The organism is Paenarthrobacter sp. YJN-5 (genome assembly GCF_015040095.1).
Taxonomy (GTDB): domain Bacteria; phylum Actinomycetota; class Actinomycetes; order Actinomycetales; family Micrococcaceae; genus Arthrobacter; species Arthrobacter ureafaciens.
In genome coordinates this window covers 114,266-171,936 of record NZ_CP053546.1, presented here as the reverse complement: position 1 = coordinate 171,936, position 57,671 = coordinate 114,266, and the positions used below count along the sequence as shown (strand labels likewise).

42 protein-coding genes, 2 pseudogenes and 1 riboswitch (2 of these 45 running past the window's edge) are annotated in these 57,671 nt (G+C 59.9%); of the genes and pseudogenes, 22 read left to right on the top strand and 22 right to left on the bottom strand.

The window, feature by feature from the left end; all coding sequences use genetic code 11:
• Together gcvT and gcvP are read right to left on the bottom strand one after the other, a co-directional pair.
• Window positions 1–1,070: the 5' portion of a glycine cleavage system aminomethyltransferase GcvT gene (gcvT, locus tag HMI59_RS24740; protein ID WP_193594523.1), read on the bottom strand. Its footprint begins 64 nt before the window's first position; only the first 1,070 of its 1,134 coding nucleotides appear in the window; it begins with the start codon at window positions 1,068–1,070; its stop codon lies off the left edge, out of view.
• Between the two features lie 11 nt (window positions 1,071–1,081).
• Window positions 1,082–3,946: an aminomethyl-transferring glycine dehydrogenase gene (gene gcvP, locus HMI59_RS24735; RefSeq protein WP_193594522.1), complete on the bottom strand. Its 2,865-nt coding sequence runs from the start codon at window positions 3,944–3,946 to the stop codon at window positions 1,082–1,084.
• 147 nt (window positions 3,947–4,093) lie between these two features.
• A riboswitch (glycine riboswitch) is annotated at window positions 4,094–4,192 on the bottom strand.
• A gap of 692 nt (window positions 4,193–4,884) precedes the next feature.
• Between gcvP and HMI59_RS24730 the strand changes: the two genes are divergently transcribed.
• Entirely contained in the window at window positions 4,885–6,135 is a 1,251-nt protein-coding gene (locus tag HMI59_RS24730) for an IS256 family transposase (protein WP_193591830.1), read from the top strand.
• A 459-nt stretch (window positions 6,136–6,594) separates the two neighbouring features.
• Window positions 6,595–7,977, top strand: a complete 1,383-nt coding sequence (locus HMI59_RS24725; protein ID WP_227471741.1) for a cytosine permease — start codon at window positions 6,595–6,597, stop codon at window positions 7,975–7,977.
• 61 nt (window positions 7,978–8,038) lie between these two features.
• Here HMI59_RS24725 and ltrA read toward each other — a convergent pair.
• Window positions 8,039–9,413: pseudogene (gene ltrA / locus HMI59_RS24720) on the bottom strand (group II intron reverse transcriptase/maturase).
• 1,286 nt (window positions 9,414–10,699) lie between these two features.
• Between ltrA and istA (HMI59_RS24715) the strand changes: the two are divergent.
• The 4 genes from istA (HMI59_RS24715) to istB (HMI59_RS24700) all read left to right on the top strand — a co-directional run bounded on the left by istA (HMI59_RS24715) (window position 10,700) and on the right by istB (HMI59_RS24700) (window position 14,790).
• Window positions 10,700–11,935 carry an IS21 family transposase gene (istA, locus tag HMI59_RS24715; RefSeq protein ID WP_193594465.1) on the top strand — a complete coding sequence of 412 codons (1,236 nt, stop codon included), beginning with the start codon at window positions 10,700–10,702 and terminating at the stop codon, window positions 11,933–11,935.
• Entirely contained in the window at window positions 11,932–12,690 is a 759-nt protein-coding gene (gene istB / locus HMI59_RS24710; RefSeq protein WP_193594466.1) for an IS21-like element helper ATPase IstB, read from the top strand. The genes istA (HMI59_RS24715) and istB (HMI59_RS24710) overlap by 4 nt, the downstream gene beginning before the upstream one ends.
• 109 nt (window positions 12,691–12,799) lie before the next feature.
• On the top strand, window positions 12,800–14,035 hold the full coding sequence (gene istA, locus HMI59_RS24705; RefSeq protein ID WP_193594465.1) for an IS21 family transposase: 1,236 nt from the start codon (window positions 12,800–12,802) through the stop codon (window positions 14,033–14,035).
• Complete coding sequence (gene istB, locus HMI59_RS24700; protein WP_193594466.1) at window positions 14,032–14,790, top strand: IS21-like element helper ATPase IstB; 759 nt, start codon at window positions 14,032–14,034, stop codon at window positions 14,788–14,790. The genes istA (HMI59_RS24705) and istB (HMI59_RS24700) overlap by 4 nt, the downstream gene beginning before the upstream one ends.
• Window positions 14,791–14,873: 83 nt before the next feature.
• On the opposite strand, the gene HMI59_RS24695 is transcribed toward istB (HMI59_RS24700), so the two are convergent.
• The 4 genes from HMI59_RS24695 to HMI59_RS24680 form a co-directional block, all read right to left on the bottom strand.
• A complete protein-coding gene (locus HMI59_RS24695; RefSeq protein ID WP_193594521.1) occupies window positions 14,874–15,848 on the bottom strand; it encodes a biotin-dependent carboxyltransferase family protein in 975 nt (324 codons plus the stop codon).
• Window positions 15,832–16,740 carry an allophanate hydrolase subunit 1 gene (locus HMI59_RS24690; protein WP_193594520.1) on the bottom strand — a complete coding sequence of 303 codons (909 nt, stop codon included), beginning with the start codon at window positions 16,738–16,740 and terminating at the stop codon, window positions 15,832–15,834. The genes HMI59_RS24695 and HMI59_RS24690 overlap by 17 nt, the downstream gene beginning before the upstream one ends.
• Before the next feature lie 4 nt (window positions 16,741–16,744).
• Window positions 16,745–17,635 (bottom strand): pyridoxal 5'-phosphate synthase lyase subunit PdxS, encoded by an 891-nt coding sequence (gene pdxS, locus HMI59_RS24685; protein ID WP_193594519.1) that lies wholly within the window; start codon window positions 17,633–17,635, stop codon window positions 16,745–16,747.
• 145 nt (window positions 17,636–17,780) lie between these two features.
• Window positions 17,781–18,560: a LamB/YcsF family protein gene (locus HMI59_RS24680; protein ID WP_193594515.1), complete on the bottom strand. Its 780-nt coding sequence runs from the start codon at window positions 18,558–18,560 to the stop codon at window positions 17,781–17,783.
• Between the two features lie 485 nt (window positions 18,561–19,045).
• Between HMI59_RS24680 and HMI59_RS24675 the strand changes: the two genes are divergently transcribed.
• The 4 genes from HMI59_RS24675 to HMI59_RS24660 all read left to right on the top strand — a co-directional run bounded on the left by HMI59_RS24675 (window position 19,046) and on the right by HMI59_RS24660 (window position 24,071).
• The gene (locus HMI59_RS24675; RefSeq protein ID WP_255527694.1) at window positions 19,046–20,422 is read left to right on the top strand and encodes an aldehyde dehydrogenase; all 1,377 of its coding nucleotides are present in this window, start codon (window positions 19,046–19,048) and stop codon (window positions 20,420–20,422) included.
• Window positions 20,423–20,452: 30 nt separating this feature from the next.
• The gene (locus tag HMI59_RS24670; RefSeq protein ID WP_193594516.1) at window positions 20,453–21,820 is read left to right on the top strand and encodes an aspartate aminotransferase family protein; all 1,368 of its coding nucleotides are present in this window, start codon (window positions 20,453–20,455) and stop codon (window positions 21,818–21,820) included.
• The gene (locus HMI59_RS24665; protein ID WP_193594517.1) at window positions 21,807–23,213 is read left to right on the top strand and encodes a glutamine synthetase family protein; all 1,407 of its coding nucleotides are present in this window, start codon (window positions 21,807–21,809) and stop codon (window positions 23,211–23,213) included. The genes HMI59_RS24670 and HMI59_RS24665 overlap by 14 nt, the downstream gene beginning before the upstream one ends.
• Before the next feature lie 63 nt (window positions 23,214–23,276).
• Window positions 23,277–24,071: a FadR/GntR family transcriptional regulator gene (locus HMI59_RS24660; RefSeq protein WP_193594518.1), complete on the top strand. Its 795-nt coding sequence runs from the start codon at window positions 23,277–23,279 to the stop codon at window positions 24,069–24,071.
• Window positions 24,072–24,154: 83 nt separating this feature from the next.
• On the opposite strand, the gene HMI59_RS24655 is transcribed toward HMI59_RS24660, so the two are convergent.
• The 4 genes from HMI59_RS24655 to HMI59_RS24640 form a co-directional block, all read right to left on the bottom strand.
• Entirely contained in the window at window positions 24,155–24,934 is a 780-nt protein-coding gene (locus HMI59_RS24655) for a LamB/YcsF family protein (protein ID WP_193594515.1), read from the bottom strand.
• Window positions 24,935–25,094: 160 nt separating this feature from the next.
• Window positions 25,095–26,501, bottom strand: a complete 1,407-nt coding sequence (locus tag HMI59_RS24650) for a glutamine synthetase family protein (RefSeq protein WP_193594517.1) — start codon at window positions 26,499–26,501, stop codon at window positions 25,095–25,097.
• Window positions 26,488–27,855, bottom strand: a complete 1,368-nt coding sequence (locus HMI59_RS24645) for an aspartate aminotransferase family protein (RefSeq protein ID WP_193594516.1) — start codon at window positions 27,853–27,855, stop codon at window positions 26,488–26,490. Before HMI59_RS24645 ends, HMI59_RS24650 begins: the two co-directional genes overlap by 14 nt.
• 30 nt (window positions 27,856–27,885) lie before the next feature.
• Window positions 27,886–29,262 carry an aldehyde dehydrogenase gene (locus tag HMI59_RS24640; protein WP_255527694.1) on the bottom strand — a complete coding sequence of 459 codons (1,377 nt, stop codon included), beginning with the start codon at window positions 29,260–29,262 and terminating at the stop codon, window positions 27,886–27,888.
• A 485-nt stretch (window positions 29,263–29,747) separates the two neighbouring features.
• Here HMI59_RS24640 and HMI59_RS24635 point away from each other — a divergent pair, with 485 nt between their 5' ends.
• The 4 genes from HMI59_RS24635 to HMI59_RS24620 all read left to right on the top strand — a co-directional run bounded on the left by HMI59_RS24635 (window position 29,748) and on the right by HMI59_RS24620 (window position 33,275).
• Window positions 29,748–30,527, top strand: coding sequence for a LamB/YcsF family protein (locus HMI59_RS24635; protein ID WP_193594515.1), 780 nt, complete (start codon window positions 29,748–29,750; stop codon window positions 30,525–30,527).
• A 21-nt stretch (window positions 30,528–30,548) separates the two neighbouring features.
• Entirely contained in the window at window positions 30,549–31,433 is an 885-nt protein-coding gene (locus HMI59_RS24630) for a FadR/GntR family transcriptional regulator (RefSeq protein ID WP_193594514.1), read from the top strand.
• A gap of 61 nt (window positions 31,434–31,494) precedes the next feature.
• Entirely contained in the window at window positions 31,495–32,244 is a 750-nt protein-coding gene (locus HMI59_RS24625) for a gamma-glutamyl-gamma-aminobutyrate hydrolase family protein (protein WP_227471740.1), read from the top strand.
• A gap of 809 nt (window positions 32,245–33,053) precedes the next feature.
• The gene (locus HMI59_RS24620; protein ID WP_193594513.1) at window positions 33,054–33,275 is read left to right on the top strand and encodes a hypothetical protein; all 222 of its coding nucleotides are present in this window, start codon (window positions 33,054–33,056) and stop codon (window positions 33,273–33,275) included.
• 251 nt (window positions 33,276–33,526) lie between these two features.
• Here the strand turns inward: HMI59_RS24620 and HMI59_RS24615 are convergent, their stop codons facing one another.
• Together HMI59_RS24615 and HMI59_RS24610 are read right to left on the bottom strand one after the other, a co-directional pair.
• Window positions 33,527–34,891, bottom strand: a complete 1,365-nt coding sequence (locus HMI59_RS24615; protein WP_193594512.1) for an acetyl/propionyl/methylcrotonyl-CoA carboxylase subunit alpha — start codon at window positions 34,889–34,891, stop codon at window positions 33,527–33,529.
• 2 nt (window positions 34,892–34,893) lie between these two features.
• Window positions 34,894–35,160, bottom strand: coding sequence for a biotin/lipoyl-containing protein (locus tag HMI59_RS24610; RefSeq protein WP_370583604.1), 267 nt, complete (start codon window positions 35,158–35,160; stop codon window positions 34,894–34,896).
• Window positions 35,161–35,344: 184 nt separating this feature from the next.
• Between HMI59_RS24610 and HMI59_RS24605 the strand changes: the two genes are divergently transcribed.
• On the top strand, window positions 35,345–36,823 hold the full coding sequence (locus tag HMI59_RS24605) for a PucR family transcriptional regulator (protein WP_193594511.1): 1,479 nt from the start codon (window positions 35,345–35,347) through the stop codon (window positions 36,821–36,823).
• A 43-nt stretch (window positions 36,824–36,866) separates the two neighbouring features.
• On the opposite strand, the pseudogene HMI59_RS24600 reads toward HMI59_RS24605, so the two are convergent.
• Window positions 36,867–37,525, bottom strand: a pseudogene (locus HMI59_RS24600) (carbonic anhydrase).
• Window positions 37,526–37,682: 157 nt separating this feature from the next.
• Window positions 37,683–38,141 (bottom strand): Lrp/AsnC family transcriptional regulator, encoded by a 459-nt coding sequence (locus HMI59_RS24595; protein ID WP_193594553.1) that lies wholly within the window; start codon window positions 38,139–38,141, stop codon window positions 37,683–37,685.
• 154 nt (window positions 38,142–38,295) lie between these two features.
• Between HMI59_RS24595 and ald the strand changes: the two genes are divergently transcribed.
• Window positions 38,296–39,411 (top strand): alanine dehydrogenase, encoded by a 1,116-nt coding sequence (gene ald / locus HMI59_RS24590; protein WP_193594510.1) that lies wholly within the window; start codon window positions 38,296–38,298, stop codon window positions 39,409–39,411.
• 103 nt (window positions 39,412–39,514) lie between these two features.
• Here the strand turns inward: ald and HMI59_RS24585 are convergent, their stop codons facing one another.
• The 5 genes from HMI59_RS24585 to HMI59_RS24565 all read right to left on the bottom strand — a co-directional run bounded on the left by HMI59_RS24585 (window position 39,515) and on the right by HMI59_RS24565 (window position 47,060).
• Window positions 39,515–41,365: a GAF domain-containing protein gene (locus tag HMI59_RS24585; protein ID WP_193594509.1), complete on the bottom strand. Its 1,851-nt coding sequence runs from the start codon at window positions 41,363–41,365 to the stop codon at window positions 39,515–39,517.
• Window positions 41,366–41,434: 69 nt separating this feature from the next.
• Window positions 41,435–42,577 (bottom strand): cytochrome P450, encoded by a 1,143-nt coding sequence (locus HMI59_RS24580; protein WP_193594508.1) that lies wholly within the window; start codon window positions 42,575–42,577, stop codon window positions 41,435–41,437.
• A gap of 315 nt (window positions 42,578–42,892) precedes the next feature.
• A complete protein-coding gene (locus tag HMI59_RS24575; RefSeq protein ID WP_193594507.1) occupies window positions 42,893–44,161 on the bottom strand; it encodes a M20 family metallo-hydrolase in 1,269 nt (422 codons plus the stop codon).
• Between the two features lie 9 nt (window positions 44,162–44,170).
• Entirely contained in the window at window positions 44,171–45,553 is a 1,383-nt protein-coding gene (hydA, locus tag HMI59_RS24570; protein WP_193594506.1) for a dihydropyrimidinase, read from the bottom strand.
• A 13-nt stretch (window positions 45,554–45,566) separates the two neighbouring features.
• Window positions 45,567–47,060, bottom strand: coding sequence for an NCS1 family nucleobase:cation symporter-1 (locus HMI59_RS24565; protein WP_193594505.1), 1,494 nt, complete (start codon window positions 47,058–47,060; stop codon window positions 45,567–45,569).
• A gap of 268 nt (window positions 47,061–47,328) precedes the next feature.
• Here HMI59_RS24565 and HMI59_RS24560 point away from each other — a divergent pair, with 268 nt between their 5' ends.
• Window positions 47,329–48,384, top strand: a complete 1,056-nt coding sequence (locus HMI59_RS24560; protein ID WP_193594504.1) for a LacI family DNA-binding transcriptional regulator — start codon at window positions 47,329–47,331, stop codon at window positions 48,382–48,384.
• 45 nt (window positions 48,385–48,429) lie between these two features.
• Here the strand turns inward: HMI59_RS24560 and HMI59_RS24555 are convergent, their stop codons facing one another.
• A complete protein-coding gene (locus HMI59_RS24555) occupies window positions 48,430–49,572 on the bottom strand; it encodes an aminotransferase class V-fold PLP-dependent enzyme (RefSeq protein WP_193594503.1) in 1,143 nt (380 codons plus the stop codon).
• Window positions 49,573–50,046: 474 nt separating this feature from the next.
• Here HMI59_RS24555 and HMI59_RS24550 point away from each other — a divergent pair, with 474 nt between their 5' ends.
• The 4 genes from HMI59_RS24550 to HMI59_RS24535 all read left to right on the top strand — a co-directional run bounded on the left by HMI59_RS24550 (window position 50,047) and on the right by HMI59_RS24535 (window position 54,901).
• Window positions 50,047–51,279: an MFS transporter gene (locus HMI59_RS24550; RefSeq protein ID WP_255527697.1), complete on the top strand. Its 1,233-nt coding sequence runs from the start codon at window positions 50,047–50,049 to the stop codon at window positions 51,277–51,279.
• Between the two features lie 18 nt (window positions 51,280–51,297).
• A complete protein-coding gene (locus HMI59_RS24545; RefSeq protein ID WP_193594501.1) occupies window positions 51,298–52,302 on the top strand; it encodes an Lrp/AsnC family transcriptional regulator in 1,005 nt (334 codons plus the stop codon).
• A gap of 14 nt (window positions 52,303–52,316) precedes the next feature.
• On the top strand, window positions 52,317–53,507 hold the full coding sequence (locus tag HMI59_RS24540) for a dipeptidase (protein ID WP_193594500.1): 1,191 nt from the start codon (window positions 52,317–52,319) through the stop codon (window positions 53,505–53,507).
• Window positions 53,508–53,668: 161 nt separating this feature from the next.
• Window positions 53,669–54,901: an amidohydrolase gene (locus tag HMI59_RS24535; RefSeq protein WP_193594499.1), complete on the top strand. Its 1,233-nt coding sequence runs from the start codon at window positions 53,669–53,671 to the stop codon at window positions 54,899–54,901.
• Window positions 54,902–55,438: 537 nt separating this feature from the next.
• Here HMI59_RS24535 and HMI59_RS24530 read toward each other — a convergent pair.
• Complete coding sequence (locus tag HMI59_RS24530; RefSeq protein ID WP_193594498.1) at window positions 55,439–56,200, bottom strand: GntR family transcriptional regulator; 762 nt, start codon at window positions 56,198–56,200, stop codon at window positions 55,439–55,441.
• Window positions 56,201–56,673: 473 nt separating this feature from the next.
• Here HMI59_RS24530 and HMI59_RS24525 point away from each other — a divergent pair, with 473 nt between their 5' ends.
• Window positions 56,674–57,671, top strand: partial view of an MFS transporter gene (locus HMI59_RS24525; RefSeq protein WP_193594497.1) — the 5' portion only. Its footprint extends 319 nt past the window's final position; only the first 998 of its 1,317 coding nucleotides appear in the window; it begins with the start codon at window positions 56,674–56,676; its stop codon lies off the right edge, out of view.

Genomic DNA, 57,671 nt, shown 5'->3' with positions numbered 1-57,671 from the left:
TCCACCTCAACGGTTGTGCCCGGCTCGGAATGTTCGACGTCGACATACGCCAACGCCACCGGGTAACCGAGCGTGGGGCTTGGCTGGCCGGAGGTGACCTCGCCGATCAGGGAACCGTCTTTGAGGACCGGGTAGTGGCCGCGGGCTGCGCGACGGCCGGTTCCTTTGAGGCCCACGAGCTTCTGCCCGATCGTGGACCCGACACCCGCAGCCTTGATCGCAGCCAGGGCTTCCTTGCCTACGAAGTCGCCGTCCTTGGCCAGGGACACCACAGCTCCAAGGCCGGCCGCGTAGGGGTTGACGTGGATGGAGAGTTCATTGCCGTAGAGGGGCATGCCGGCTTCGAGGCGCAGCGAGTCGCGGGCTGCGAGGCCGGCCGGGATGAGTCCGTGGCCTTCGCCGGCTTCGAGCAGCGCCTCCCAGAGTGAAGGGGCGTCCTGATTGGGAACGTAGATCTCAAAGCCGTCCTCGCCTGTGTACCCGGTGCGGGCCACCAGCAAGTCATCACCGGCGATCGTGACCTTAGCCGCTGCGTAATACTTGAGCTCCGTCACAAGGGAGTGCTGCCCGGCAGGGACAACGTTCAGCAGGACTGCTTCAGCGTTCGGGCCCTGGACCGCGACCAGGGAAATCTCGGCAGAAGCATTGCTGACCGAGACATCGAAACCTGAAGCTCGTCCCAGCAAGGCTGCCGCTACAACCGAAGCGTTGCCCGCATTGGGGACCACAAGGTACGTGTCGCTCCCCACCGGAGCCGGGCGGCGGTAGGAAATGAGGTCGTCGATGATGCCGCCGTCGGTGTTGCAGATCAGCGAGTACTTGGCTTTGCCAACCGTGATCGCTGACAGCTTGCCCACCAGCGCGTAGTCCAGGAAGGCAGCCGCATCAGGTCCCTCAACCCACACCTCACCCATGTGGGAGAGATCGAACAACCCGGCGGACCGGCGGACTGCGTGGTGCTCGGCGAGTTCGGATTCGTACTTGAGGGGCATTTGCCAGCCGCCGAAGTCCGTGAAGGAAGCTCCGGCCTTTTTGTGCTGCTCGTACAGAGCGGTGTAGTTCTCAGACATGTGGGGATCCTTTAGTTCTCAAACGCTTCAAGTGGCGGGCAGGAGCACACGAGGTTGCGGTCACCTGCGGCACCATCAATGCGGCCCACCGGCGGGAAGTACTTGTCCTGCTTCAGGCTCGGCACCGGGAAGGCGGCCTGCTCGCGCGGGTAGTCGCGGTCCCAGTCGGAACTCACGACGGCGGCTGCCGTGTGCGGTGCGTTGCGAAGCGGGGAATCCTCCACGGAGAAGTCGCCCGCGGCAACCTGCTCGATCTCGGCACGGATGGTGATCATGGCTTCGATGAAACGGTCGATCTCGGCCAGGTCCTCGGACTCCGTCGGTTCCACCATCAATGTGCCCGCAACCGGGAACGCCAGCGTCGGGGCATGGAAGCCGAAGTCGATGAGGCGCTTGGCCACATCCTCAGCCGTCACACCCGTACGGGCCGTCAGTTCGCGGAGGTCCAGGATGCACTCGTGCGCAACGAGTCCGCCTTCACCCGTGTACAGAATCGGGAAGTGCTCATCCAGACGTGAAGCAACGTAGTTCGCTGCCAGCAGCGCCGACTTGGTGGCTTCGGTCAGGCCTTCGCCGCCCATGAGCTTCACGTAGGCCCAGGAAATGGGCAGCACGCCAGCGGAACCGAAGCGGGAGGCCGAGATGGCCACGCCACCCTCGGAGGAAGTGCTGTTCGCATCGCCCGGCATGAACGGGGCCAGGTGTGCCTTCGCAGCAACGGGACCAACACCCGGTCCGCCGCCGCCGTGCGGGATGCAGAACGTCTTGTGCAGGTTCAGGTGGGACACGTCGCCACCGAACTTGCCCGGCTGGGCCAAACCGACCAGTGCGTTGAGGTTGGCACCGTCGACGTACACCTGGCCGCCGGCCTCATGCACGGCTTCGCAGACCTCGCGGACGTCGGCGTCGTACACACCGTGCGTGGACGGGTAGGTGATCATGATGGCCGAGAGCACGTCCCGGTTGGCTTCGATCTTTGCCTTCAGGTCCGCGTGGTCGATGGTGCCATCGGGAGCCGTGGCAACAACCACGACCTTCATGCCGGCCAGGACAGCAGACGCGGCGTTGGTGCCGTGCGCCGAGGCCGGGATCAGGCACACGTTGCGCTGATCATCGCCGCGGGACAAGTGGTAGCCGCGGATCGCGAGCAGGCCTGCTAGCTCGCCCTGGGAACCGGCGTTCGGCTGGATGGAGACTTGGTCGTAGCCGGTGATCTCGGTCAGGTCGGCTTCCAAACCGGCGATCAGCTCACGCCACCCTGCGGTCTGGGAATCCGGAGCGAACGGGTGGATCGAAGCGAACTCCGGCCAGGAAATGGCTTCCATCTCCGCCGTCGCGTTCAGCTTCATGGTGCACGAACCCAGCGGGATCATGGTGCGGTCCAGTGCAAGGTCCCGGTCCGACAACTTGCGGATGTAGCGCAGCAACTGGGTCTCGGAACGATGCGTGTTGAACACCGGATGCTGCAGGAAATCAGAAGTCCGGACTAAGCCTTCGTCCAATGAGAATCCGTCAGTTGTGTCGATGAAGGGTGCCCCGTGGGCCATGACTATGGCAAACGCGGCCATGACCGCTGCCAGTGTGTCCCGGGTGGTCTTTTCATCGACGGCAACCCCGACGTGATCAGGTCCGATTAAGCGCAGGTTGATGTCCTTTGCTGCCGCAGCAGCAACAACTTGGGTGGCTCGGCCGGGGACGCGGACGGTGAGGGTGTCGAAGAAGCTTCGGTGGACTACTTCGATTCCAGCAAGCGTGAGAGTAGCGGCCAAAGTGCGTGCGTGGCCGTGGACTGTTTCGGCGATTGCTTTGAGGCCCTCGGGGCCGTGGTAGACGGCGTACATCGATGCAACGATCGCGAGCAATGCCTGCGCCGTGCAGATGTTGGACGTCGCCTTTTCCCGGCGGATGTGCTGCTCGCGGGTCTGCAGGGCGAGCCGGTAAGCGGGCACGCCGGCGTTGTCCTTGGACACTCCCACGATGCGCCCCGGAAGCGTGCGTTCCATGCCGGTCCGAACAGCCATGTAGGCGGCGTGCGGCCCGCCGAAGAACAGCGGGACACCGAAACGCTGGGCGGTTCCGACGGCGATATCCGCACCTTGTTCACCGGGAGGGGTGATGAGTGTCAGCGCCAGCAGATCGGCAGCAACGGTGACCAGGGCACCGCGTTCCTTCGCCTCTGCGATCACGGCGGAGTGATCGAAGACCCGGCCTGAAACACCGGGCTGCTGCAGGACGATACCGTTGATGTCGCCGTCGGGCAATCCGGCAGAGAGGTCCGCAACAAGAACCTCGAAGCCAAGTGCTTCGGCGCGGCCCTTCACGATCGCGATGGTCTGCGGGAGGAGGTCGGCGTCCAGGACGGTCTTGCCGTCCTTGGCCGACTTGTCCTTGTTGGCGCGGCGCATCAGCAGCACAGCTTCGGCCACGGCGGTGGCTTCGTCCAGCAGCGAAGCGTTGGCGATCGGCAGGCCAGTCAGGTCCTGGACCATGGTCTGGAAGTTCAGCAGTGCTTCGAGGCGGCCCTGCGAAATCTCGGGCTGGTACGGAGTGTAGGCGGTGTACCAGGCCGGGGATTCAAGAATGTTCCGGCGGATGACCGGCGGCGTGACGGTGTCGAAGTAACCCTGGCCGATCATCTGCACGGCGGTCTTGTTCTTGGAGGCGAGCTTGCGGAGCTCGGCAAGGACCTCCACCTCGCTCAACGCTTTCTGCAGCGTGAGCGGTGAGGACTGGCGGATGGAATCGGGGACGGCAACGTCAACCAGGCCGTCGACAGAGTCGTAGCCGATGGCTTTGAGCATGGTGTCCACGTCGGCCTGGCGGCGGGCGCCGATGTGCCGGTCCGCGAACGCGGTTGGGGAGGATTTAACAGTCAAGAGGAACTCCATGATTCAGGCGCCCGCTGAGCGCCACGATGAATGTGGGTTCCTCCCCGCTCTGTATTGGACCTGAGAGATTCCGTGGACTGTGTTCCACTTGCACCGTCGGTGAGCCCGGTTGCCCGGACTGCTTTCCAGAGTTGCCTCGCCGCGGCGGTACATGGGCCTGAGAGATTCCTGGGGAGGATTTGCTCCTACGGCGCCTGACTGGATGTACCGGCAGGTCTCTCCCGCCACGGTTCAAAAGGCTATGAAATTTGGTGATTCGGCTCACAACATACTATGGGGCTGTCAAATCGCGCAAGTACGCGCCCAGTCCCGCCAGTGTGCTCGCGAAATCCTGGTGTGGCTCAGTTAAGGGATGCTCGCGTAAGTAATGGCCAGGTCCGCAGGGTTTGGAGTACGCCTGGGCCGGCAGCGAAGCGGACAAGCCGTGGACGAGAGTCCCCGGCACGTGAAGTTTACACATTCGGGTGCTGCTATTACCGCCCCGCCTAAGGCCTCGGGCGTCTGTTCGGGAGGCCATGCGGGAAGTCTCTGCCCGCCGGTTCCGTGATAAGACTCAGAAAATCAAATTGTGACTGTTGACACACTGGTGCGCAGAATCCATTATTGATCCTACTTGCGATCCTTTAGATCTTTAAATGTGAGATGCAAGTGAGGCGAAGCTCAAGGTCCAACATCCCAACCCGATTGCCAGCTACTAACCGCACCCGCAGGCTCCCTGAGGTCTTGCGCCAAACCGGACGTCAAATGTGCTTAGGAGGTTACCGACGCATCCCCATAGTGGGCGATGCGGGATGTTCGACGAAGCCCTGTCAGCAAAGTAGTGCCCCGTAGAGTGGTGTAACGATCCCGGCCAGTAAACGTCAGCGTGGCCACCGGGATCTTCCTTCGAGGAAACTCTCACATCCCACTCGAAAGGCGTCACACCGATGACCACTCCCTCTATTGTCGACCCTGCCACCGTCCTCACCAACGCGCTGGGCGACGCATCACCGGATCTGATGCGCACCCTGCTGCAAACCATGATCAACACCCTCCTCTCAGCCGAAGCAGATGCGATCTGCGGCGCCGAGTACGGGAAGCCCTCTGCTGACCGAGTGAATTCCCGCAACGGATACCGCACCCGTGAACTCGATACGCGTGTCGGAACCATAGACGTCGCGATCCCGAAGCTCCGCTCCGGCACGTACTTCCCCGAGTGGCTCCTCGAACGTCGCAAACGCTCAGAAGCGGCGATGATCACCGTCGTCGCTGACGCCTACCTCGCTGGCGTCTCAACGAGGCGGATGGACAAACTCGTGAAGACCCTTGGCATCCATTCCCTGTCGAAGTCGCAGGTCTCCCGAATGGCCGCCGATATGGACGAGCATGTGCGTGAGTTTCGCACGAGGCCGTTAGGTGAGGCCGGCCCGTTCACGTTCGTCGCGTGCGACGCACTCACGATGAAAGTGCGTGAGGGCGGGCGGGTGATCAACACCATGGTGCTCGTCGCGACCGGGGTGAACGCTGACGGGCATCGGGAAGTCCTGGGCATGCAAGTGGCGACCGCGGAGACCACGATGGCGTGGAACGGGTTCTTCGCAGACCTTGTCGCGCGCGGCCTCACCGGGGTGAAACTCATCACCTCTGACGCGCACGCTGGCCTCGTTGAAGCGATGCGCGCGAACTTCCCTGGGACGTCGTGGCAACGGTGTCGCACGCACTACGCTGCGAACCTGATGTCAGTGACCCCGAAGAGCATGTGGCCGGCGGTGAAAGCGATGCTGCATTCCGTGTACGACCAACCCGACCAGAAAAGTGTTGAGGCCCAATTCGACCGGCTCCTGGACTACGTCGAGGACAAACTCCCCGAAGTGCACGACCACCTCGATGCTGCCCGGGCTGACATTCTCGCGTTCACCACGTTCCCGAAAGATGTGTGGCAGCAGATCTGGTCGAATAACCCGAACGAGCGCCTGAACCGTGAGATCCGCCGCAGGACCGATGTGGTGGGGATCTTCCCGAACCGGGCCGCGATCACCCGCCTCGTCGGGGCCGTTCTTGCGGAGCAGTCTGACGAATGGGCCGAGGGTCGTCGTTACCTCGGTCTTGACGTTCTCGCGAGGTGCCGCCTCACGCTCGTGGGTACCGACACTATCGGCCAGCACCATGAGCTCCCCGAGCTCGGGGCCGCAGCATGAGCGCCCCCACTCCTGGGCTGTACTCCGACACCGTGAGTGAGCTCGTCGCGAGCATCTGCAATCACAACGAAAACTAGCCCCCACATCCTTGAAGGATCACGAAACGGTTACACCACTCCACGGGACTTGACCGTCAGCAAGCCACCATAGGATCAGTTCACGGCTGGATCTTGGAACGGGCGCTGGCGCACTTCGAGCCAGCCAGATCCAAAGTCGTTCCACCGTTCAAGTACGGCAGAGCTCTCGGCGCGAGATACCCGGTCACCCGTTACGAGTAGCCCAACCGCATTCGCTCTCACGAGTGGAACAGGGCGGACGTGATGGGCTTCGGATGCGCTGGCACAAGCACTCCTTGTCCGACGTGGCTCCGCCTGCATGCAGGTTGAAACATGACAACTCCAACCTTTGTTCAATCACCACTTTCTCGTTCTACGCATTCGCGATTCAACAGGAGCACTTATGTCAGATTCCGCAGAACAAGCGACTGGGTACACGTCGTACGTCCTACCCGCCCATCAAAAAGTCGGACGCTGGTCTCTCACGATGGCGTGGTGGGCCCTCTTTTCAGCTATGTTTTGGCTTTACATCGCAATCGCCTCCGCAGGCGCCGTCGGCGTCTTCAACACCGTCGTGGGGATGGTTCTCAGCACCATTACCTACGGACTAGTCAACATGGTGCTGACCAGGTTCGCTGCCCGAACGGGCCTCTCTGTGGAAGAGTTTTCCCGGACTCTGTTCGGGCTGGTGGGTTCCGCCTTGGCCACACTGATCTTCGCAGCAACCGCTATATATTACGCCGTGTTCGAGGGGTCCATCATTGCAGTCGCGCTGGAGAGCTTCTTCGGCGGCTCAATCGTCATGTGGTACGCCATCGTTGTCGCCTATGCTATTCCTCTTGTAGCCGGGGGCGTCCAAAACTGGCTCGACAAACTCAACGGATTTCTCTTGCCGCTTTACGTAGCCGGCCTTGTGGCCGTAGTCATCGCCGCCACTGTCATACGCGGCGTACCCACCGATTGGATCGGACATGCCGCAGCCTCTTCGCCTCTGCCCGGATGGGTCACCTCATATCTCATCTATATGGGCGTCTGGGTCATGATGATGTACACCTTCGACTATGCAAGGCTGGGCCGAGAGAAGGATGAAAAATTCCATGCGCATGTCAACTTTGGATGGGTTTTCTACGCCTTCACCTTCGGTCTGAACGGAGCGGTAGGAATCTATATCGTAAGTGCATGGAACCTTGAGGCCTCTGAAGCAGGGGTGGTTCAAGCCTTCATTTCCTCGCTTGGCTTCTTCGGCCTTGTGATCATATTTGTTTCTCAAACGCGCATCAATACGGCAAACTACTATCTTGCATCTCTGAACCTTGGCTCATTCATGGAGCGCGTATTCAACCTGCGTCTTCCGCGATTCGTATGGGTAGTTGTATCGGCGGTAATTGCATTCCTGTTCATGCTCACAAATGTCCTCAGTTATCTGCTTAAGGCCTTGGCTTGGCAAGGGGTATTTGTTACGGCCTGGGTGGCGATAGCGTTGGTCTACATTGCGATGCACCGCAGGACGCCCAAGGGAGTCTTGCCGGAGGTTCGACCCGAGAAGCTAAGGCCTGTGTCAGCAGGCGCAGTAGCTTGGCTTTTGGCATCGGGCACCGGCATCGTCCTTACCGAGCAAACCACTATCCCGCTAGCATCACAATTTGCACCCCTCATAACCGTAGCGATGGCCGCGGGACTCTACTACGCCTCGTGCAAGATCCAGTCCCCACCGGCCATCACGCCAGAGGCGGCCGAGGAGCTGGCTGCAGGATCCCACGAAGACAAAGCCGCAGCCCGGCTCTAGTTGGGCCCCCAGCGCGCCACAATTCAATCGAGTAGGAGGGCCGGGTTTCCCGGCCCTCCGTTCACACCACCGTACGTGCGGGCCTCGCATACGGCGGTTCGCTAGGTCGTTGAAAACGATCCCACGCAGCGCGAAAGAGAATGAGGCCTTGCCCAGCCCAGTACTCGGTTGGGAGGGCCCTGTGGAGAACGGGCGATTTCGCGATCCGCCAGTAAGCTCGGCTGCTGTTGCCCCATTGGTGGGCCAAGTCCGGCCTGATCCCAAGGCGTCGCAGGTTCGCCACCCGTGTTCGCGGGAGTTTCCATTCCTTCCACCGGATCTGGCGCATTCGGCGCCTGAACCACTCATCAAGGTCGGAGAACTTCCGCGGTGTCTGTGACAGCCGGAAATAGCCCATCCACCCCCGAACATAGCGGTTCAGTTGCTGGATGCGGTCAGCCATGGAGATACTCCATTTGCGCGAGGTCAGTTCCCTGACGCGGTCCTTCATGCGCTTGAACGCTTTCGGAGCGATCCTGATCTTCACCCCGCCCTTGGCGAAGTAGAACCCGAAACCCAGCAACGTAGCTACACTTGCCGGATTGATCATGGACTTCTGCCGGTTGACCCTCAATTTCAGGTCCCGTTCCAAGACTTTTGTGCCCGTTCCAGAACCCGTTCCGCAGCTCTCCTGGACTTCACAAAGACCCTGATGTCATCGGCATACCGCACGAAGCGGTGCCCCCGACCCCAGAACTCCTGATCAAAATCGTCCAGCATGATGTTCGACAGCAACGGCGACCACGGTGACCCCTGCGGGTCCCCTCCACCGTCGGCTGCCGCACCCCATCAGCCATGATCCCGGCCTCAAGATAGCGCCGGATCAGCTTCAAGAGCCGCCTATCTTTCACTTTCCGCGCAATCCTGGCCATCAGCACGTCGTGGTTCACCCGGTCAAAGAACGAATCCAGATCAACCTCGACCACCCACCGATACCCCTGTGAAATCACCGTTCGGGCGACCTTCACCGCATCATGGGCGCTTCTGCCCGGCCGGAACCCATACGAGACCGGCACGAACCCCGGATCAAAGACCGGGGACAGGACCTGCGCGACTGCCTGCTGAATCAACCGATCCAGCACGGACGGCACCCCCAGCTTCCGCACCCCGCCATCAGGTTTGGGAATTATCACCTGACGCACCGGGCCCGGAGCATAAGTACCCGCGTCCAGCGCTTCCCGCGTTTCTGCCCAATGTTCTAAGCACCACGCACGAAGTTCCTCCGTGCCCAGCCCGTCAGCACCGGCAGCACCCCGGCTCCGCTCAACACGTTTCAACGCGATCATCAGATTCTGCCGGGAGAAAACCGTCTCCCACAGATCCGATGCATCCCTGACGTTCTCCCCGATACCCGCCGGGTCCTCACTACGCACAGACAGCAGATCTCCCGGATTCACCGTTCACTCCTTGACTCTCTGTCCCACCACTCCCGTGGGTTGGCTGCGATTCCTGTGGAACACACGAGAAGCACCGCTTCAAACCATCAATTCCCAGCGTTCAGCCCTTCCCGGCAAACCATGCATGATTCCCGCCGGTACTACGGCCTCGGCTGACTTCTGCCCCATCAGCAACGACCCTTAAAGCCGCACCGCTCCACCCAAAAGACCAGTGGCGCACTGGGACGGATCTCCCCGGATAAGAACATTCACTTTCCCCCTGCCGCCGCCGCATTTATACACCGGCCGTTTCGGTGGAACGGGCTTCACCATCCGTTGCTGGCTCACCCCGACCGGCATGCCTTCTATGCGATTCGTGTCCCTCGGTGCAGGGATTTGCCTCCGGCTTCCTTCCCACCCCACCTCACGATGACGCAGTTGCCAATGGCTAGAAGTTAAACCACCTTCTCCTCCAGAGGACTCACACCTCCAAGCCAATGCCCAGGCTGGGCGTACAACGGTACTGCCCGGCCGGGCAGTACCGTTGCAGCAGTAAAGGTGTGGCACGCAACCACCGTTCGGGCCCTGCCGCTTGGCGTGGCACCCCTGATGGCGAAACGGACTGCAGCGCACAGAGCCCACCTTGAACACACAAACAGACGAACCAAAGAAACAACCCGAATTCAGGAGGCGGCGGGAGCCCTCAAGCTCAAATCCTCGGGTTCCGCCCGTTACATTCGCTCAGAGGTGCAGCGGCGGGCGATACCGTTGGCGTATGTCGCAAGCAAGAATCGTCAACAGCACTCGAGAGCGTGACGTGTCCCGTATTCCTACCTTCTGCTGATGGAACAACAATCAGTCGGCACGCCGAGAATAGCGCCCCACTTGGACCAATTCAGGGGCGTTGGACGAAGCCCGTTTCCGCCGGCGCCCGGGTTTCTCGCCGCAGCATGATCACGACATCTCTGACTGCTTCAACATTGAGGTCGGCGGCATTTGGCCGAGCTTCCAACGCGATTATTAGATACCAGTGCCGGTCTTGCTGCAACGCGCCCCGATCGATTCGCCATGAGCGCCCTGAAAACTGGTTAGGGGCTCCACCCGTCCTGGGTGAAGCCCCTAACCGGGCCAATGGGTCTACGGTCACTTGATCCGCTGGGAAAAGGAGATTCTCCGGCGCGGGGCGTCTCCACTGATCTTTCCCTACGAATGCAAAGTGCCGCGTCCAGGAGTGCTAAGTGTTGACGCCAACCGAAAATAGGGCCAAAAACGCCGACTGAAAATGAGGCCACTGACCATTATGGAAGGTGATCACATTGGATGTTTGGGCGCAGATACGCCATCGATACGCGACGGAGAAAATTTCCAAGAGGGAGCTGGCTAAGCAGCTCGGGGTTTCCCGGGGGACGGTGGACCGGGCGTTGGAGGCGGAGCGGCCGCCGAAGTATGAGCGGAAGCCGGCCGGTTCGAGCTTTGATGCATACGCGCCACGGGTGCGGGCCTTGTTGGTTCAGACGCCGACGATGCCGGCCTCGGTACTGGCCGAACGCGTCGGCTGGACGGGCTCTGCGTCCTTGTTCCGGGACAAGGTCCGTGGACTCCGGCCCGAGTATATGCCGGCGGATCCGGTGGACCGGCTGGTTCATGAACCGGGCCAGGCGATGCAGTGCGATTTGTGGTTTCCCCATGAGCCGCTGCCTCTGGGTCACGGGCAGGAGGGCAAGCCTCCGGTGTTGGTGATGACGTGCGCGTTCTCCGGATACATCCAGGCCAGGATGCTGCCGACCCGCACGACCTTTGATTTGCTGGGCGGGATGTGGTCGCTGCTGCAGGAGGCCGGTGCAGTGCCCAAGCAGCTGGTCTGGGACAACGAATCAGGGATCGGCCAGGGCAGGCTGACCGAGCCGGCGGCGGCGTTCGCGGGCGTGCTGGGCTGCGAGATCCGGCAGTTGCCGCCACGGGATCCGGAATCCAAGGGCATGGTGGAGCGGATGAACCGTTACTTCCGCCAGGGCTTCATGCCGGGCCGGACGTTCGCGTCCCCGCTGGATTTCAACGACCAGCTCGCGGACTGGCTGCCGCGGGCGAACGCCCGCTACTCCCGGACCCGGCACGGCCGCCCGGCCGAGCTCTTCGTCCGGGACCGGGACGCGATGCGGCCGTTGACTCCGGTGGCGCCCGCGTTTGCCTTCCGCAGCAGCGTCCGGCTGCCACGGGACTACTATGTGCGGGTCTTCTCCAACGACTATTCCGTGGACCCGGGCGCGATCGGGCGGATCGTGGACGTCGAAGCAGACCTGGAAAAGGTGACCGTGAGCGCAGACGGCCGGCTGCTGGCCAGGCACGAGCGGCGGTGGGCCAGGCACCAGATCTTCACCGACCCCGCGCACGTGGACAAAGCCGCCTCCCTCCGACGGATCCACCGGAGCGTCAAGGCCGGACGGTCCACGGTGGTGGAGGAACGGGACCTGTCGATCTATGACGAACTGTTTGGGGTCGCCATCCCCGACGATGCCCGCGAGCTGTCCGGGGCAGGACGGTGAACGGGGCAGCGAAGGACATCGAGTACTACGCCCGTGCGCTTCGCGCGCCGCGGATCGCCGACGGCTACCGATCCCTCGGGGACCGGGCACGCGAAGCAGGCTGGTCACACGAGGAATACCTCGCCGCTGTCCTCTCCCGCGAGGTCGCCGAACGAGAGGCCTCCGGGGCAGCCCTGCGGATCAAGGCCGCGAGGTTCCCCGGACACAAGCTGCTGGAAGAGTTCAACTTCGACCACCAGCCTGCCGCGGACCGGAACCTCGTCGCGCATCTAGGCACCGGGGTGTTCCTGGACGAAGCCAAGAACGTGGTCCTGCTCGGCCCGCCCGGCACCGGCAAGACCCATCTGGCCGTCGGGATCGGGATCCGGGCCGCACGCGCCGGGCACCGCGTCCTGTTCGACACCGCGACCGGGTGGGTATCGAGGCTGGCCGAAGCCCACGACCGCGGTCGCCTGCCCCAGGAACTGGCCAAGCTCCGCCGATACAAGCTGCTCATCGTTGACGAAGTCGGCTACATCCCCTTCGACCAAGACTCGGCCAACCTGTTCTTCCAGCTGGTCTCATCCCGCTATGAACACGCCTCCCTGGTGCTGACCAGCAACCTCGCCTTCAGCAGGTGGGGCGAAGTCTTCAGCGACGCGACAGTGGCCTCGGCAATGATCGACCGAATCGTTCACCACGCAGAAGTCCTGAACCTCACCGGCAGCAGCTACCGACTCCGGAACAAGACAAAAACCCAGCTTCAGGCACAATAGAACAGCAACCCGTGGCCCCGTTTTCAGTTGGCAAAACTGGCCCTAATTTCGGTTGGCGTTAACAGCCAAAAACGCCGACTGAAAATGAGGCCACTGACCATTATGGAAGGTGATCACATTGGATGTTTGGGCGCAGATACGCCATCGATACGCGACGGAGAAAATTTCCAAGAGGGAGCTGGCTAAGCAGCTCGGGGTTTCCCGGGGGACGGTGGACCGGGCGTTGGAGGCGGAGCGGCCGCCGAAGTATGAGCGGAAGCCGGCCGGTTCGAGCTTTGATGCATACGCGCCACGGGTGCGGGCCTTGTTGGTTCAGACGCCGACGATGCCGGCCTCGGTACTGGCCGAACGCGTCGGCTGGACGGGCTCTGCGTCCTTGTTCCGGGACAAGGTCCGTGGACTCCGGCCCGAGTATATGCCGGCGGATCCGGTGGACCGGCTGGTTCATGAACCGGGCCAGGCGATGCAGTGCGATTTGTGGTTTCCCCATGAGCCGCTGCCTCTGGGTCACGGGCAGGAGGGCAAGCCTCCGGTGTTGGTGATGACGTGCGCGTTCTCCGGATACATCCAGGCCAGGATGCTGCCGACCCGCACGACCTTTGATTTGCTGGGCGGGATGTGGTCGCTGCTGCAGGAGGCCGGTGCAGTGCCCAAGCAGCTGGTCTGGGACAACGAATCAGGGATCGGCCAGGGCAGGCTGACCGAGCCGGCGGCGGCGTTCGCGGGCGTGCTGGGCTGCGAGATCCGGCAGTTGCCGCCACGGGATCCGGAATCCAAGGGCATGGTGGAGCGGATGAACCGTTACTTCCGCCAGGGCTTCATGCCGGGCCGGACGTTCGCGTCCCCGCTGGATTTCAACGACCAGCTCGCGGACTGGCTGCCGCGGGCGAACGCCCGCTACTCCCGGACCCGGCACGGCCGCCCGGCCGAGCTCTTCGTCCGGGACCGGGACGCGATGCGGCCGTTGACTCCGGTGGCGCCCGCGTTTGCCTTCCGCAGCAGCGTCCGGCTGCCACGGGACTACTATGTGCGGGTCTTCTCCAACGACTATTCCGTGGACCCGGGCGCGATCGGGCGGATCGTGGACGTCGAAGCAGACCTGGAAAAGGTGACCGTGAGCGCAGACGGCCGGCTGCTGGCCAGGCACGAGCGGCGGTGGGCCAGGCACCAGATCTTCACCGACCCCGCGCACGTGGACAAAGCCGCCTCCCTCCGACGGATCCACCGGAGCGTCAAGGCCGGACGGTCCACGGTGGTGGAGGAACGGGACCTGTCGATCTATGACGAACTGTTTGGGGTCGCCATCCCCGACGATGCCCGCGAGCTGTCCGGGGCAGGACGGTGAACGGGGCAGCGAAGGACATCGAGTACTACGCCCGTGCGCTTCGCGCGCCGCGGATCGCCGACGGCTACCGATCCCTCGGGGACCGGGCACGCGAAGCAGGCTGGTCACACGAGGAATACCTCGCCGCTGTCCTCTCCCGCGAGGTCGCCGAACGAGAGGCCTCCGGGGCAGCCCTGCGGATCAAGGCCGCGAGGTTCCCCGGACACAAGCTGCTGGAAGAGTTCAACTTCGACCACCAGCCTGCCGCGGACCGGAACCTCGTCGCGCATCTAGGCACCGGGGTGTTCCTGGACGAAGCCAAGAACGTGGTCCTGCTCGGCCCGCCCGGCACCGGCAAGACCCATCTGGCCGTCGGGATCGGGATCCGGGCCGCACGCGCCGGGCACCGCGTCCTGTTCGACACCGCGACCGGGTGGGTATCGAGGCTGGCCGAAGCCCACGACCGCGGTCGCCTGCCCCAGGAACTGGCCAAGCTCCGCCGATACAAGCTGCTCATCGTTGACGAAGTCGGCTACATCCCCTTCGACCAAGACTCGGCCAACCTGTTCTTCCAGCTGGTCTCATCCCGCTATGAACACGCCTCCCTGGTGCTGACCAGCAACCTCGCCTTCAGCAGGTGGGGCGAAGTCTTCAGCGACGCGACAGTGGCCTCGGCAATGATCGACCGAATCGTTCACCACGCAGAAGTCCTGAACCTCACCGGCAGCAGCTACCGACTCCGGAACAAGACAAAAACCCAGCTTCAGGCACAATAGAACAGCAACCCGTGGCCCCGTTTTCAGTTGGCAAAACTGGCCCTAATTTCGGTTGGCGTTAACACTAAGAACCAAGAGCATCGTCACGAAGCTATCGAATGAAGAATTCGAGCACGCTTGGATGAATAGACAGCCCGCGCGGCGAGTGCTTCTTCTATCGAAATAACTTCGAATCGTGTTGTGGATTTCGGTGCGAGCTGGGCGATTGTGTTCAGGTCTGAACTTATAACTGTTGCGATCATCGCATAGCCTCCAGCGGAAACCGCATCACGATGCAAAACGATGGGCTGGCCGCCTCCAGGAATCTGAATGGAACCCATGGGATAGCCGGCATCAACAATGTTCGACGGATCCGAACCAGCGCCTGTTGGTTGCTGTCGGGGGTTGAATTCGAACTTCTCGTCACCACTGAACCTAAATCCAGTGCGGTCCGCAACCGGAGTCAATTCCCACTCCTGAGCAGACAACATGTCGAGTGACTTCGCTGTTATCAGGTGATCGTATGGTCCCAACACAACGCGGGCAACCGCCGTATGGCTGAGTAGAGGACGAAACTCTTGGCGTAGGACACGAGGTGCGGAGCCGAGGATTGCCGGTTCAACCGGCACTATATCCCCGGAGACCAGCCGACGTCCTTCTAGGCCGCCGATTTTTCCCAGGCTGTATGTGCTCCGGCTCCCCAGGACGACAGGAACATCAATCCCGCCTCGAAAAGCGAGGTATGCACGGGTTCCTGAAGTGGCGAACCCGATCGCAATTTCATCGCCCGCCTTAAGGTCGATTGATTCCCACTGCGGCCTCTCCTCACCATTCACGGTGACCGTCGCGGCTGCTCCAGTGACGGCCATGACCGACGGCTCGGTCGTGATGAACTTCGGCCCAGTGAAGGTGCATTCGATTGAGGCCAGGCCCGGGTCATTGCCAACGAGACTGTTCGCGATTTCATGCGAAAGGGTATCCATCGCGCCCCCCAGCGGAACACCGACATGATAATGTCCCGCACGGCCGAGGTCCTGGACTGTGCTGTGGAAGCCAGGATCCTTAATTATCAGCGCCATGGAGAGCCTCCGTCAGTTTGAGGTTGTACTTCGCCGGGTCCCGCTCCCACTCCGCGAGGTCAAATTCCACCTGGGCGATGCTGTAGCGGAATGTCCCATCCGCACATTGCTGCTGAATCGCATCGTATTCGTCTTTATCGACGGGCCTAAACTTCACGATGTCGCCCGCCCGGAAAAGGATCATTGATTCCTGAAAATCAACCAGGGCTGAGTTCGGTTCAAAAATTGGTGCGGCAGCAAGTCCAAACATCTGGTAGCCTCCTGCACCACGCACAGAGTAAATACAACAGAAACATCCAGCATGCCCAACCGTGAGAGGCGGAGTATCTGTTCTGGGGCTTAGATACTTTGGAGCCTCGATCTGTTCGGCCTGCGGTGTCAACTGATACATGAAGGGTAATCCTGCGACAAACCCTACGGCCGTTACCATCCAAGGCGATCCGTGGTGACGCTCAATCAATTCCGTTTGGCCGCTGAGATTGTTTTCCTCCGCCACGTACTCCAGGTCCGTCTTGTCCGGGGCCTGATGATTAGGTCGGAACCTCTCCATCACTTCCTGGGTGATCGGATCGTTATACCAGACGGGAAGTTCTAAGATTCGTGTTTGAGCGGTCACGGACCTTGAGCCGTTATTCAACGCCTCTTCGAGGTCTTGAACCCGACGCTTAAGCTGTAACGGGGCAATCAAGTCAGGGTTGTACCGTAGAAGCATCGAGGTGTTCGTCTGGCAGATGTCGGTCACGCCTTCGATATGCGATACTTCCACAGCATTTGCTAAGCTGCTTACTCGCTGAAAAGCGCCCAAGCTCATCGATTCGTCCATCTCAACGAACAGAAATTCGTCGCCTCCCCAAGCGTAGCGGGCACGACGGGTAGAGATATCGATTGTCATCGTTCTACCATCCTCTTTCTGCGAGGCGGTGGGGTTGGGGGATTTCGTCGACGTTGATGCCGACCATTGCTTCGCCGAGGCCGCGGGAGACTTTCGCGATGACATCCGGGTCGTCGTAGAGCGTGGTGGCTTTGACGACGGCGGCGGCGCGCTGGGCGGGGTTGCCGGACTTGAAGATCCCGGAACCGACAAAGACGCCGTCGGCGCCGAGCTGCATCATCATGGCGGCATCGGCCGGGGTGGCGATGCCACCGGCGGTGAACAGCACTACCGGGAGCTTGCCGGTCGCGGCGACTTCCTTGACCAGCTCGTACGGGGCCTGCAGTTCCTTCGCCGCGACGTACAGCTCGTCCTCGGGCAGGGAGGAGAGCTTGGCGATCTCGGCACGGATCTTGCGCATGTGACCGGTCGCGTTGGAGACGTCGCCGGTGCCGGCCTCGCCCTTGGAACGGATCATCGCCGCACCTTCGTTGATGCGGCGCAGAGCCTCACCGAGGTTGGTGGCACCACAGACGAACGGGATGGTGAAGTTCCACTTGTCGATGTGGTTGATGTAGTCCGCCGGGGTCAGGACCTCGGACTCGTCGATGTAATCCACGCCCAACGATTGCAGGACCTGGGCTTCGACGAAGTGGCCGATACGGGCCTTGGCCATCACCGGGATGGAGACCGCGGCGATGATCTGGTCGATCATGTCAGGATCGGACATGCGGGACACGCCGCCCTGGGCGCGGATGTCGGCCGGCACACGCTCGAGCGCCATGACGGCGACGGCACCGGCGTCCTCGGCGATGCGGGCCTGTTCGACGTTGACGACGTCCATGATGACGCCGCCCTTAAGCATCTCAGCCATACCACGCTTCACATTTGTGGTGCCGATTGTCCCATGCTCCATCTTGCGTCTCCTCGACGATGAATCTTGTGTGATCCGGTAAAGATCTACCTCAGTTGTATATGGATTGTGGTCTCCTGCCTGGACAGCTGTGGCTCTGGCCAGGAAGGTGACGCTTCCGCCGTTGCGGAGCCCCCGGTGGTGGTGCTTAGTTGCTGGTGGTTGTGAGGAGTTTGTGTTGTGAGAGGGGTTTGACGTCGATGTTTGCCTGGGCGAGTGCGGAGCGTACTTCGCGGGCTACTTCGACCGCGGTGGGTGAGTCTCCGTGGAGGCAGATGGTGTCGACGTCGAGTTCGAAGGTGCCGCCGTCGATCTTGGGCATGATCTTGTCCTGGACGAGCTTGACGGTTCGTTCGGCGACGGATTGGGCGTTGCGCGGTGCGACGTGGCGTTCGAGCATGAGGTCGCCCTTCTCGTCGTATTCGAGATCGACGTAGCCTTCCCAGGCGACGGTGGCGCCGGCTTTGCGGGCGGCTGCTCCGCCGGGACCGCTGGAGATCAGGACGAGTTCCTCGTCCAGTTCGAGCAGGCCCTTGGCCACGGCTGCGCCGTGTTCGGCGCTGTAGGCCGTGAGGTAGTAGCAGGCGCCGTGCGGCTTGATGTGCTGCAACTTTCCGCCCATGGAGGTGACGAAGGCCTGGAGAGCGCCGGTCTGGTAGAGGATGTAGTCCCGGAGCTCATCAGGGGTAATCTTCAGGTGGCGGCGGCCGAAACCGATCTTGTCGGGGAACCCGACGTGCGAGCCAATGCCGCACCCGTTCTCGAGTGCCAGTTCCACACTGCGGCGCATGATGTGCGGGTCACCTGCGTGCCATCCGCACGCGATATTGACGGAGCTGACGAAGGGCATGAACTCCTCGTCATTTCCCATCTTCCAGATCCCGAAGGACTCTCCCAGGTCTGCATTAATGTCAACGACAGCGGACATTGAAATCTCCTGATCTTGTTGAATGTTCGGCAAGTTGAATGTTCTGAAGGACTCAACACGGTCCTAAGCCGATACCGGAACACGACTCCGGCCTCGGCAATACCCGCCTCTTCGCTTCAGTCCCAGTCAGTCAGTCCGACAATGGACTAAAGGATCGCAAGTAGGATCAATACTCATCTCTGATGGTGCGCCTGTCAACAGTCTGGCGTCCTTTGATCGGACAGGCCCAGTTTTCGCCGAAGATTACAAACCCTTGGGTGGCCTGCCGGGGGGCGCGTGGCCGCCGTCTGAGTCAAGAACGTTCAGGCAGTTCTTGACCATCAGCTTCCGATCACCTAATAATGATCCTATTAGTGGTCCTTTATTCCAATTGTGGTTTTCCGTTGGAGCCAGGGCTGACTTCGAGACGAACCTTTACCAGCCGAGGTCCACTACCCACCTTCGTTTCACGGTCCGATGTTCTTTTGCAGTAGTCAGGAGCAGTTGTGAGCACAGTTGTCGCTAACCAAGTCGAACTCATCAATCCTGCGTTGGGTTCGGCTTTCGAGCGTGTTGATCTGGTTGGCCCTGACGGTGCTGACGAAGCAATCAGCCGGGCTGATCACGCATTTCGCTCCTGGCGTGAGATCGCGCCGGGTGACAGGGCACGGCTCTTGCGGCGGTTTGCGGCTGCCGTGGAGGCAGACATCGAAAACCTTGCGGCACTGGAAGTCCGCAACTCAGGCCACACCATCAGCAACGCGCGGTGGGAGGCAGGACACGTCCGGGATGTCCTGAATTATTACGCGGGCGCTCCGGAGCGGCCGAATGGCAGCCAGATCCCGGTCCCGGGCGGAGTCGACATTACCTTCCGGGAAGCTCTGGGAGTTGTCGGCATCATCGTGCCCTGGAACTTCCCCATGCCCATAGCGGCCTGGGGCTTCGCCCCCGCATTGGCCGCTGGCAATACCGTTGTCCTTAAGCCCGCGGAAGTCACGCCCCTGACCGCCATGCGCCTGGCCGAACTGGCGCTGGAGGCCGGAATTCCCGAAGGAGTTTTCACCGTCATTCCAGGTCGCGGAGTGGATGTTGGCGACCGTTTTGTCAAGAATCCGCTTGTTAAGAAGGTGGTATTCACAGGCTCCACCCAAGTAGGCAAAGCAGTTCTGGCAGGTTGCTCAGAACAGCTCAAACCAGTAACCCTGGAGCTCGGCGGCAAGAGCGCCAATATAGTCTTTGCTGACGCGGACCTGGAAAAGGCTGCAACTGCTGCACCTTTTGCGGTATTCGATAATGCAGGGCAGGACTGCTGCGCCCGTTCCCGCATTCTCGTCCAACGCTCGGTTCTGGACCGCTTCCTTGGCTATCTGGAGCCTGCAATCCAAGGTATGCGCGTAGAAGACCCGTCGCTGCCCACGTCGGAAATGGGGCCTTTGATTACCGCTGCCCATCACGAACGGGTCTCCTCGTTCCTGGAAGACGGGGATCCTGTCCTTATCAAGGGAACAGCCCCGGAGGGCCCCGGCTTCTGGTTCGCCCCCCGCGTCCTCGGGCCGGTATCCCCCACAGCCCGAGTGGCCGTCGAAGAGATTTTCGGCCCGGTGGCAGTGCTCATCCCCTTCGAAGACGAAGCCGACGCGGTCCGCATCGCCAACGATTCCCAATACGGCTTGTCGGGATCGATTTGGACTCGGGACGTTGGTCGTGCCCTGCGGATGTCCAAGTCCGTTCAAAGCGGTGCATTAAGCATCAACAGCAACTCATCCGTCCGTTACTGGACCCCGTTCGGTGGTTTTAAGGAATCAGGATTGGGCCGCGAGCTAGGACCCGATGCCCTGAACGCCTTCACCGAAGAAAAGAATGTGTTCCTCTCGATCGACTGATCGAGCCGTCAGCGCCAAGAAAGGTTAGTTATGGATAAGAACAGGTCATTCGTTACCGCGGACGAGACGTCGGTGTTCGTTCGCGAGATCGACAAGCAGTACCCCTTGCTTGTCCGAGGCGAAGGCGCATGGCTTTACGACGCCAGCGGACACGCCTATCTCGATGCCGTTTCCGGCGGCGCCATGGTCACAAGCCTGGGCCACGGGGCAGTTCCCTCCATCTCGGAGGCCATCCAAAAGCAAACCGAACAGGTTTCCTTTATCTACAACGTCCACGCCACCTCTCCGGCCCAGGAACAGCTGGCCCGGGACATCGTTTCAATTGCGCCGGAAGGCTTCACCCGCGTGCACTTCGTCTCGGGCGGAACCGAAGCCAACGAGCTCGCTCTTCGCATGGTGCGCAACTACCACGTCGAACGTGGCGAAGCCGGCCGCCACGTCATGGTCTCTCCCGCCCAGTCCTACCACGGAGCGAGCATCGCAACATTCGGCCTGACGGGACGAAATGGCCTCCAAAGCCCCTACCAGCCTTACATTCAGCAGCAGGAACACATCTCCCCTGCCACGTGGCTGTTCGACCCGTCCGGAGAAACAGCGCTGAAAGAACTAGACGAGATCCTGGAACGGGTCGGCGGTCAGGTCGCTGCATTCCTCATCGAACCCGTATCCGCTGCCTCGCTGCCTGGCTACTCCCCACCCGAGTCGTTCTGGCGGGGACTGGAAGAGCGTCGCCAGAAGCACGGCTTCCTTGTTTGGTTCGATGAAGTCGTCACTGGCATGGGAAGGACCGGCACCTGGTTCGCTGCTGACCAAATGCCCATCATGCCCGACATCATCACCACCTCCAAGGGTCTTGGCGCAGGCTACTTCCCGGTCGGGGCCATGTTGGTGCAGGAGCATGTCTACCAGGCCGTGGCCGACGGATCGCGGTCATTCGAACCTGGACACACCTGGGACGGTGCGCCGGTGTCATGTGCCGCCGGTTCGGCCGTCATCAACCACCTCCGCAAGGAAAGGCTTGTGGAGTCTGTGGGCGAGCGGGGTCCCCGTCTGCTCGAAGACATCCGCAGCGCCCTCGCCGGTTCCGAGATCGTCAGGGAAGTCCGGGGACGCGGTTTCCTCCTGGGCGTCAGCTACGTTGACCCTGCTGATGGAACGTCATTGCTGGACCCCTCGCTGGGAGTATCCCGCCGGATTGACGAGACAGCGCTGAAGAACTCGCTGCTGGTCTACTCGACACAGCCCACGCGTGATGGTTACGCCGGCGACCAGACCCTGCTGGCTCCAACGTTCGTTGCAACCGACAGTGATCTGGACCAGATCGTCGAGCGCCTCGCCACCACCGTGGCGGAAGTCGAACGCCAGGTAAAGAACGAGCTCACCCATGCCAAACGCTGAGCACGGCTCAGAGGTGCGGTCGCCGTCACAAAACGGCGGCCGCACCCCGCTGACCGTTGAAACCTTCAAAGCCGAAGTCGAAGCCGGACTAATTGACATTGTCGAAATGGTCGTCGTCGACATGCAGGGCCGGCTGCAAGGCAAACGCCTCGCAGCCCAGTACTTCCTGGAATCAGTACTCCACGGGGGCAGCGAAGCACAAAGCTACCTCCTGGCAACAGATGTCGAAATGGGCGGCGTCGAGGGCTACAGCATTGCATCATGGTCAACCGGTTACGGAAACCTCGTCATGCAGCCCGACGCAAGCACACTTCGGAGGATGGCATGGAGCCCATCGGCAGTCAGTGTTCTCTGCGACGTCTTTGACCAACAGGGCGCCCCGATGTCCGTATCACCGAGGCAACTCCTGCGCCGCCAACTCGATGAACTGGCAGCACGCGGATGGACCGCGGTGACCGGAACCGAGATGGAGTTCCAAATCTTCACCAACTCCTACGAAGAGGCGTGGAACACAGGCTACCGAAACCTGCAGCCCGTCAGCTCGTACAGCGCCGACTACTCGCTGCTTGACACACGCGGCATAGGCCCCCTTCTGGCCGACCTCTACCGGGATCTGGCCGGCGCCAAGGTGGACATCGAGAGCATCGTCGCCGAGGCCGCGCCCGGTCAACACGAAGTGGTCCTCAAATGCCGGGACGCGCTGACAACCGCCGACAACCACGCCTTTGCCAAATTCGCGGCCAAGCAGATAGCTGCTACCCGCGGGCACAGCCTCACGTTCATGGCAAAAATCGACCAGAACGCAGGCAACGCCTGTCACATCCACTTCAGCCTACGAGCCGAAGACGACTCACCGGTTTTCGCCGGTGACGATACATTCGGCTTCTCGCCCGTGATGCGAAGTTTCTTGGCCGGCCAACTGGCGTTTCTCCCGGAACTGACCCTGCTGCTCGCACCCAACATCAACTCCTACAAGAGATTCGTGGACGGAAGCTACGCCCCGACGGCCATCTCCTGGGGACACGATAACCGAACCTGCGCACTACGGGTCCTGGGAAGAGGCAAATCACTACGGTTCGAACACAGGCTGCCCGGGGCCGACGTAAACCCATACCTGGCAATCGCCGCCATCGTCGCTGCAGGCCTCCGGGGAATAGAGGACGGCCTGGAACTCCAAGCCCCCACCACAGGCAACGCCTACACCAAAGACCTGCCCCACGTACCAAACAACCTCCGAGACGCCCTCCGGCTATTCCGCGAAAGCGAAACGGCGGCCAAAGCCTTCGGAGAGGACGTCGTTGCACACTACGCACGCATGGCAGAACACGAACTCCAACAATTCGACCAAGCCATCACGGACTGGGAAAAATTCCGCGGATTCGAAAGGCTCTAAGCCCACCCAATACACCCCTCAACCCCCAGGCCCAAGCCACGGGCAAAAAGGTACTATGGACCCATGGCGTTGACTTCTTCTCGTGGTTTGGCTGGTGGGTCGGTTGACCGTGCCGAGTTTGCTGCAATTGTTCAGCCCCGGGCTCATGATTTTGTGGTCGAACAGATCCGGCGGCAAATTGCTTTGGGGATCATCCGTCCCGGGGCTGCGCTGCCGCCGGAACGTGAGTTGATGAAGTTGTTTGGTGTCGGTCGGGCGACCATTCAATCGGCGATTGGAAAGCTTGAGACGGAGCACGTTGTAGAGACTCGAAGGGGACGGGCCGGAGGAAGTTTCGTCAAGGCACCCACGTCAGATGCCCCCTCCCTTGACTTCAGAGTGGTCGAACTCCGGCGCCAGGCCGGCAGCATTTTGGATGCTGTGGAGTTCCGTGAAGTCCTTGAACCACTCGCGGCCGCCGTCGCGACTACGAAGGCAAAACGCACGCAACTGCGTACGCTCGAAGAGTTGTGCGAGAAGACATCGCAGGCCAGCGATGACGCGGAATTCATGCGCTGGGACACGGCCTTCCACCTGGCCGTCGGCGAGGCCACATCAAACAGGTTTCTCTGTAACTCGCTCGAAGCGATCCGGCTGGAACTAAACCCGGCGCTCCAACTCCTGCCCGACACACGCGTCTGGCACGACCTTTCCAACGACGAGCACCGACAAATCGTGGACGCAATCAAGTCAAAAGATGCCGAAAAAGCCCGCCACGCCATGGCCGCACACATCTCACACGCGAACCAAAGCATCCGCTCACTGATCAAAAGCCTGTCGAAGCTTCCCGCGTACCCGTTTGTTAAAGCAACGGAGTAAGGAATTGGTCTCCTGCCTGGACAGCTGTGGCTCTGGCCAGGAAGGTGACGCTTCCGCCGTTGCGGAGCCCCCGGTGGTGGTGCTTAGTTGCTGGTGGTTGTGAGGAGTTTGTGTTGTGAGAGGGGTTTGACGTCGATGTTTGCCTGGGCGAGTGCGGAGCGTACTTCGCGGGCTACTTCGACCGCGGTGGGTGAGTCTCCGTGGAGGCAGATGGTGTCGACGTCGAGTTCGAAGGTGCCGCCGTCGATCTTGGGCATGATCTTGTCCTGGACGAGCTTGACGGTTCGTTCGGCGACGGATTGGGCGTTGCGCGGTGCGACGTGGCGTTCGAGCATGAGGTCGCCCTTCTCGTCGTATTCGAGATCGACGTAGCCTTCCCAGGCGACGGTGGCGCCGGCTTTGCGGGCGGCTGCTCCGCCGGGACCGCTGGAGATCAGGACGAGTTCCTCGTCCAGTTCGAGCAGGCCCTTGGCCACGGCTGCGCCGTGTTCGGCGCTGTAGGCCGTGAGGTAGTAGCAGGCGCCGTGCGGCTTGATGTGCTGCAACTTTCCGCCCATGGAGGTGACGAAGGCCTGGAGAGCGCCGGTCTGGTAGAGGATGTAGTCCCGGAGCTCATCAGGGGTAATCTTCAGGTGGCGGCGGCCGAAACCGATCTTGTCGGGGAACCCGACGTGCGAGCCAATGCCGCACCCGTTCTCGAGTGCCAGTTCCACACTGCGGCGCATGATGTGCGGGTCACCTGCGTGCCATCCGCACGCGATATTGACGGAGCTGACGAAGGGCATGAACTCCTCGTCATTTCCCATCTTCCAGATCCCGAAGGACTCTCCCAGGTCTGCATTAATGTCAACGACAGCGGACATTGAAATCTCCTGATCTTGTTGAATGTTCGGCAAGTTGAATGTTCTGAAGGACTCAACACGGTCCTAAGCCGATACCGGAACACGACTCCGGCCTCGGCAATACCCCCTCAAGCACCCAGCTCGTATTGGGCCTGGGGGTTGAGGGGTGTATTGGGTGGGCTTAGAGCCTTTCGAATCCGCGGAATTTTTCCCAGTCCGTGATGGCTTGGTCGAATTGTTGGAGTTCGTGTTCTGCCATGCGTGCGTAGTGTGCAACGACGTCCTCTCCGAAGGCTTTGGCCGCCGTTTCGCTTTCGCGGAATAGCCGGAGGGCGTCTCGGAGGTTGTTTGGTACGTGGGGCAGGTCTTTGGTGTAGGCGTTGCCTGTGGTGGGGGCTTGGAGTTCCAGGCCGTCCTCTATTCCCCGGAGGCCTGCAGCGACGATGGCGGCGATTGCCAGGTATGGGTTTACGTCGGCCCCGGGCAGCCTGTGTTCGAACCGTAGTGATTTGCCTCTTCCCAGGACCCGTAGTGCGCAGGTTCGGTTATCGTGTCCCCAGGAGATGGCCGTCGGGGCGTAGCTTCCGTCCACGAATCTCTTGTAGGAGTTGATGTTGGGTGCGAGCAGCAGGGTCAGTTCCGGGAGAAACGCCAGTTGGCCGGCCAAGAAACTTCGCATCACGGGCGAGAAGCCGAATGTATCGTCACCGGCGAAAACCGGTGAGTCGTCTTCGGCTCGTAGGCTGAAGTGGATGTGACAGGCGTTGCCTGCGTTCTGGTCGATTTTTGCCATGAACGTGAGGCTGTGCCCGCGGGTAGCAGCTATCTGCTTGGCCGCGAATTTGGCAAAGGCGTGGTTGTCGGCGGTTGTCAGCGCGTCCCGGCATTTGAGGACCACTTCGTGTTGACCGGGCGCGGCCTCGGCGACGATGCTCTCGATGTCCACCTTGGCGCCGGCCAGATCCCGGTAGAGGTCGGCCAGAAGGGGGCCTATGCCGCGTGTGTCAAGCAGCGAGTAGTCGGCGCTGTACGAGCTGACGGGCTGCAGGTTTCGGTAGCCTGTGTTCCACGCCTCTTCGTAGGAGTTGGTGAAGATTTGGAACTCCATCTCGGTTCCGGTCACCGCGGTCCATCCGCGTGCTGCCAGTTCATCGAGTTGGCGGCGCAGGAGTTGCCTCGGTGATACGGACATCGGGGCGCCCTGTTGGTCAAAGACGTCGCAGAGAACACTGACTGCCGATGGGCTCCATGCCATCCTCCGAAGTGTGCTTGCGTCGGGCTGCATGACGAGGTTTCCGTAACCGGTTGACCATGATGCAATGCTGTAGCCCTCGACGCCGCCCATTTCGACATCTGTTGCCAGGAGGTAGCTTTGTGCTTCGCTGCCCCCGTGGAGTACTGATTCCAGGAAGTACTGGGCTGCGAGGCGTTTGCCTTGCAGCCGGCCCTGCATGTCGACGACGACCATTTCGACAATGTCAATTAGTCCGGCTTCGACTTCGGCTTTGAAGGTTTCAACGGTCAGCGGGGTGCGGCCGCCGTTTTGTGACGGCGACCGCACCTCTGAGCCGTGCTCAGCGTTTGGCATGGGTGAGCTCGTTCTTTACCTGGCGTTCGACTTCCGCCACGGTGGTGGCGAGGCGCTCGACGATCTGGTCCAGATCACTGTCGGTTGCAACGAACGTTGGAGCCAGCAGGGTCTGGTCGCCGGCGTAACCATCACGCGTGGGCTGTGTCGAGTAGACCAGCAGCGAGTTCTTCAGCGCTGTCTCGTCAATCCGGCGGGATACTCCCAGCGAGGGGTCCAGCAATGACGTTCCATCAGCAGGGTCAACGTAGCTGACGCCCAGGAGGAAACCGCGTCCCCGGACTTCCCTGACGATCTCGGAACCGGCGAGGGCGCTGCGGATGTCTTCGAGCAGACGGGGACCCCGCTCGCCCACAGACTCCACAAGCCTTTCCTTGCGGAGGTGGTTGATGACGGCCGAACCGGCGGCACATGACACCGGCGCACCGTCCCAGGTGTGTCCAGGTTCGAATGACCGCGATCCGTCGGCCACGGCCTGGTAGACATGCTCCTGCACCAACATGGCCCCGACCGGGAAGTAGCCTGCGCCAAGACCCTTGGAGGTGGTGATGATGTCGGGCATGATGGGCATTTGGTCAGCAGCGAACCAGGTGCCGGTCCTTCCCATGCCAGTGACGACTTCATCGAACCAAACAAGGAAGCCGTGCTTCTGGCGACGCTCTTCCAGTCCCCGCCAGAACGACTCGGGTGGGGAGTAGCCAGGCAGCGAGGCAGCGGATACGGGTTCGATGAGGAATGCAGCGACCTGACCGCCGACCCGTTCCAGGATCTCGTCTAGTTCTTTCAGCGCTGTTTCTCCGGACGGGTCGAACAGCCACGTGGCAGGGGAGATGTGTTCCTGCTGCTGAATGTAAGGCTGGTAGGGGCTTTGGAGGCCATTTCGTCCCGTCAGGCCGAATGTTGCGATGCTCGCTCCGTGGTAGGACTGGGCGGGAGAGACCATGACGTGGCGGCCGGCTTCGCCACGTTCGACGTGGTAGTTGCGCACCATGCGAAGAGCGAGCTCGTTGGCTTCGGTTCCGCCCGAGACGAAGTGCACGCGGGTGAAGCCTTCCGGCGCAATTGAAACGATGTCCCGGGCCAGCTGTTCCTGGGCCGGAGAGGTGGCGTGGACGTTGTAGATAAAGGAAACCTGTTCGGTTTGCTTTTGGATGGCCTCCGAGATGGAGGGAACTGCCCCGTGGCCCAGGCTTGTGACCATGGCGCCGCCGGAAACGGCATCGAGATAGGCGTGTCCGCTGGCGTCGTAAAGCCATGCGCCTTCGCCTCGGACAAGCAAGGGGTACTGCTTGTCGATCTCGCGAACGAACACCGACGTCTCGTCCGCGGTAACGAATGACCTGTTCTTATCCATAACTAACCTTTCTTGGCGCTGACGGCTCGATCAGTCGATCGAGAGGAACACATTCTTTTCTTCGGTGAAGGCGTTCAGGGCATCGGGTCCTAGCTCGCGGCCCAATCCTGATTCCTTAAAACCACCGAACGGGGTCCAGTAACGGACGGATGAGTTGCTGTTGATGCTTAATGCACCGCTTTGAACGGACTTGGACATCCGCAGGGCACGACCAACGTCCCGAGTCCAAATCGATCCCGACAAGCCGTATTGGGAATCGTTGGCGATGCGGACCGCGTCGGCTTCGTCTTCGAAGGGGATGAGCACTGCCACCGGGCCGAAAATCTCTTCGACGGCCACTCGGGCTGTGGGGGATACCGGCCCGAGGACGCGGGGGGCGAACCAGAAGCCGGGGCCCTCCGGGGCTGTTCCCTTGATAAGGACAGGATCCCCGTCTTCCAGGAACGAGGAGACCCGTTCGTGATGGGCAGCGGTAATCAAAGGCCCCATTTCCGACGTGGGCAGCGACGGGTCTTCTACGCGCATACCTTGGATTGCAGGCTCCAGATAGCCAAGGAAGCGGTCCAGAACCGAGCGTTGGACGAGAATGCGGGAACGGGCGCAGCAGTCCTGCCCTGCATTATCGAATACCGCAAAAGGTGCAGCAGTTGCAGCCTTTTCCAGGTCCGCGTCAGCAAAGACTATATTGGCGCTCTTGCCGCCGAGCTCCAGGGTTACTGGTTTGAGCTGTTCTGAGCAACCTGCCAGAACTGCTTTGCCTACTTGGGTGGAGCCTGTGAATACCACCTTCTTAACAAGCGGATTCTTGACAAAACGGTCGCCAACATCCACTCCGCGACCTGGAATGACGGTGAAAACTCCTTCGGGAATTCCGGCCTCCAGCGCCAGTTCGGCCAGGCGCATGGCGGTCAGGGGCGTGACTTCCGCGGGCTTAAGGACAACGGTATTGCCAGCGGCCAATGCGGGGGCGAAGCCCCAGGCCGCTATGGGCATGGGGAAGTTCCAGGGCACGATGATGCCGACAACTCCCAGAGCTTCCCGGAAGGTAATGTCGACTCCGCCCGGGACCGGGATCTGGCTGCCATTCGGCCGCTCCGGAGCGCCCGCGTAATAATTCAGGACATCCCGGACGTGTCCTGCCTCCCACCGCGCGTTGCTGATGGTGTGGCCTGAGTTGCGGACTTCCAGTGCCGCAAGGTTTTCGATGTCTGCCTCCACGGCAGCCGCAAACCGCCGCAAGAGCCGTGCCCTGTCACCCGGCGCGATCTCACGCCAGGAGCGAAATGCGTGATCAGCCCGGCTGATTGCTTCGTCAGCACCGTCAGGGCCAACCAGATCAACACGCTCGAAAGCCGAACCCAACGCAGGATTGATGAGTTCGACTTGGTTAGCGACAACTGTGCTCACAACTGCTCCTGACTACTGCAAAAGAACATCGGACCGTGAAACGAAGGTGGGTAGTGGACCTCGGCTGGTAAAGGTTCGTCTCGAAGTCAGCCCTGGCTCCAACGGAAAACCACAATTGGAATAAAGGACCACTAATAGGATCATTATTAGGTGATCGGAAGCTGATGGTCAAGAACTGCCTGAACGTTCTTGACTCAGACGGCGGCCACGCGCCCCCCGGCAGGCCACCCAAGGGTTTGTAATCTTCGGCGAAAACTGGGCCTGTCCGATCAAAGGACGCCAGACTGTTGACAGGCGCACCATCAGAGATGAGTATTGATCCTACTTGCGATCCTTTAGTCCATTGTCGGACTGACTGACTGGGACTGAAGCGAAGAGGCGGGTATTGCCGAGGCCGGAGTCGTGTTCCGGTATCGGCTTAGGACCGTGTTGAGTCCTTCAGAACATTCAACTTGCCGAACATTCAACAAGATCAGGAGATTTCAATGTCCGCTGTCGTTGACATTAATGCAGACCTGGGAGAGTCCTTCGGGATCTGGAAGATGGGAAATGACGAGGAGTTCATGCCCTTCGTCAGCTCCGTCAATATCGCGTGCGGATGGCACGCAGGTGACCCGCACATCATGCGCCGCAGTGTGGAACTGGCACTCGAGAACGGGTGCGGCATTGGCTCGCACGTCGGGTTCCCCGACAAGATCGGTTTCGGCCGCCGCCACCTGAAGATTACCCCTGATGAGCTCCGGGACTACATCCTCTACCAGACCGGCGCTCTCCAGGCCTTCGTCACCTCCATGGGCGGAAAGTTGCAGCACATCAAGCCGCACGGCGCCTGCTACTACCTCACGGCCTACAGCGCCGAACACGGCGCAGCCGTGGCCAAGGGCCTGCTCGAACTGGACGAGGAACTCGTCCTGATCTCCAGCGGTCCCGGCGGAGCAGCCGCCCGCAAAGCCGGCGCCACCGTCGCCTGGGAAGGCTACGTCGATCTCGAATACGACGAGAAGGGCGACCTCATGCTCGAACGCCACGTCGCACCGCGCAACGCCCAATCCGTCGCCGAACGAACCGTCAAGCTCGTCCAGGACAAGATCATGCCCAAGATCGACGGCGGCACCTTCGAACTCGACGTCGACACCATCTGCCTCCACGGAGACTCACCCACCGCGGTCGAAGTAGCCCGCGAAGTACGCTCCGCACTCGCCCAGGCAAACATCGACGTCAAACCCCTCTCACAACACAAACTCCTCACAACCACCAGCAACTAAGCACCACGGAATGAGGAAATAATGCCGTCATGGGTCCAGCTTGGGACTTCCGAAGACGCCGTCCTGGACCTGATTGCGGCATCGGCCGCTAACAGCTCATTGGATACCATGGCGGCATTGCCCTCTTCTCGTGGTTTGGCTGGTGGGTCGGTTGACCGTGCCGAGTTTGCTGCAATTGTTCAGCCCCGGGCTCATGATTTTGTGGTCGAACAGATCCGGCGGCAAATTGCTTTGGGGATCATCCGTCCCGGGGCTGCGCTGCCGCCGGAACGTGAGTTGATGAAGTTGTTTGGTGTCGGTCGGGCGACCATTCAATCGGCGATTGGAAAGCTTGAGACGGAGCACGTTGTAGAGACTCGAAGGGGACGGGCCGGAGGAAGTTTCGTCAAGGCACCCACGTCAGATGCCCCCTCCCTTGACTTCAGAGTGGTCGAACTCCGGCGCCAGGCCGGCAGCATTTTGGATGCTGTGGAGTTCCGTGAAGTCCTTGAACCACTCGCGGCCGCCGTCGCGACTACGAAGGCAAAACGCACGCAACTGCGTACGCTCGAAGAGTTGTGCGAGAAGACATCGCAGGCCAGCGATGACGCGGAATTCATGCGCTGGGACACGGCCTTCCACCTGGCCGTCGGCGAGGCCACATCAAACAGGTTTCTCTGTAACTCGCTCGAAGCGATCCGGCTGGAACTAAACCCGGCGCTCCAACTCCTGCCCGACACACGCGTCTGGCACGACCTTTCCAACGACGAGCACCGACAAATCGTGGACGCAATCAAGTCAAAAGATGCCGAAAAAGCCCGCCACGCCATGGCCGCACACATCTCACATCCAAACCAAAGCATCCGCTCACTGATCAAAAGCCTGTCGATGCGCTCAGACTATCCATTCACACAGAGCGCGACGTGAGCGATATATCGCAGACTTGGCTATTGCCGGGGACGGCACCAACATCGAAGGGACACGGAGCTTGACCACTCATCCAGTCATTGGGCTGACTACGTATATGCAACAAGCGACGAGTGGGGTTTGGAACCTACCGGCAAGTTTCCTTCCCGCGCATTATTTTCAGGCTGTAACGCGAGCAGGAGGAATTGCCGCACTGCTTCCCCCGCAGCCAGCGAGTGCCGCAATCGCGGACCAGATTCTCGCTGGATTCGACGGGCTCGTAGTCACGGGTGGAAGCGATGTCAACCCGGCATCCTACGGTCAGGCGCCACATCCAACCACCGATGTACCGGCCTTGGAACGTGACGCTTGGGAGTTCGCACTCGTACGCAGCGCCCTGGCGTCTGGGTTGCCTTTGCTCGGCATCTGCCGTGGCGCGCAAATCCTCAATGCCGCACTCGGCGGAACCATTCACCAGCACTTGCCTGATCTACTGGGACATTCCCGTCACCAGGTTGGCGAAGCTGTTTTCACTACAACATCTGTACATGCCATTGCTGGCACCAGGATTGCGCAAATTATCGGAAACTCGCATGAGGCCCAGTGCTACCACCATCAGGCGGTTGATGAGCTCGGTCAAGGCCTGATCGTCAGCGCCCGCGATGATGAGGGCGTGATCGAGGCAATTGAATTGGACCCGAAGATCTTTTCCGACAGGTGGGCTGTCGGCGTACAGTGGCACCCCGAGCAAAGTCCCGATGACCTACGCCTGTTCTCGAACCTGGTGGAAGCATCTCGTGCCCACCGCGCGAAATCCTCGGCCCACAACTGACCAAACCACTCCTAGTTGAAACACCGATGAAGACTCCAGTTAAGAGTTGTTGGCGAAACTCCACTGGAACCCCGGGCGTTGAGCTAAAACCCGCCCTGCGAAGACGACCATTTCTGAGAGGCGGACATTGTGCGTCTGCGGCCGGCCAGGTGTGCTGTCGCCCGCTCGTGGTCACTCGCATTGCGACGGTTCCTCTATTGACGCCTGGTCACACCCGGGTCGGTGAGCTCTAGTGAGTTCACCGACCCGGCATTGCCTGCATCGGGTTCGTTGGTGTAAGAAAGTCGCGACTTGAATCTGTGGATCGAACCTCGGAGGCTCATAGCTTGCCGGGCTTTCCGCTATCCGCATACTTATTGTCCAGGTTCGGTGTGCTAGTCGGTGCCCTTGTCAACAATCCACTACAGGACGCCGGGCTTTACCGATTCGTCGTGCTCTGGCCAGCGGCTTCACACGGGCCGACGTTAGCCGGTGACGCGCTGCCGCTGGTCTTGCTAGCCCTCCCAATAAAGACGCAGCGCGCGTTGTGGGTCCGTGATGTGATGGCCAACTTGGGGCCAGAACCAAGCGAGAACTGGCCGCTGTGTCGACACCCCAGTTGGATCGGAACTGAGCCGTTTCGTGGCCGTCAACTTGGCTCAGTTTTCGACCGTCACCGACAAGCAGTCAGTCTCATCGGTGTGGGTAGAGCCGAGTGGACGCGACGGGGGCGAAGGGAGGAAACCGAATGGTGCTTGGACCGCAGCAGCAAATTCGCCTTCTCAATTCTTTTTGTGTTCCAACGATGTGTGACTTTGGCGTAAGTTTGGATGGATAATTTTTTCACCGGGGTCTCTGGGCCGTCGGTGAGTTTTGGCTTTGCGCAAGGGAAGCTCAAGCATTTCCCTTTGAGGATGTACTTGATGAGGGCAAAAGCCGGGTTTGATGCCTGGGCTCTGATGGTCCCGCTGGACCATAAACTGCATGCGGACAAGTCGTCGTTTCAGAGTCATTTTGGTGGCATTGAAGGCAATTCAGCGCCGCAGCGTTAGCGACGGTCGGAGGGCACGCAGTCTCGCGACCAATCTGGCGAGGGCACATGGGCCCCTCTGCGGACTTGGGGCGGGAGCAGTAAACCTATTCGTTCTCGGCAGTTCCGAAGACCAGACTTCGTGGCTGCAATATGGATGATCTGCATCGCAGCCACGAGCCAAACGGTTGGTAGCTGGTCTTGGTCCAATGGCAGTTGAACCAGGAGCCACTCGTCCTTTCTCCCCGGAGTCGGGATGAGCGCGGAAGTAGATCAGGCGGTTGTCTTCACAGCCAGCAGATCTGGCGCGCTTTCGATGAACTTGGAGTGGTGCTTTACCAGCGAAAATTCCTCGCTGGAAAGAAGGTCGCGATGAAGCGGTATCGTCGTTTTCACGCCCTCGATGAGTGTTTTTTCAAGGGCTTCCATTGCCGCTGATATCGCCGCACTCCGATCCGGCGCATGCACGATCAACTTGGCCAGCATCGAATCATAGAAGGGCGAAACGGAGCATCCCTCTTCAACTCCGCTGTCGACGCGGACACCAGGCCCTTCCGGCCAGATCAGCTTTTCAAGCTTCCCTGGGCTTGGGAAAAAGTTGTTATCGGGATCCTCAGCGTTGATTCTGCATTCGATGGCGTGACCTGTGAAGGCTATGCTCTCTTGGCGCAGCGTCATGGCGCCGTCGTAAGCTACCACGAGTTGCTCGCGTACGATATCTACTCCTGTCACCAGTTCAGTGATGGGGTGCTCAACTTGGATCCGGGTATTCATTTCGATGAAGGCTGCTTCTCGATTGACCGGATCATAAAGAAACTCAACGGTACCTGCACCTCGATAGCCGCACTGCCTGGCAAGTTCAAGGGATGATTCGTGAATGTTTTTGCGGACCGACTCTGGCAGGTCCGGGGCGGGAGCCTCTTCAATGACTTTTTGCGATCGGCGTTGCATGGAACAATCGCGGTCGCCAAGATGAACAAAGTTCGTCCCATCGCCGAGTAGCTGGACTTCCACGTGGCGGGCCTTTTCAACGAAGCGCTCCAAGTACACAGTCGGGTCCCCGAAGACTGCCGCCGCTTCCCCGCGGGCCAATTCAATGGTGTCAAGCAGTTCGCCCTCTGAAAAAACAAAGCGAATGCCGCGTCCTCCGCCCCCCGCGGAAGCCTTCACCACCAGAGGGTAACCGATGTCCCTGGCTATGGAGATCGCGTCGGCGTCTGGTTCCAATGGACCGTCCGATCCGCGCAAGACAGGGACACCTGCTTTACGCGCTGCCTCTCTGGCCATCGATTTGTTGCCCATGAGGTCAATGGCGTCCGGGGACGGGCCAACCCAGATAAGACCGGATGCGATTACCCTGCGGGCAAAATCCGCGTTCTCGGACAAAAAACCATACCCCGGATGCACAGCATCGCATCCTTGATCCAGTGCGGCCGCAATAAGTGCGTCTTGGTTGAGATAGCTGGCAGCAGCGGACGCTGGACCAATCACAACAAACGCGTCCGCTATCTTCGCCGCCAATGAATCAATATCGGCTTCACTAACTGCAGCGACGGTTGGAATGTTCATGAGCCGCGCCGTCCGTGCGATACGGACGGCTATCTCGCCCCGGTTTGCAATGAACAGTTTCGTGGACATCGCTACACCTCCCGAACCACGACGATGGTGTCGCCGGGATTGACGGCATCGCCGTCGCCAACCCCGAACGACTCAAGGACGCCGTTTACATCGGACTGGATCTCAGTAAACTGCTTCATGATCTCAACGACACCGACGGTTTGACCGGCTTTAACCTCGTCGCCTACTTCTGCAAAGTAGGGCTTCCCGGGTCCGGGTCTGCGAAAAAAACTCCTGGCAGCGGAGATACTACGTTTCCCAAAACTGAGCCTGCTTTCTTTTAGAGACATCCTTAGAGGAGGAGCTGCGAAGAATTGTCAGCAGCATCCAAAAAAGGGAGTCGACATGTGATGTGTGTCGCAATCGAAGGTTTCACTAACGGTACCCGTGCGATGTTTACGAGCGGTAGTGGGCATATGCATGACATGGACGATATGATTTGTGCACTCTGCACACATGTTCGAATGGAGGGTCATGCGTCTAATAGACCTGATCGAGGACGGAGATTTGGATATCCGCGTCCGGGTTAGGGGCAGCAAGGGACGTCTTGCGCGCCCCATCACGTGGTGTGCCCCCACCGAGTACATGGATCCGAGCGGGCTTCTGGCCGCCAATTGCCTGGTTCTCACGAACGGCATGAGCTTAAATGTGACGAACTTTCAGATTTGGGACGCTTATGTCGAACGTCTGGCGGGCGTGCCTGTGTGTGGACTCGTTTTTGGGCTGGGTGTGGCCCATGCAAATCTTCCCGAAGGCCTTGTAAGGGCCTGTGAAGCCCATGACGTTCCTTTGCTTGAACTCCCCCCTGAGGTCCCCTTCCTCCTAGTGATGCGACATGTGGAGCAGGCAATTACGGAGGAGCACTATGAGGAGCTAAGGCGCGGTTGGGACTTAGCAGATCAATGCACTCGTTATGCGGCTCAAGGCGGGTCCTTGGCCGGTGTCATTGAACTTGTCGCCACCGCAACAGCTGCCCGCATTTCCATAGCCGACCGCAGCGGATTTGAGCTTGTCGCGACGGGCTCCGCCCCGGCAGGAGCAGCACGCACAACGCTGCGTCTCCCCAGCGGTGATCCCCATTTCTTTAAGCTCATTGTGGAGGGGTGGGCGGGCTCTGTACTTCTCCAACCGTTGTTGGGTCCCGCCGCAGCGGTCATCGCCGTTCAATTAAGCTACACATTGTCGGCAAGGGCCACCCCGCACTCCCGACAAACTGCCAAATTGATGGAGGCCTTGTTTGACGAAAGGCTGGAAGATCCGGTCCAGCTCCGGCGTCTGGCTACTGATGCCGGATTCGACGCGCACAGGCCGTGGGAGGCGTTCATCCTGCATGCGCCGGCAAGCATGGAAGCCTTGACTTTACGTGCCATTATTTGGCGCGCCAGGGTCCGCCTTGAGAAGGCTTTCGCCGCTGTGGGATTCATGGAAGAAACGGATTTCACGGTGTTTCTGGTTCAACACGGGATTACTGATTCGAGCCTGCTCCAAGAAGCGAGAACTCTTTTCGATGACGTGCCCGAACTCTCGGTATCTGTAACCGGCTCGGAAGCAATGGACGAGCTACCCCTCGCCCTCGGGCTTGCGGTTCGAGATGCCAGGGAGGGACGGGGGGTTCGAAAAGCACCCGAGGCGGATTTGCTCAGCGTAGTGCAAGGGCTGCCCAGTTCAGGTCTGGTTGCCCTTGCCCGACGTCTTTTCGCGCCACTCGATGCTGAGGGAAGTTCTGTGCTTCGGGATACCTTGACGTGCTATCTGCGTCATGCTGGCAATGTCCAGGAAGCCTGCTCTGAGCTGTTCATCCACCGAAATACGCTGTCGTACCGTCTCCGTAGGATCGAAGGGATCCTTGGGCTGGAGCTAGGGAACGGCAACCTGCACGCCACAATTCTTTTGGCGGCAGCTGTCCTGGGACGCGCGGCTGAGCCAGGTTCCAGTGCCCAAGATCAGCTCTGATCTCCGGTTCCGTTCGAGCCGCATCTGCACACTCGCGGAGAATCTACACAGGCCCCACGCATCGGCAGAGGTGCCAGGCTTGGCGGTCATTGCGGAAGCCGCCCCGCTTCGAGACCAACTCAGCACGCCCCTCGTCCAGCGTGTCGGAAAGCCCTATGACCGCAAGATCTCGCTCTTCGATTGCTCTTGAACGACACGGGAACTGTCGGTTGGGCGGGCCGCAGTTTGCTCAACATGTTCTAACGACCATCGCATTGACGTCGTGACCGGAATGACGAAGAGACGCAAGAAATGAAGGTGTGATGCGCTCTACCAGGTCATGGATGAAGCCAGGCGGCATCTCGGGTCTCCACGGCTTCTTTGGCGGCCTTGACCGCGCCATAGCTGGCATGGGCCCAGAATAATAACCAAGATGACACGGAGTTGGCTGATGCTGTATTCCAAGGATCCCAAGACGGCATCGTCGATTACTTCACCGGCGGCGCGAACCACAAAGACGTCACCTAAACCAGCTCAAAGATAATTTCCGCAGCTAGCCGGGAGTCCGAACAACCGAAATGACTTCAAGGGGATTCTGTTGTTCGACCAAGGAAGATCTACACGGAGCATCCTGATTGGGGTATCGAGGGGTACCGGCTATAAAGCACAGATTCCTTCTTGGAGGCGCTGCCATGCTTCGGTCGGAGTTAAGTAGGTAGGCATGGGGCAACTCCAGATATATGCATGGCTCCCGGTTGCCATCGTGACTAAGGAGCCGACGTGTGCGTCCTGGAGTCCACGGCTGAAGAAGTCCTTTCGTCCAGTTCGCCTCGACACATCAGTTGCCTGGGCTGGTCGCCGAACTCCTAAAGATCGTTTCCTAGGTTCGACCGCCGCTCTTGGTGTGTTCAAAAACAAGGCTAGTTTGAGTTCCGGCGACGGCCTGGTTTGACGACAAGCGATCCAACACGAACTGTCGGATATGCTCTGTGTCCCTGGCTGTGATGTGTATGAGGAAGTCGTCTGCGCCACCCAATACGAAGAACTGTGAGATTTCCGGCATGGTGCGGAGTTCTTGGGCGAATGACGACATCAAGTGGCGTGCACCTGGGCGAAGGCGCACGCTTACCAGCGCCTGAAGTGGTTGACCTATGGCCTGCGGATCAATGTCAATCGTGAATCTTTGGATGGTTCCGGAATCACGGAGCGATTTGAGCCGGGCCAGGCACGTCGAAGGAGCAATGCCCAAAGACTCGGCAAGAGCTTGGTTGGTCTGCCGGGCATTGGAGGTCAGAAGGGCAAGGAGACGCCTGTCCAACGGGTCCAGTTCAACCTGCATTTTCTTTTGTTCAACCAGTTCAAACACCTCGATTCAACGTAGATATTGCCCGAAACTAGCTCCCAGCCTGTAGTTCCTACGGTGTTTATTTGAAGAAACATTGAGAACTGCAACCATTCTTACATTCAAGCCCCACTCCTGCGGAAGGCAGACGATGATTGTTGCAGTACCCAAGGAAATCAAGAACAACGAGTTCCGCGTAGCCATCACGCCCGCCGGCGTCCACGAGCTGACTGCACAGGGCCATACGGTCTTGGTAGAACGCGGCGCAGGCCTCGGCTCGGGCATCACCGATGAGGAATACTCGATCGGCGGGGCCGAGATCGTTGCCGACGCGGACGACGTCTGGGGCCGCGCGGACATGGTCATGAAGGTCAAGGAACCCATCAAGGCCGAATACCACCGCTTCCGCAAGGGCCTGATCCTCTTCACCTACCTGCACCTCGCCGCCGAACCCGAGCTCACCGCAGAGCTCATCAACTCCGGCGTCACGGCCATCGCCTACGAAACCGTGCAGGAAGGCCGCGCCCTTCCGCTGCTCGCCCCCATGTCCGAGGTCGCAGGCCGCCTGTCCGTGGTGGTCGGCGCGTCCTCCCTCATGGCCCCGGCCGGCGGCAAGGGAATCCTCCTGGGCGGCGTCCCCGGCGTCCGCCCTGCCAAAGTTGTTGTCCTCGGAGCAGGCGTTGCGGGAACCAACGCCGCCGCCATGGCGCTGGGCCTCGGTGCCGATGTCACCATCATGGACATCAACATCAACCGGCTGCGCGAACTCGACGCCCTCTACCAGGGCCGCCTGAAGACCGTCGCCTCCAACGCCTACGAGATCGAGAAATCAGTCGTCGACGCAGATCTCGTGATCGGCTCCGTCCTGATCCCGGGCGCCAAGGCACCCAAGCTGGTCACCAACGAACTCGTGTCCCGGATGAAGCCGGGCTCGGTGCTGGTGGACATCGCCGTGGACCAGGGCGGCTGCTTCGAAGACACGCACCCCACCACCCACCAGGAACCCACGTACAAGGTCCACAACTCGATCTTCTACTGCGTTGCCAACATGCCCGGCGCTGTTCCGAACACCTCCACGTACGCACTGACCAACGTCACCCTGCGCTACGCCGTGGCACTGGCCAACCTCGGCGTCAAGGCCGCCTTCGACCGCGACCCCGCCCTCGCCGCCGGCCTCAACATCGCCGCAGGCCACGTGGCACATAGGTCCGTTAGTGACGCATGGGATATGGACCTGTCCTTCTGGAAGGATCTGGTCACAGCCTAGCCATCAGCGCCGGCACCGTGCACGGGATGCAGGTACCGGTAAAATTCTAGGGCCGCAATAGGTTGACCGTTACGCAACGGGCAATGTACTTGGTGAACCCAGTCTACGGTCGCGACCCATGAACGGCTTCTTCGATCTCTAGAGCCATAGACAGGCGCCTGAGATCGGAGAGGTCCGTTAACCTCACTGACAGTATTTTTTCGATTTGCTGTTGGCGCTCGGCGATGACCGTCGCTTCAACACCGAGCTGCTCCGCCACCTTGAAGAGGTCAAGGTTATGGCGAATCAATGCCATGAGTGTTGGTGAAAGAGGACTTTCCTGCGCTGCGTCAAACTCGCGAAGCGGAGAAAGGTTATCGTCCACGAAGCGATTTACGGCAGTCAGGTCGGGAAGCCGCAGCAGGATCTCGGCAATGCCCAGACCTGTCAACCGCAATGTAGCTGGAGCTGCCTGACGCATGCTAGCGAGCTCAATGGCTCCACGCGCTGTGGCGAACACTTCCTGAAAGTCCGCGACTCGAGTGACCGGTCCGGCGAGGGCGCTGTAAACGGATCGAGGTCCCTCTCGAGCCTCCTCAGCCAGTCTTATGCGGATTTCGTCCCCGAGGGACCGCAAATCGTCAAGGTGCATGCCAGGGGAGAGCGGCCAGAACGCGGTGACGTATGCATCATGAAGCCCGAATAAGGGTCGAGGGAACATCTTCCCCGCTATCGTCGCGAGAACGGCACCAACACCGCGCGGTAGGCGGCCATTGTCGTAGGGAACTTTCCCGGCTAGTAGCACGGCGTGCGGAAATGTCAGGTCGTGGCCCAGCTCGACAGCCAGTGACGTCAGGCGCGTTACGTCTCCCTCCGAGTTCAGCAGCAACGCGGATACCAGATCTCCTGTCTTCCGCCATTCGATCTCCGCTATTGCCCGGGAACGTAGAAGTTCAAGACCCAGGACGGATGCCGCTCGCTCCACGGCCTCCTTTTCAAGTGACGAAAGTTCCGCCAACAGGCCGCTTGTCCAAACCCAGGCCAAGATTTCTCCCCGGGTCATTACAGGAAACCCCACCATTGCAAGCGCCTTTTCCGTATCCCCAAGCTGGATTAGAAGAGTCGAATTAGCGTCGTCGGCCGTAATCGGGTCCTTGAACGCCAGCCGGTTGGCGATCAAGGAGGCCGGGAGCTCGTCTTCGTCATGCATCATGCTGCAGAGAAGCCTCCCGTGGGGATCGCAGATGGAAACCGGACGGTTCAGGATGTCGACCAGCACAGCGAGAACGGCAGTCATCCCGGCGCCATCGAGCGTCAGGGCAGTCAGGCGCCTGTGAATATCATCAGCTTGCTGCCGAGCTTCGTGTTGCGCCTGCATCGACGCGTTTAGGTCGTTCAGATCCAGAATGGCTTTCGCTTGTCCCGCCCGGAGACGATTCGTGGTGATGGCTATGGCGGCCTCATCTGCCAGCATGCTCAGAAGCGACTCCTCCCCATGAGTGAAGTCATGGGCATTGCGCGTATAGCAGATCATGGTTCCGATCGTCTCGCCGGACGAAATAAGGGGAACGGCAATTACAGACGTGAATCCTTGTTCCTTCGCCATGGTCCTCCACGGACTAAAGCCGGGGCTATTTGAGATGTCCCTGACTTGGACGGGCACTCCTAAGGCGAAGGCTTGGCTCGACGGTGATGGCGCAGATACGCCGCGCAGTCGAATCGGATGAGCGGCATTCACGTCCTGGACGTACTCGGCTGACAGACCGTAGGAGCCTTCGATAAGGAGGACTTTCTTGTCCTTGTCCGGGAGCGTAATGGCGCAGAAGTCATATGACATTAGCTCGCAGGCGGTCTGGGCCACCAAGTCCAAGAGTTCTTTGAGCGACACACCGGAGTTGACGGCGGCACCGAAATGGGCCATCGCGTGCAACCAACGCTGAAGCTGTTCAGCCGTGTGCTCAGCTCGAACTTTCATGTGCTAATTTTTCCATCGTTGCTGATCCTGCGCGAGATCCATACGAATTCATTAGCCCCTGAGCCCGTGTCAGGGCCGCGCTGGCCTAACCTTCACTTCCACTGTCATCGGAGCTTGAAACGACAGCAGCTTAAACCAATCCGGATTGGAATTGTGGAGCCGGATATTCCTCAGCGCCATCGCCGCTTCTTGAACGACGACGACGGCCACAAGTTCGGCGAGTTTCGCACCGAGGCAGCGGTGGATGCCTGAACCGAACGCCAGGCCATACGATGTGTGGCCTTCTCTTTCCGTGCAGTCACCGGTGTCTGCCGAGTCATCGGCGGTCCAGGGAAAACCGTGGTTTCCCGTCAGCTCGAGAAGGATCTCCTCCCCGGCCGAAATCGGTTCCCCTTTAAGCTCAGTGTCACGGCAAGAGACTCGGCGCCATGTAGGCACTGATGACTCAGTGGCCAGCACGTGCCGAACAATGTCCCGCGCTTTGGCCCCTGAAACGGCCTCGTCCCATGTCATTCCTCGAGAACCTTCCAGCAGCCTGAACAAGATCGTGCTGATCAGCTGAGTGGTAGTTTCCTGCCCGGCGATTAGCAGGAAGTACCCAAGTGAGCAGATTTCGGCAGTGTCCAAGCCGTGTGCGGCCAGCGACTTGAAGACGTTGGGTTCGGCAGATCGGACTGACTCCAGGACCAAATCCCGCAACCACTCGTAAAATTCCGCGGCGGAATGGGCGAGTTCGATTTGCCGGTCGAGGTCGGGCCATCCCCAAAACAACTCCAGGGATTCCGGGCTCCAAGTTTTCAGCAGGGGAACGTCCCGGACAGGTAGGCCCAGAAGTTGCAGCATCGCGATGGCGGGAGGATACGCTGCGACGGTTTGTACCAAATCCACCGTTCGGCCCGAGTTGGCCAGACGCGCGGCTTTTGCGGCGGCTCTTCCGGCCAGTTCCCGGATTCGGGGTTCCATCGCAGTGACCTTTGATGGCATCAAGAAGCCCTCCACAACTTTTCGAATCCCTGCGTGGGATTGCGTGGGGTTGCTGGCCAATACCGGTGGCAGTGCGAACCCTGCCCTTTGCAGAATTCGTAACGCCTGACCACCTATAGGAGTGACGGTCAGGAGAGCGTTCGCCGGGCTGAAGTCGTCCGGTCGGTGAAGGACTTCACGGACTGCATCCGGTTCGCGCAGTACCTTGTAGGGACACTCCTTACTCATGGAGCCAGCCTTTCTGGCCAAAAACCAGCCTTTCACGAAACACGCTGAAAGCCAGTTTCGAGGTTCCTTCTGGAAGTGCACCCAGCACGGGCACGCTTCGCGGTTCCAGTGCTTCCAAGGTCAACGCTGTGCGTGGCCGAGATTAGCCAAGGACGGTCGTGTCATGACGATCAGCCAAACCTCGGGAGCAGCCGTCAACTTGACAATGGGGTGTTCTGCCGGCCTCGGTTTGCAAAGGTCGGCCGAATTGTTTGCTGCCTTTACGTGTCGGTGGCCCGCAGTTAGCGGGCCACCGATAACGCATACTATGTGCGTTCAGTTGAAAGTTGCAGTGACGTCCAGCTGGCGTAAGGTCCGCGTCAGGACCTCTACGCCGAGGCCAATAGCCGCGGGATCTGTCCACTCTTCAGGGCAGTGGCTCTTTCCATCCTTCGAGGGCACGAAAATCATGCCCATGGGGGCCAGACGTGCCATGTGAACAGCATCATGTGTTGCTCCACTGGGAACTGCCATCCAAGGGATACCCATCGCGTCCACGACTGCAGCGGCTATGTCTTGCACACCGCGGGAAGCTTCGACAATTTCGTTGTCTGTGGTCCACGAGAGGTCCGCTTCAACTCCGAGTTCCTTGGCGGCATTGCCTATCTGTTCAGCGAGTCTCTTACGCGTGCCGCTGAGCCACTGCCGATCAGTGCTGCGAACCTCGCCACGCAGTTCAACAAGGCCGGGGACAACATTGGGGGAATGGCTCTGGTTGGTCACCGAAGTCGTAGTGGCTACACCGTGCGTTGGCGCTCCGCAACCTTCGGCGCGGAGGGCCAGTACGGCCGAAGCGGCCGCAACCATCGCGTCGTGCCGTTCGGCCATGGCCCGCGTTCCAGCGTGGTCTTGTTTTCCCACAAAGCGTGCAAGCAAACGGTCGATGCCAGAGATTGCACTGACAATGCCGACCCCAAGACCGGCCTGCTCAAGGGCATTCCCCTGCTCCACGTGTAGTTCGATATATGCGTGCGGTTTTGTGCCTCTGATCCATGGCTTGCCAAGGGCAGCGGAGGGTTCCAGACCGAAATGTTCGTAGGCCTGGCCCAGCGTGTTGCCTCTGGTGCCTACTCGATTCATGTCCCCGGGAGTCAGTTCACCTGCTAGTGCACGGCTTCCAAGACAGCTAAGACCAAACTCGTTGGATTCTTCACCCAGGAAGTCGACGACAATCAGGTCGCGATGGAGACGAAGTCCTGATTCCCTGATGTTACGGACTGCTTCGACAGCTCCGAGGACTCCGACAATTCCGTCGAACCGTCCACCGCCGTCGACGGTGTCTGTGTGGGAACCTGTGATGATGGGTGCTGCGTTTGGGTCCCGTCCCTGCATCCGGCCTACGAGGTTGCCAGCGTCGTCCTGGAACACATCGAGTCCGGCCTCACGCATCAGTCGCTTGGTCCATTCACGGGACGCGTGGTAGCTTTCGCTGAAGACTTCCCGGGTCCAACCTGGTCGGCTGTCATCGCGGTAGGTGGCCAAGCTGTTGAGATCCTGTTGAATGCGTTCGACGACGGGGGAAGACGTGGTGGCTGTTTCCTTCATATTCACCTCCTATACCGTCGCCCGAGGGAGGAATTTGCCACGTCCCGACTTGCCGACGTATTTTCCGTCCCTAGCCACGAGATCTCCGCGCGAGTAGACCTGCTCTATGGCACCTGGCAGGTCCCATCCTTCGTATGGGGTGTAATCCATGTTCTGGTTCTGGGTTTCGGCGGTGATGACGGTCCTGCCGTTGGGGTCCAGGACGATCAGATCAGCATCGAAGCCCGCTGCGACTTGTCCCTTGCGGCTCCCCAGCCCGAACTGGCGGGCCGGTGCCGTGGAGGTAAGCTCAACGTATTTCTCCATGGAGATCCGGCCTTTCCGCACGCCCTCGGCGTACACGACCGCCATGCGATGTTCCACGCCGGGTCCTCCGTTGGGGATCTTTCTGAAGTCGTCATGTCCGAGCCTGAACTTGTCCTCCATGCAGAACGGGCAGTGGTCGGAGCTTACGACGCTGAGGCTTCCAGCACTGAGGCCCCGCCACAGGGCTTTCCGATGCTCTTCTTCACGCAAGGGTGGTGTCAGAACATATTTGGCCGCTTCGAACCCTGGAGCATCATAAAGCTCGGGCCCGAGGGTCAAGTAGTGAGTGCAGGTTTCCCCAGCAACAGCCCAGTCCTTGGAACGGGCTTCCGCCACCGCAGCAACGGAACCTTCAGTTGAAAGGTGAACGAAGTAGATCGAGGCATCAGCCATTCGGGCAATACTGATTGCCCTGTTCACTGCTTCAACCTCAGTTGCGGGAGGGCGTGACAGCAAATGCGATTTGGGTCCGGTCTTGCCTGCTGCCATGAGGTCGTCGGCCAGTCGGTCAACGATGTCACCGTTTTCGGCGTGGATGCAGACCTGACCTCCTACTTTGCTCGATTCACGCATGACATCGAAAAGGTCTCCGTCGTTGAGCATGAGGCTGCCACGGTAAGCCATGAAGACCTTGAAACTCGTAATGCCGGCCTGGGCTATTTCGGGGAATTCTCGGGCAGCATTCTCGTATAGATCCGTGACACACATGTGGAACCCATAGTCAATGACAGCCTTTCCAGCCGCCTTTTCGCTATGCTCATCAAGGGTTTCCAGAAGCTTCTGTCCCGGCCGCTGCATTGCAAAGTCGACCAACGTGGTGGTTCCACCGCATGCGGCAGCGATGGTCCCGGATGCGAAGTCATCGGAAGTGACCGTTCCGCTCATGGGAGAGTCCATATGGGTGTGGACGTCCACTCCGCCGGGCAGCACCAGGCGTCCGCTGACATCGACGATTTCCGCGTTCTCGATCTGCAGATGCGAGAGTTCTCCCACAGCCTCGATCTTTCCGTTAGTGATGAGCACGTCCGCGCGGGCTGAACCCGTGCTGTTGACTACGGTTCCACCTTGGAGGATTTGATACTTCATTGTCGTTTCCGTTTCAGTTTGCGGCTGTTTCAGATTTTTCGGCGCTTTGGCGGGTCAGGTGGTTCAGTTCGGCAGCCCGACGGTGCGAGTCGGGGTGGATTTTGTCGGCGATGAGGCAGGCAAGTGCACCAAAAGCTACGCCGATAGGCCAGGAGAAGGGAGCCCAAGCGGTGAAAGAAGGTACCAGTGCGAGGACAAGTGTCGGGATACCGGCGCCGACCAGCGCGTAAATCGAGTTGAGATTGGTTCCCTTGTGGTAAAAGTACGGGCCGCTGGGGGAGTCGCTGTAGAGGTCGTCGATGTTCACCTTGGCTTTTCTGACCAGATAGTAGTCCGTCAGGAGAATGCCAAAGAGCGGCCCCATGAGCGCACCGATTCCACCGAGGAACAGGTTGATGGCGAGCGGGTTGGAGTAGATGTGCCACGGCATGACGAGCAGGGCGATCAACGCGGTGATGAGTCCGCCGCGCTTGAAATTGATCTTGGAGGGGAAGACATTTGCCAAATCGTAGGCTGGGGAGACGAAATTCAGAACGATGTTGACGCCTGCGGTCGCGATGGCAAAAGCGATGGTTGCAACGAGCAGTGCGGTGACATTGTCGATCTCCGCTACGAGGGCGACCGGGTCGTGGATTGCCTTTCCGTATACCTGCACGGTGCCCAACGCAATGACCACCGCAACGACGCCGAACAGCGAGGCATTGAGGGGGAGTCCGAGCCTGTTGCCGCGAATGACAGACTTCCGGTCCGGAGCATTGCGTGCAAAGTCGGCATAGTTGAGCATGGGGCCGGCGTAGTAGGAAACGGTAAGGAAGACACCGGCCAGAAGTGCCACGACGGCGCTGCCAAAGGGAAGGCTCTGTCCTGATTCAGTATGGTTGAAATCGATGACCCAGTTGGCCTTGGCCAAGATCCAGACGGCCAAGGCCAGCATCGCGATCCAGATGACAGGTCCTGCGAAGTCAGAGAGTTTCCGCACAGTTTCCATGCCTCGGTGCAGGACGATGAGTTGGAGGAGCCAGAGCCCGAGGAAGCATATCCATCCGAGCAAGGACAGGCCCAGGAAGGATGGTTCAGTCAAAGGCTGCAACCCTGGTGCGATTTTCAGAAGGAGGATCATAACGGCCGCGGATGCCAGATAGGTCTGAATCGCGTACCAGAAGATCGCAACGACCGCCCTCAGCAGAGCAGGAACGTTGGCGCCGAAGACACCGAAGCTGACGCGGGCGAAGACAGGGAACGGTACACCCAGCCGTTGTCCAGCGACCCCCATGAGGTTACAGCCCAGGTGTACAACTGCGACGCCTCCCAGCAGAGCGAGGATGATCTGCCAACCGTTCAGTCCAAGAACCAGCAGGCCGATCGCGAACGTGTAGCCGCCCAGACTGTGGACTGCTGACATCCAGACGCAGAAAAGGTCCCACGCCTTCCAAATACCGGATTCCCGACGGGGGGCGAGATCCTCGTTATAGAGCCGGGAGCTGTATCCCGATGGTTGTTCTGACATGGCCTTTCAGCCCTTTCGCCTCAAAGAAAAAATGTGGGCAAGCGATGAACCCTCACAGGCACTGGAATCAACACAAACGTTTGCGAAAATCGGCTTGCCTTCGAACGGAGAGGTTTGGTTGATGAGCAAACACTAGCAATGCTTGCCTGTGGCGTCAATCACTAATTGCCGAAATGCGACGGCTTGGCATGTATTCGGCGTGACGATATCTCCCAACGCACACGTTTGAGTGGTGACGCGGAGACTGCCAAAGTCTATGATTGGACCCATGGTGAAGCCACAGGATGAGGTCCGATCGGGACTCGAGGTCACAAGTCCGGAGCGAGGTGTGCCTGCCCAGAAGCCTGTCACCCTTGCCATGGTCGCGAAGCATGCGCAGGTTCACTACTCCACGGTTTCCCGGGCACTCAGTCCAAACCCAACGGGAATCGGCGCCGACACGGTCAAGCGCGTCAGGGAACTTGCCACACTGCTGGGCTATCGCCGGGATGAGGGAGCGGCAGCACTGAAGAGGGGTAGGTCCCGGCTTATCGGCGTGCTGGTTCCGCGCCTGACCGACGTCGCCTTGGCAACCCTTTATGCCGGCATTGATGATGCGGCCAGCCTTGCCGGGTACGACACCGTCGTCGCGAATACCTGGGACGAAGCTGAGCGCCGACGTAGCCGTCTGGATTCCCTGCTCTCGCGCAGGGTGGATGGGATCATCCTCGCGGACTCCCACATCGCAGATCACACAGCACATGAACTTTCGAAGCTCGGACTGCCTTGCGTCCTCGCCATGCGGCGCCTGCCCAGCGAGGTGTCTGTGAGCACCGACGACTTGGCTGGCGGGAGGCTTGCCGCCGAGCATCTCATATCGCGCGGGCACACGCAGGTGGGCATCATCGCCGGTGACATAACCGCGAGCACAGGCATCGAGCGAAGCCAAGGTTTCACATCGGCGTACAGAGAGTCGGGAATGGACGTGCCGCAGAGTCACATCATTGCTTCCGGGTTTGGTGCGTTGGCAGGATACGAGGCGTGCAGGAAGCTCTTGGAGCTTCCCGAACGGCCAACTGCCATCTTCGCTGCGGATGACCTGACTGCTGTCGGAGCCATGGGCGCCATCCGTGACGCGGGTCTCCGTATCCGTAATGACATAGCAATCATCGGTTACAACGACATCGACATTTCCAAGCAGTTGCCTATCCCTCTGACCACGATCCGCTCTCCCTTGCTGGAGATGGGTAGGGCAAGTCTGAAGAAGTTGCTGGACAGGATTTCCGGCCGCCCGGTGGACTCAGAGCTCCTGAAACCCGAGTTGATCGTCCGCTCGACTACCTGAAAAAGCCAGGCGTTGCGTGTCCGTCGCATGCCCGGGACCACGCCATTAAGCGGCCAAGGTTAGCGAGCTAAGGACACCTTCAAACTGCTCTATGTCTGCGCTGGTGTTGAAGTAGTGAGGTGAAAGACGAACACCGTATGCGCGCAGCGAACAGCGCACATTCGCGGCTATCAGATTCCTGTGAAGAGTGGCATCATCGCTGCATGAGACCATAAGGATGCCGGAATGATGGGCCTCGTCGTAGCTTGAACGGAACGACGACATGCCACGTTGAAGGCAGATTTCCTCAAGGCTGCGGGCTCGCTTAAGGACTATTCTTTCAACTTCTTCTGTACCTATTTCTAGAACAAGCGACGATGTGGCGGCAAGCCCCGCAATGCCTGGCACGATCTCCGTCCCTGATTCGAAGCGCCGCCCGTCGTCTGCGAGATCTGGTTCGTAGGTGAAACTGAATGGTTCCTTGACACTCATCCATCCCACGACAGAAGGATGAAGTACATTCATGGCCTTTTCGGAAAAGTGGGCGAACCCTATCCCCAACGGCCCATTCAGCCACTTGTGCGCGCTGACACAGAGGGCATCAATGCCCCACTCGTCCGCCCGCATATTTAGTGCGCCGACAGATTGTGTCCCGTCGACCACCAAGAGCGTGTTCCGTCGAGAGCATTCCGCCCCAAGGAACTGCAAGTCGTAGCGGTAACCCGAGGAGTATTGTACCGAGCTGACGGCAAGCGCTCTGGTGCGAGAGTCGACGGCACCGACCAGGGCTTTTTCGGCCGAGCGACCGTTTTGCATACGCACTCGGCGTACTTCAACACCTTTGCGGCGCAGGGCTAGCCAAGGGTAGGAGTTAGAAGGAAACTCTCCTTCCGAGAGGACTACGTTGTCTCCCTCAGTCCAGTCCAAACCGTTGATGACTAACGCTATGGCGGTGCTCGTGTTCTGGCTGAAGGCAACACGGTCCGCCGCACCTCCGATAAGGCGCGCTACCAAGACGCGGGTCTTGGCGATTTCGGTGCGCCATGCCTCGTTGGCCGCAATGCCAAGACGACAATGATCCTGGACAATTGCGCTAACTGCTTCGACGACGGGCTGAGACACTAGCCCAATAGCCGCTGAGTCGAAATATATCTGGCCCCGGGTACCGGGATAAATGTCGCGGAGGGCCGCTTCACTTGGTGCTGTCATGTCGGGATCCTTAGTGTGGGTCGTACATGGCTCGTTGATGTGAGATTGTTTGCCCTGGCCGATGGTGTTCGACGTGGCTGACTCCGTCCTCATCGTTGGCCTACGATTTCGCTGGCTTCTTTCAACGCTCAACGCCAACCTATACGACGCCTCCCTGCTCCTGTACTCACCTGCCGATCTGGCATGTCAGACCCAGAGAGTCAGAAAGCCTACCCCCGGCCCTGGAACGCGTCCGCGGCTATAGTCGCCTTCAGGTGCCTTGTGGAGATCGAGGCTATTTGCAAACGAGGGCATCTGCAAGAATCCTGCAACCGAGGACCTAGTCTCTATGGATGCATGCGGCTTACGGTGAGAACTACCTTACAAACTGCACCGGAGGCACCAATGAATGATCAAGGGATAACGTCTGTAGACGCCCCTCAAAAGCAGCCACACACAGCTACGGATCCGCATGCCTCAGGGCATCGTCGCGCGATCGTCGCTGGCTCGGTCGGCAATATGGTGGAATGGTTTGACTGGTCACTTTACGCAGTCCTTGCCCCCGTGTTCTCGACACAGATCTTCGGCGGCGGTGATGCGACTTCCGGTCTCCTTTTGACGTTCTCGGTCTTCGCCGTGGGGTTCTTTATGCGCCCCTTGGGCGGAGCGGTCCTTGGACTGTACGCGGACCGACACGGTCGCAAGGCCGGCATCACCCTCACCATCGCAATTATGTCGGTGTCTTCAGTTGTCATGGCATTGACCCCAACCTTCGCAGCCGTTGGCCTGTTAGCACCCATCATGCTGGTGCTTGCGCGTTTGGCGCAGGGCTTCGCTGCGGGCGGCGAGTTCGCTTCCTCGTCTGCCTTCATGGTCGAATCGGGAAGTTCCCGGCGGAGGACTCTCGCCGGCAGCTGGCAGCAGGTTTCGGTCATCGCCGGCATTGTCCTGGCAACAGCCACCGGTGCCTTGCTGACGACGCTTCTCCCAACGGATGCGATGCAGGGGTGGGGCTGGCGTCTTGCGTTCGGCATCGGCGCCGTGCTTGGGCTGGTTGGTGTTTGGCTCAGGTTGAGCGTTGGAGAAACCCAGGAATTCCTTGAGTCCCAAGACATTGCCAAGAAGACACGAATCGGGGCACAGATCCGCGAGGCATGGAGCCACTGGCGCGGGATCCTCATCGTGGTCGGCTTCAACATCCCCGGATGCCTGGCCTTCTACCTGTTTGTCAGCTACATGCCCTCCTATTCCGTCAAGACCGCAGGAATCCCCCTTAGCACTGCCCTTTGGGCCAACGCCATCGCCTTGGTGTTTGCCATGTGCCTGATCCCGGTGTTCGGCATCCTTGCCGACCGCGTTGGTCGCTCCAAGCTTGTGGCCGCATTCGGGACTGCCCTGTTGATTCTGCCGTGGCCGGCGTTCCAACTGGCTGGATCCTCCTCATTTGCCGCCATACTTATCGCCGATATTCTCGGGCTCACCGTCGTGGCTCTCTACTCGAGCATTCTTGCGGCCGTACTTTCAGATGCCTTCCCGGCGCACGTCCGTACGACGGCGATCGGCACCTCATATTCACTGATTGTCGCGATCTTCGGCGGAACGGTTCCCTTGGTGGCCACGTGGGCCCAGTCGCAGGGCCTCGGCGGTCTGCTTTGGCTCTATCCAGCCATTTCATCGCTCGCGGCGCTGGCTGTCATTCCCTTGGTCCGGCGGCAACGGCAGTTCTGACAAAGAGTGGAAACTGCCATGTCTCCTAACGCTACCCCGCTCAGCACGGATCTTGACCGCAAGATCCTCGCCTGCCTGGCTTTGGACGCGAGAGCCAGCTGGGCTCAAATAAGCTCCTCCCTCGGAGTCGCAGAGAGCACCGTCTCCCGTCACTTTCAGAGACTCGAAGAACAGGGTTACATCCACATCACAGGAATGCTTGATCCGCAGCGCTGCGGACTGGGCAATTCCTACTGGATCTTCCTTCGGGCATTACCTGGCAAAGCCGCAGCGCTCTCTCTGGACTTGGCAAAGCATCCCGAGACTCGACTTGTCGTCCGACTGTCCGGTGGGTACGACGTATTGACGGAGGTGGTCGTCCCTGACCGCGAGGAGCTAGTCACATTCCTGGACTCTCCACCGCTTCGTGGCCAAATCAGCGAGGCAAGCAGCATCGCTGTGATGCGTAACTTCAAAGCGGGTTGGGAATGGGCAGCAGACCTCCTCACACCGCGGGAACTCCATCTCATGCGTCCAATCCGGCCGCTACCAGCCGACGCGAGAGGTACCGTCGATCTGGATCAGCTCGACTTGGAGCTTCTAACCATTCTGGCCCACGACGGGCGGGCAACGAACGTCTCACTCGCAAGCCGGGTCCACGTTGACGAAACTACAGTGAGCCGCCGCATTAACCGCATGCGCCGCCTGGGGGCAGTTGTCTTCAGCCCCCAGCTTGATCCCAGGTCATTGGGCTTTGGCGTCGAAGCCTTCGTGAGACTGTCGGTTTCACCGGCCGAGATCACATCAACAGCCCGTACCCTGGCCGGCCTGCACGCCGTCCGATACGTATCCGTCACTACAGGCGACGCCGATCTCTTCTGCGAAATAGTCGTCACATCCATCGACGAGTACTACAGCTTCATTACCAACACACTGTCAGGGATCCCAGGAGTACAGAGCAGTGCCTCCTCACTTTCCCTGCAAACCCTCAAACGCGCTTCACATCCATGGCTTAAAGAGAACGCCACAAGCGAAAGCCTTTAGAAAGGACTCGAAAGATGAAAACGGCTACCTTCCAAAAATCCTTCCCCTGGAAGACCGAGGGCAAGGAATATCCCAGTTTCGAACTGGCCCCGCAATTTGGACGTGTTCCCGAATACTCTTGGGATCTCTCCGACATGCAGCGGCAACGGGTCCAGCGGCTACTCCGGGAAGAAATCGTGGTCAGCCTGCATGACCACCCACATGAATACCCGGCTGACATGTCCGACCTGATCCCATACGTCCGGTCCGCGCATACCCGAACCGGATACGAAGGGCTACGTGCCTCAGGCATGACCGCAGTCTTTGACAACCTACTTGATGGCTACGGCTGCGTGTGCAGCTCAGCCGGCTGGAAGTGGGAGGAACTCATTATGGATCTCGGCATGCGGCTCTGCGATTTCAGCAAGCAGGACTACGTTACTGTCGCCCGCAATACCTCCGACATTCGGGCGGCCCATGAACAGGGTGGACTAGCAATCGTCCTTTCCTTGGAGGCTTCGACCGCCATTGAAAACGAAGTTGACCGGATCGACATGCTCTACGGATTCGGTGTCCGTCAGATGGGTTTGGTCTATAGCGAATCGAACAACCTCGGATCAGGCCTCAGGGAACGCGGCGATGGTGGCCTGAGCCGATTCGGTGAACGGTGCGTCAAACGTATGAATGACCTTGGAATGGTCATCGACATCTCGCACTCCAGCGATCGGACATGTCTGGACGCCATACGCCTCTCAACGGACCCCCTGCTGATCACCCACGCCGGCGCTCGTGGTGTCTGGCCTACCCGCCGCATGAAGCCGGACGAGGTGCTGACCGCCTGTGCAGAACGCGGGGGAGTGCTGGGCATCGAGGCAGCCCCGCACACTACCGTCTCACGGGCACACCCCAAACACTCGTTGGAGTCTGTCATGGATCACTTCACCTACTGCGTTGATCTCATGGGCATCGAGCATGTTTCGTTCGGTCCAGACACCCTGTATGGCGACCACGTCGGGCTTCATCACGCCTTTGACCTGGGCGTCCACGAGGATATGGCAACATGGCCGGACTTCGAACCGGTTGATTATGTCGCTGGATTGGAGAACCCAACGGAGAACTTCTTCAACATCATCGCGTGGCTGGTTACGCATGACTACAGCGACGCCGAAATTCGGATGGTAATTGGCGGTAACACCATGCGTGTTCTCGACCAAGTCTGGGGCTAGTCGCATCTAACCCGGCCTCGTCTGCGAACATGCTCGCAGACGAGGCCGGATCCCCTAGTTTCGGTTGGTTCTCTACAAACGACCCCGTCGCGCGCTGATCTGGCCCACGTGACTCCATCTACCCCTCCACGTGCATGAGCCCTCTATAAGGACCACAAATAATGACAAACTCAACGACCGCCACCGCTCAGGAGCTCGACAGCGAACAGACCACCAAGCTCCATGCCCTGTACCGGTCCCTCCATGCCCACCCCGAGCTGTCCATGCAGGAACACGCCACGGCAGCGCTCATCGAGCAGGAACTGGAACGCCTGGGCATCGAGCATTTCCGCTGCGGTGGCACGGGAGTGGTGGGCATCCTGCGCAACGGCGACGGTCCTGTGGTTGCGTTCCGCGCCGATACTGACGGACTACCCATCGAGGAGGCCACCGGACTGGAGTATGCCAGCACGGATAAGGGCATGCTGGAGGGCTCCGAGGTTCCCGTGATGCACGGCTGTGGCCACGACACCCATGTGGCGAGCCTGCTGGGAGCCGCCGAAATCCTCGTCGGAAACCGGGGCATGTGGGCCGGTACTCTAGTGCTGATCTTCCAGCCCGGCGAGGAGACCGCGGCAGGTGCGCTGGCCATGCTCGACGACGGGCTATGGGACAAGGCGCCGAGACCCGAGGTGGTGTTCGGGCAGCACATTACGCCTCGGCCTGTTGGAACGATTTTGGTCTCCAGCGGACCCGCTGCAGCCATGGCCGATTCGCTTAGGGTCACCGTGCGCGGGCAGCAGTCCCATGGGTCGCAGCCGCAGGATTCCGTAGATCCCATCGTCATGGGAGCCCACATGGTCACGCGGCTGCAAACCATAGTGTCCCGCGAGCTTGACCCCCGGAAGTCCGCCGTCGTGACGGTAGGCACCTTTCACGCCGGACTCAAGGAGAACATCATCCCGGCCTCGGCCGAGTTCACGCTCAACATCCGTACCTTCGACGAGGACGTTCGTGGCCAGGTCCTCGCGGCCGTTCACCGCATCATTGAAGCTGAAGCTGCCGCGTCCGGCGCTCCCGCCCCGCAGATCGAGGAGCTGTATCGCTTTCCGCAGTGCTACAACGAACCCGACGCCGTTCCTTCAGTTCTTGAGGCACTGCGCGGTGCGTTCGGGGCTGAGTCAGTAGAAGTGACCCCGCCGATGATGGGGAGCGAGGACTTCGGTCACCTGGGTACGGCCATCGGCGTGCCCTCCGTGTACTGGTTATTCGGTGGTCTCTCGCGACCCACTCTTGAAGGGGCCGCCCCTGTCCCCAGTATCCACTCGCCGCTTTTCGCCCCCGAGTTGGAAGGCTCACTGGCCGGCGGAGTCACGGCCGCCGTCGCCGTCCTGTTCTCCCGGCTCGGCAGATGAGGACACACGTCGCTGGCTGGCCCGTTAGGCGATGGCTCTCCTGACGTTCACCACAAAACGAGAAACAGACCACAACACAGCTTTGTAGGGAGACGGTCATGAATAGGTTGCTCACGTGCTGGAGGCGCCATCGGACCCAGTCGCATGCTTCTGTCTCATGCAACAACTGCCATCACCAGGTTCCATCACGAACGATGTACGAGTGGGCGTGGTTTGCCTCAATGGTCGGAGGCAGCCCCGATATTTGGCAATGCGGCGAAGCGGAACTGGGCTGCAGCCCTTGCGCCTGCACCAGTTCAGAGCACTTGCGGGCCTTTAATAATTAGGAAGAACGTTCGGTCTTTCCGCGCCATCGTTTGGCCGAGGCCGGTGGCGGCAAATCGTTCCAGCCTGTTCTGTCTCGATCGACGTGCCAGTCCCGAACGGCCGCTAGGCAGCACTCTCGCCGCCGTCGTCCGGCGGCAGTGCTGAGTTCCACGCCGACCGACCGCATCGAACCAAGCCCGTCATCGCCCCCGGCGGTGACGGGCTTGGTTTTCAGGGCCTCATCAGACTTCCCAAATCCACGCTGGGGGCGGGGCGGCGCGCGGATTGAAGAATGGCGTTATGCACTCTTTCCAGATGTGCGCGCATCAAGTTAGCAGCTTGGACGCCATCTGGGGCTCTCAGTGCCGCCGTAATATCAACATGTTCTTCGATCGGGCAAGCAGATTCGGGTGGAACCGCAAACTTCGCTAAGGCAAGAGAAGTCAGAGCTGTTAGTTCGACGAGATACTTCACGCAAAAAGCGTTGCCGCTGGCCTGTGCCAGGGTTACGTGAAATGAGCCCGACAAAGCCACGGCGGCATCGAGATCACCAGCCTGCCGCAGCTCGATCTGTTCAGTGGCGATACGGCTCAGCTCTTGAAGCACTGACTGATCGACACGGCCAGCAATACGTCCCGAAATGTCACTTTCGATTGCTACTCGAGCATCACGTACCTGTTCGACTTGTGCTTCCGACGGGCTGGCGACAAATGCCCCACGTTTAGGGAAATAGTCCACCAGCCCGTCGGAGGCCAACCGGATGAGTGCCCGGCGCACTGTCTCTCGGTTTGTCCCGAACAATTCGCAGAGCTTGACTTCAGCGAGTTTTGTCCCGGGCGCGATCCTGTTGCGCAGAACGGAATCACGAATACGTTGGTAGATCTCATCACCGGGCAGGTCCTGCTGGGTCCTTCCGCTGGCAGTTTCCCCACCGGCGGACTCCAGTACATAGGTTGATCCCAGCGGAAGACTCTGGCTCATAAGTTTTGGCATGACGCCTCCATGTAAGTGTGTGCCTTGGCAGAGATTGCCCGCCGCCCAGAGCGCAGAATCTCCGGACAGTACCCGGGCATACCGCACAAAGGAAGTAGCGACATCGACCCAACTCCTTCAACGCTAGCTCACCATCGACCCGCAAGAGCCGCCCACAAGGCCGACCATCCGGTCATATTCTTCTTGTGAACAAGATATCTCTTTTTTGTTGACAAGAATAGATCCGGGTGCCAATGTGAAGTGCACAACACTTGAAACCCCGGCAGCCAGTTAGCCCTGCACATGCCGGACACACCATCACCTTCCGCGTCCGAACCGTCACAACGGTCACCGTTTACACGCCCAAATGGACAGGACCCAAAGGAGCGACTCCCGTCCAGCCGGACGCAATGAGACGCGAACACACGGAAAACGATGGGCCATAGGGATCCCTCAGCGGATCCAACACCATTCGTATCGCTTGGAGGATTAAAATGCCGAGAGAAACAACCGTCGAAGACACCGAGGTCCGGTCCAGTCCCGGCGATCAACCTCGTTCACGCACTTTGGCATATGTCTGCGTCATCTGTGGGCTTGCCTGGGTCATGTCGGTGTACGACTTCACCCTCTTTGGAACCCTGCTTCCTGCAATCGCAGAGGACTTCGGCTGGAGTGCAGCCGAAGCGACGATGTTTAACACAGTCTGCCAAATTGGAATCTTCTTCGTTTCACTGGTTCCCGGCTACCTGATAGACCGCGTTGGGCGTAAGAAATCCCTGATCATCATGATGGTCGGTGGCGCCTTGGTCGCTGGATTCACCGGTGCTGCCACGGGCGTGCTCAGCCTTCTGGTAATCCGCGCCCTATCGGGCCTGTCTCTCGCTGAGGAAGTTGTAAATGCCGTCTACCTGAGCGAAATGCTGGAGAAGGTAAAGCGCCGTGGGTTGATCTACAGCCTGGTACAAAGCGGTTGGCCCATTGGAGCGCTTCTTGGTGCCGGCATCTGCGCACTCACCCTTCCCCTTGTCGGATGGCGGTGGTCGTTCGTCATCGCTGGGGTTGCCACCTTGCTGATCGTCCCCTTCGCCCTCAAACTGCCCGTTTCCCGGCGTGATGAAAAGACTGCCAAGGTCGCAGCGGCGCTAAAGGCAACGCCACGGGAAAAGAAGAGCCTTGCACAGGAATTCCGCATCCTCTTCTCACCCAGCCTGCGCAAGCACACCCTGGCCATGTGTGGCGCATGGTTGTTCAACTGGTTCGGCAACCAGGTGTTTACCGTATTGGGAACGACGGTGCTGCTTGAGGCCAAAGGAATACCGCTGGAACGAGGCCTTATCATCCTCGTTGTCTCCAACGTCGTCGCATTCATCGGCTACCTCTGCCATGGCTGGCTGGGGGACCGGGTCGGGCGTCGTAACACAATCGTACGCAGCTGGATGATTGCGGCAGCTCTCAGCGTCGTCCTGATGCTGGGACCGAGCAACGAGCTGTT

Coding starts and splice junctions, on each gene's coding strand:
- HMI59_RS24595 (WP_193594553.1), bottom strand. CDS start 38,141: ATGCAGGTTGAACTGGACCCGTTGGACAGGCGTCTCCTTGCCCTTCTG.
- HMI59_RS24535 (WP_193594499.1), top strand. CDS start 53,669: ATGACAAACTCAACGACCGCCACCGCTCAGGAGCTCGACAGCGAACAG.
- pdxS (WP_193594519.1), bottom strand. CDS start 17,635: ATGGAGCATGGGACAATCGGCACCACAAATGTGAAGCGTGGTATGGCT.
- HMI59_RS24730 (WP_193591830.1), top strand. CDS start 4,885: ATGACCACTCCCTCTATTGTCGACCCTGCCACCGTCCTCACCAACGCG.
- HMI59_RS24565 (WP_193594505.1), bottom strand. CDS start 47,060: ATGTCAGAACAACCATCGGGATACAGCTCCCGGCTCTATAACGAGGAT.
- hydA (WP_193594506.1), bottom strand. CDS start 45,553: ATGAAGTATCAAATCCTCCAAGGTGGAACCGTAGTCAACAGCACGGGT.
- HMI59_RS24585 (WP_193594509.1), bottom strand. CDS start 41,365: ATGAAAGTTCGAGCTGAGCACACGGCTGAACAGCTTCAGCGTTGGTTG.
- HMI59_RS24615 (WP_193594512.1), bottom strand. CDS start 34,891: ATGTCCACGAAACTGTTCATTGCAAACCGGGGCGAGATAGCCGTCCGT.
- HMI59_RS24575 (WP_193594507.1), bottom strand. CDS start 44,161: ATGAAGGAAACAGCCACCACGTCTTCCCCCGTCGTCGAACGCATTCAA.
- HMI59_RS24695 (WP_193594521.1), bottom strand. CDS start 15,848: ATGGCGCTGATAATTAAGGATCCTGGCTTCCACAGCACAGTCCAGGAC.
- HMI59_RS24645 (WP_193594516.1), bottom strand. CDS start 27,855: ATGGATAAGAACAGGTCATTCGTTACCGCGGACGAGACGTCGGTGTTC.
- HMI59_RS24605 (WP_193594511.1), top strand. CDS start 35,345: ATGCGTCTAATAGACCTGATCGAGGACGGAGATTTGGATATCCGCGTC.
- HMI59_RS24655 (WP_193594515.1), bottom strand. CDS start 24,934: ATGTCCGCTGTCGTTGACATTAATGCAGACCTGGGAGAGTCCTTCGGG.
- HMI59_RS24665 (WP_193594517.1), top strand. CDS start 21,807: ATGCCAAACGCTGAGCACGGCTCAGAGGTGCGGTCGCCGTCACAAAAC.
- HMI59_RS24690 (WP_193594520.1), bottom strand. CDS start 16,740: ATGACAATCGATATCTCTACCCGTCGTGCCCGCTACGCTTGGGGAGGC.
- HMI59_RS24630 (WP_193594514.1), top strand. CDS start 30,549: ATGCCGTCATGGGTCCAGCTTGGGACTTCCGAAGACGCCGTCCTGGAC.
- HMI59_RS24680 (WP_193594515.1), bottom strand. CDS start 18,560: ATGTCCGCTGTCGTTGACATTAATGCAGACCTGGGAGAGTCCTTCGGG.
- HMI59_RS24635 (WP_193594515.1), top strand. CDS start 29,748: ATGTCCGCTGTCGTTGACATTAATGCAGACCTGGGAGAGTCCTTCGGG.
- HMI59_RS24610 (WP_370583604.1), bottom strand. CDS start 35,160: ATGTCTCTAAAAGAAAGCAGGCTCAGTTTTGGGAAACGTAGTATCTCC.
- HMI59_RS24530 (WP_193594498.1), bottom strand. CDS start 56,200: ATGCCAAAACTTATGAGCCAGAGTCTTCCGCTGGGATCAACCTATGTA.
- HMI59_RS24670 (WP_193594516.1), top strand. CDS start 20,453: ATGGATAAGAACAGGTCATTCGTTACCGCGGACGAGACGTCGGTGTTC.
- HMI59_RS24660 (WP_193594518.1), top strand. CDS start 23,277: ATGGCGTTGACTTCTTCTCGTGGTTTGGCTGGTGGGTCGGTTGACCGT.
- HMI59_RS24545 (WP_193594501.1), top strand. CDS start 51,298: ATGTCTCCTAACGCTACCCCGCTCAGCACGGATCTTGACCGCAAGATC.
- HMI59_RS24620 (WP_193594513.1), top strand. CDS start 33,054: ATGGATAATTTTTTCACCGGGGTCTCTGGGCCGTCGGTGAGTTTTGGC.
- HMI59_RS24650 (WP_193594517.1), bottom strand. CDS start 26,501: ATGCCAAACGCTGAGCACGGCTCAGAGGTGCGGTCGCCGTCACAAAAC.
- HMI59_RS24555 (WP_193594503.1), bottom strand. CDS start 49,572: ATGACAGCACCAAGTGAAGCGGCCCTCCGCGACATTTATCCCGGTACC.
- HMI59_RS24725 (WP_227471741.1), top strand. CDS start 6,595: ATGTCAGATTCCGCAGAACAAGCGACTGGGTACACGTCGTACGTCCTA.
- HMI59_RS24560 (WP_193594504.1), top strand. CDS start 47,329: ATGGTGAAGCCACAGGATGAGGTCCGATCGGGACTCGAGGTCACAAGT.
- ald (WP_193594510.1), top strand. CDS start 38,296: ATGATTGTTGCAGTACCCAAGGAAATCAAGAACAACGAGTTCCGCGTA.
- HMI59_RS24540 (WP_193594500.1), top strand. CDS start 52,317: ATGAAAACGGCTACCTTCCAAAAATCCTTCCCCTGGAAGACCGAGGGC.
- HMI59_RS24580 (WP_193594508.1), bottom strand. CDS start 42,577: ATGAGTAAGGAGTGTCCCTACAAGGTACTGCGCGAACCGGATGCAGTC.